The 57671-nt window shown below is 59.6% G+C and carries 47 protein-coding genes (1 of these 47 running past the window's edge); 34 read left to right on the top strand and 13 right to left on the bottom strand.

What is annotated here, in order from left to right; translation table 11 throughout:
* Window positions 1-883, top strand: the 3' portion of a protein-coding gene (locus FGQ67_RS02185) for a serine/threonine protein kinase (RefSeq protein ID WP_171025141.1). Its footprint begins 497 nt before the window's first position; 883 of the gene's 1380 nt are visible here — the last part of the coding sequence; its start codon lies beyond the left edge, outside the window; its stop codon occupies window positions 881-883.
* 37 nt (window positions 884-920) lie between these two features.
* Here the strand turns inward: FGQ67_RS02185 and FGQ67_RS02180 are convergent, their stop codons facing one another.
* On the bottom strand, window positions 921-2054 hold the full coding sequence (locus tag FGQ67_RS02180; RefSeq protein ID WP_138339787.1) for a coiled-coil domain-containing protein: 1134 nt from the start codon (window positions 2052-2054) through the stop codon (window positions 921-923).
* 234 nt (window positions 2055-2288) lie between these two features.
* Window positions 2289-2921: an MOSC domain-containing protein gene (locus FGQ67_RS02175; protein ID WP_212745997.1), complete on the bottom strand. Its 633-nt coding sequence runs from the start codon at window positions 2919-2921 to the stop codon at window positions 2289-2291.
* Window positions 2922-3155: 234 nt separating this feature from the next.
* Here FGQ67_RS02175 and FGQ67_RS02170 point away from each other — a divergent pair, with 234 nt between their 5' ends.
* Both FGQ67_RS02170 and FGQ67_RS02165 read left to right on the top strand, forming a co-directional pair.
* Window positions 3156-4412, top strand: coding sequence for a carboxylate--amine ligase (locus FGQ67_RS02170; RefSeq protein ID WP_138339786.1), 1257 nt, complete (start codon window positions 3156-3158; stop codon window positions 4410-4412).
* 84 nt (window positions 4413-4496) lie between these two features.
* Window positions 4497-5243 (top strand): aspartate/glutamate racemase family protein, encoded by a 747-nt coding sequence (locus FGQ67_RS02165; RefSeq protein WP_035137908.1) that lies wholly within the window; start codon window positions 4497-4499, stop codon window positions 5241-5243.
* A gap of 124 nt (window positions 5244-5367) precedes the next feature.
* On the opposite strand, the gene FGQ67_RS02160 is transcribed toward FGQ67_RS02165, so the two are convergent.
* The 5 genes from FGQ67_RS02160 to FGQ67_RS02140 form a co-directional block, all read right to left on the bottom strand.
* Complete coding sequence (locus FGQ67_RS02160) at window positions 5368-6114, bottom strand: energy-coupling factor transporter transmembrane component T family protein (RefSeq protein ID WP_138339784.1); 747 nt, start codon at window positions 6112-6114, stop codon at window positions 5368-5370.
* Window positions 6107-7858, bottom strand: a complete 1752-nt coding sequence (locus tag FGQ67_RS02155) for an ABC transporter ATP-binding protein (protein ID WP_138339783.1) — start codon at window positions 7856-7858, stop codon at window positions 6107-6109. The genes FGQ67_RS02160 and FGQ67_RS02155 overlap by 8 nt, the downstream gene beginning before the upstream one ends.
* A 214-nt stretch (window positions 7859-8072) precedes the next feature.
* A complete protein-coding gene (locus FGQ67_RS02150; protein WP_006234321.1) occupies window positions 8073-8648 on the bottom strand; it encodes a hypothetical protein in 576 nt (191 codons plus the stop codon).
* A gap of 401 nt (window positions 8649-9049) precedes the next feature.
* Window positions 9050-10981, bottom strand: a complete 1932-nt coding sequence (locus tag FGQ67_RS02145) for a C69 family dipeptidase (protein ID WP_138339782.1) — start codon at window positions 10979-10981, stop codon at window positions 9050-9052.
* A 408-nt stretch (window positions 10982-11389) separates the two neighbouring features.
* Entirely contained in the window at window positions 11390-12307 is a 918-nt protein-coding gene (locus FGQ67_RS02140) for a diacylglycerol/lipid kinase family protein (RefSeq protein WP_138339781.1), read from the bottom strand.
* Between the two features lie 98 nt (window positions 12308-12405).
* Here FGQ67_RS02140 and rnd point away from each other — a divergent pair, with 98 nt between their 5' ends.
* From rnd to FGQ67_RS02095, 9 genes are all read left to right on the top strand, one after another.
* Window positions 12406-13539 (top strand): ribonuclease D, encoded by a 1134-nt coding sequence (gene rnd, locus FGQ67_RS02135; RefSeq protein ID WP_138339780.1) that lies wholly within the window; start codon window positions 12406-12408, stop codon window positions 13537-13539.
* A 64-nt stretch (window positions 13540-13603) separates the two neighbouring features.
* Window positions 13604-14308, top strand: coding sequence for a zinc metallopeptidase (locus FGQ67_RS02130; protein ID WP_138339779.1), 705 nt, complete (start codon window positions 13604-13606; stop codon window positions 14306-14308).
* Between the two features lie 115 nt (window positions 14309-14423).
* Window positions 14424-15875, top strand: coding sequence for an exodeoxyribonuclease VII large subunit (xseA, locus tag FGQ67_RS02125; RefSeq protein ID WP_328291067.1), 1452 nt, complete (start codon window positions 14424-14426; stop codon window positions 15873-15875).
* Window positions 15876-15917: 42 nt separating this feature from the next.
* Window positions 15918-16184, top strand: a complete 267-nt coding sequence (xseB, locus tag FGQ67_RS02120) for an exodeoxyribonuclease VII small subunit (protein WP_006234311.1) — start codon at window positions 15918-15920, stop codon at window positions 16182-16184.
* Window positions 16185-16233: 49 nt separating this feature from the next.
* Window positions 16234-16569, top strand: coding sequence for a histidine triad nucleotide-binding protein (locus FGQ67_RS02115; protein WP_035137921.1), 336 nt, complete (start codon window positions 16234-16236; stop codon window positions 16567-16569).
* A 41-nt stretch (window positions 16570-16610) separates the two neighbouring features.
* Complete coding sequence (locus tag FGQ67_RS02110; protein ID WP_138339778.1) at window positions 16611-17501, top strand: LysR family transcriptional regulator; 891 nt, start codon at window positions 16611-16613, stop codon at window positions 17499-17501.
* 119 nt (window positions 17502-17620) lie between these two features.
* Window positions 17621-18781 carry an MFS transporter gene (locus FGQ67_RS02105; RefSeq protein WP_006234307.1) on the top strand — a complete coding sequence of 387 codons (1161 nt, stop codon included), beginning with the start codon at window positions 17621-17623 and terminating at the stop codon, window positions 18779-18781.
* Window positions 18782-18901: 120 nt separating this feature from the next.
* Window positions 18902-20080, top strand: a complete 1179-nt coding sequence (locus tag FGQ67_RS02100; protein WP_006234305.1) for an acetate/propionate family kinase — start codon at window positions 18902-18904, stop codon at window positions 20078-20080.
* 163 nt (window positions 20081-20243) lie between these two features.
* On the top strand, window positions 20244-21422 hold the full coding sequence (locus FGQ67_RS02095) for an acetate/propionate family kinase (protein ID WP_138339777.1): 1179 nt from the start codon (window positions 20244-20246) through the stop codon (window positions 21420-21422).
* A 98-nt stretch (window positions 21423-21520) separates the two neighbouring features.
* On the opposite strand, the gene pta is transcribed toward FGQ67_RS02095, so the two are convergent.
* Window positions 21521-22501: a phosphate acetyltransferase gene (gene pta, locus FGQ67_RS02090; protein ID WP_138339776.1), complete on the bottom strand. Its 981-nt coding sequence runs from the start codon at window positions 22499-22501 to the stop codon at window positions 21521-21523.
* Between the two features lie 231 nt (window positions 22502-22732).
* On the opposite strand from pta, the gene glf reads away from it, so the two are divergent.
* Both glf and FGQ67_RS02080 read left to right on the top strand, forming a co-directional pair.
* Complete coding sequence (gene glf, locus FGQ67_RS02085; protein WP_006234295.1) at window positions 22733-23935, top strand: UDP-galactopyranose mutase; 1203 nt, start codon at window positions 22733-22735, stop codon at window positions 23933-23935.
* A complete protein-coding gene (locus FGQ67_RS02080; protein WP_138339775.1) occupies window positions 23928-24959 on the top strand; it encodes a glycosyltransferase family 2 protein in 1032 nt (343 codons plus the stop codon). Before glf ends, FGQ67_RS02080 begins: the two co-directional genes overlap by 8 nt.
* A gap of 376 nt (window positions 24960-25335) precedes the next feature.
* Here the strand turns inward: FGQ67_RS02080 and FGQ67_RS02075 are convergent, their stop codons facing one another.
* The 5 genes from FGQ67_RS02075 to ppk1 form a co-directional block, all read right to left on the bottom strand.
* Window positions 25336-26337 (bottom strand): P1 family peptidase, encoded by a 1002-nt coding sequence (locus FGQ67_RS02075; RefSeq protein ID WP_117770116.1) that lies wholly within the window; start codon window positions 26335-26337, stop codon window positions 25336-25338.
* Window positions 26338-26438: 101 nt separating this feature from the next.
* Window positions 26439-27020: a Maf family protein gene (locus tag FGQ67_RS02070; RefSeq protein WP_117770115.1), complete on the bottom strand. Its 582-nt coding sequence runs from the start codon at window positions 27018-27020 to the stop codon at window positions 26439-26441.
* Window positions 27017-27559 (bottom strand): DJ-1 family glyoxalase III, encoded by a 543-nt coding sequence (locus FGQ67_RS02065; protein ID WP_055287259.1) that lies wholly within the window; start codon window positions 27557-27559, stop codon window positions 27017-27019. Before FGQ67_RS02065 ends, FGQ67_RS02070 begins: the two co-directional genes overlap by 4 nt.
* A 106-nt stretch (window positions 27560-27665) precedes the next feature.
* Entirely contained in the window at window positions 27666-28994 is a 1329-nt protein-coding gene (gene rlmD, locus FGQ67_RS02060; protein WP_117770114.1) for a 23S rRNA (uracil(1939)-C(5))-methyltransferase RlmD, read from the bottom strand.
* Between the two features lie 98 nt (window positions 28995-29092).
* Window positions 29093-31666, bottom strand: coding sequence for a polyphosphate kinase 1 (gene ppk1, locus FGQ67_RS02055; protein WP_233504633.1), 2574 nt, complete (start codon window positions 31664-31666; stop codon window positions 29093-29095).
* A 557-nt stretch (window positions 31667-32223) separates the two neighbouring features.
* Between ppk1 and arcA the strand changes: the two genes are divergently transcribed.
* The 20 genes from arcA (at window position 32224) to ftsZ (ending at window position 57538) form a co-directional block, all read left to right on the top strand.
* Window positions 32224-33465, top strand: coding sequence for an arginine deiminase (gene arcA / locus FGQ67_RS02050; protein ID WP_055309804.1), 1242 nt, complete (start codon window positions 32224-32226; stop codon window positions 33463-33465).
* A 105-nt stretch (window positions 33466-33570) separates the two neighbouring features.
* Entirely contained in the window at window positions 33571-34566 is a 996-nt protein-coding gene (gene argF, locus FGQ67_RS02045; protein WP_006234279.1) for an ornithine carbamoyltransferase, read from the top strand.
* A 138-nt stretch (window positions 34567-34704) separates the two neighbouring features.
* Complete coding sequence (locus tag FGQ67_RS02040) at window positions 34705-36192, top strand: YfcC family protein (protein WP_338134458.1); 1488 nt, start codon at window positions 34705-34707, stop codon at window positions 36190-36192.
* Window positions 36193-36725: 533 nt separating this feature from the next.
* Window positions 36726-38207: a DUF1846 domain-containing protein gene (locus FGQ67_RS02035; protein ID WP_138339773.1), complete on the top strand. Its 1482-nt coding sequence runs from the start codon at window positions 36726-36728 to the stop codon at window positions 38205-38207.
* Between the two features lie 256 nt (window positions 38208-38463).
* Window positions 38464-38802 carry a helix-turn-helix domain-containing protein gene (locus FGQ67_RS02030; RefSeq protein ID WP_022094205.1) on the top strand — a complete coding sequence of 113 codons (339 nt, stop codon included), beginning with the start codon at window positions 38464-38466 and terminating at the stop codon, window positions 38800-38802.
* Between the two features lie 178 nt (window positions 38803-38980).
* Window positions 38981-40642 (top strand): CTP synthase, encoded by a 1662-nt coding sequence (locus FGQ67_RS02025; protein ID WP_006234274.1) that lies wholly within the window; start codon window positions 38981-38983, stop codon window positions 40640-40642.
* A 2-nt stretch (window positions 40643-40644) separates the two neighbouring features.
* The gene (xerD, locus tag FGQ67_RS02020) at window positions 40645-41586 is read left to right on the top strand and encodes a site-specific tyrosine recombinase XerD (RefSeq protein ID WP_171025140.1); all 942 of its coding nucleotides are present in this window, start codon (window positions 40645-40647) and stop codon (window positions 41584-41586) included.
* Between the two features lie 468 nt (window positions 41587-42054).
* A complete protein-coding gene (locus FGQ67_RS02015; RefSeq protein WP_249934358.1) occupies window positions 42055-42483 on the top strand; it encodes a division/cell wall cluster transcriptional repressor MraZ in 429 nt (142 codons plus the stop codon).
* Window positions 42484-42503: 20 nt separating this feature from the next.
* Complete coding sequence (gene rsmH / locus FGQ67_RS02010; RefSeq protein WP_117636014.1) at window positions 42504-43469, top strand: 16S rRNA (cytosine(1402)-N(4))-methyltransferase RsmH; 966 nt, start codon at window positions 42504-42506, stop codon at window positions 43467-43469.
* Window positions 43470-43559: 90 nt separating this feature from the next.
* A complete protein-coding gene (locus FGQ67_RS02005; RefSeq protein ID WP_138339772.1) occupies window positions 43560-44030 on the top strand; it encodes a hypothetical protein in 471 nt (156 codons plus the stop codon).
* Between the two features lie 182 nt (window positions 44031-44212).
* Window positions 44213-45913: a peptidoglycan D,D-transpeptidase FtsI family protein gene (locus tag FGQ67_RS02000; protein WP_334202474.1), complete on the top strand. Its 1701-nt coding sequence runs from the start codon at window positions 44213-44215 to the stop codon at window positions 45911-45913.
* 126 nt (window positions 45914-46039) lie between these two features.
* Window positions 46040-47464, top strand: a complete 1425-nt coding sequence (locus FGQ67_RS01995; protein WP_138339770.1) for a UDP-N-acetylmuramoyl-tripeptide--D-alanyl-D-alanine ligase — start codon at window positions 46040-46042, stop codon at window positions 47462-47464.
* Between the two features lie 3 nt (window positions 47465-47467).
* A complete protein-coding gene (mraY, locus tag FGQ67_RS01990) occupies window positions 47468-48487 on the top strand; it encodes a phospho-N-acetylmuramoyl-pentapeptide-transferase (protein WP_006234262.1) in 1020 nt (339 codons plus the stop codon).
* A gap of 9 nt (window positions 48488-48496) precedes the next feature.
* Window positions 48497-49903, top strand: coding sequence for a UDP-N-acetylmuramoyl-L-alanine--D-glutamate ligase (gene murD, locus FGQ67_RS01985; protein WP_138339769.1), 1407 nt, complete (start codon window positions 48497-48499; stop codon window positions 49901-49903).
* Window positions 49904-49939: 36 nt separating this feature from the next.
* Complete coding sequence (gene ftsW / locus FGQ67_RS01980; protein WP_138339768.1) at window positions 49940-51433, top strand: putative lipid II flippase FtsW; 1494 nt, start codon at window positions 49940-49942, stop codon at window positions 51431-51433.
* Window positions 51423-52538: an undecaprenyldiphospho-muramoylpentapeptide beta-N-acetylglucosaminyltransferase gene (murG, locus tag FGQ67_RS01975; RefSeq protein ID WP_138339767.1), complete on the top strand. Its 1116-nt coding sequence runs from the start codon at window positions 51423-51425 to the stop codon at window positions 52536-52538. Before ftsW ends, murG begins: the two co-directional genes overlap by 11 nt.
* 97 nt (window positions 52539-52635) lie before the next feature.
* A complete protein-coding gene (gene murC / locus FGQ67_RS01970; protein ID WP_138339766.1) occupies window positions 52636-54054 on the top strand; it encodes a UDP-N-acetylmuramate--L-alanine ligase in 1419 nt (472 codons plus the stop codon).
* A gap of 5 nt (window positions 54055-54059) precedes the next feature.
* Complete coding sequence (gene murB / locus FGQ67_RS01965) at window positions 54060-54971, top strand: UDP-N-acetylmuramate dehydrogenase (RefSeq protein WP_138339765.1); 912 nt, start codon at window positions 54060-54062, stop codon at window positions 54969-54971.
* Window positions 54972-55164: 193 nt separating this feature from the next.
* On the top strand, window positions 55165-56184 hold the full coding sequence (locus FGQ67_RS01960) for a cell division protein FtsQ/DivIB (protein ID WP_249934357.1): 1020 nt from the start codon (window positions 55165-55167) through the stop codon (window positions 56182-56184).
* A gap of 199 nt (window positions 56185-56383) precedes the next feature.
* On the top strand, window positions 56384-57538 hold the full coding sequence (gene ftsZ / locus FGQ67_RS01955) for a cell division protein FtsZ (protein WP_022094491.1): 1155 nt from the start codon (window positions 56384-56386) through the stop codon (window positions 57536-57538).
* Window positions 57539-57671 lie beyond the last annotated feature (133 nt).

Raw genomic sequence — 57671 nt, 5'->3', positions numbered from 1 at the left:
GAATATCATCGCGACAGGTGCCAACTATACGCCTGATGACGGCCTGACGTTTTCATCGCTGGTGATTATCGACCTGGGGATCGCGCGCGTATGGCGCGATGGCGCCGATGCCGATACCGTCAAGTTTGGGACACGGCCCTATGCGCCGCCCGAGCAGTATGGGTTTGGGCAGACGAGCGTACGAAGCGACGTCTACGCACTTGGCGCCCTGTTGTTCTTCTGCTTGACGGGAGTCGACCCTAAACCAGGGCTCGACATGCGCGAGCAATGCGAGGCGCGCGGCATTCCTACTCCACTTGCCGATGCCGTCTGCATGTCGATGGCGCTCGACCCGGCCAAGCGTTTTGCGAGCGCGGAAGCGTTGGGACGGGCGACGCGCGCGGCATACGATCTAAGTCGCCCCGTGCGGCCTCCTGCGCCTGCGCCTGTCCGTACTCCGGCCTCGGAGACGGTGTTGACGCCCCAAGGGCTCCAGAACCCCACAGGGCTTCCTAGGCCTGCCGCCTCCGCTGCATGCGGTCTGCTCTCTCGCGTTCCGGAGTCTCTGGGGCGTATTTGGAATACGCTCGTCTGCTTCTCGCTGCTTGTGTTCTTTGCCGGAAGTCACTTTGCCGTCTTTCACCCCACGGGAGCAAATCAAGGCTACCCGACGTGGCTTCTCATAATCGAGTATTTTTTCTTTGTCGATGGCCTTATGGTGCTTATGCATTTTGCGCTGCTCGATAAGCGCCGTCTTCGTCGGCGATTCGCACTGCTCGACAGCTATCGCGGCAAGAAACTCGCGAAACTCTGGCTCAAGGTATTGGGTGTGCTGCTCCTATGCATGATCGTCATAGTCGCGGTTGTCAATGCGACCGGCGTCGTCGATACCTCCGCTACCTAAAAGAAAAGGGCCCCATTGGGGCCCTTTGCAGTTGCACTTAGATGCGGTTCATCTGAGCGGCGACTTTGTTGTACCAGTCCTGCCACGTGGGCGGGCAGTACTTTTTGGCCGCTGCCGGGGTAAGGGTGGAGCCGTAGTTGGCGCCCAGATAGGCAACGTGAGCGGAGATGCCCTCGCTCCAGCTGCCAAAGCTGCGCCAACCGCCGCCACGTGCACTCCAGCCCCAGGCGTTGTAAGAATTGGCGCAATAAGCACCCTTGGTGCTCTCGATGCAGGCGATGGCGGGGGACCAACGGGGGTCGACACCGGTATTCCAAGCGGCGACGGCAAAGTTATAGCCCTGGCCTGCCATGGGGGAGCCGGCGAGATAATTGTCGATGCGGCCTGTCCACTCATTAATGAACGAATCGTAATCGGAGTTACCAGTATTGGAGCTGTTCACCGTGGTGTCGATGGTGGTGTTGGTGTTGGTGGCCTGGCTGCTGGAATTGCTGCCGCTTACGCCCTCGCCCGAGAGCTTCTCGGCGGCAGCGGCCTTATCGGCCTCAAGCTTGGCAAGCTCGGCGGCATTTTCCTGCTCGGCTTTTGCCTGCGCCTCGCTGCGGAGCTGCTGGGCCTGCGCCAGCGCGTCCTCGGCGTTTTTCTGCTCTGCCTCAAGTTGAGACTTGGCCTGCTGGAGCTCAGCCTTGTTCTGCTCGAGTTCGGTTTGCATGTTATTGAGCTCTTCGATCTCGTCGACGCTCGAGCTCGTGATCTGGTTGGTGTATTTGCAGGTCGTGATGAACTCACCCAGGCTCTGCGCGTTGACCAGGAAGCTCACGATGGGATTGGTGCCCTTCTGATACTTGTACAGATCGCGCATGGCGGAGCTTGCCTTGGCCTGCTGCTCGGGAAGCTTGGCCTCGATTTCCTCGATGCTTGCCTCATTGGAGTCAATCTGCTTTTGCAGGTCATCGAGTTTGGTGCGGGCGTCGTTGTAGGCGCTCGTGGCGGCTTCGATCTTCTGCTGGGCTGCGGAAAGCTGGTCCTGCGTTGCCTGCGAGGCGGCATACGCCGCAACGGGGGAGAGCATCGGCGTGGCCGTCAGCGCAACGGCGAGCGCGGCGCTCGTGATGATACGAGCCGGCTTCGACGCAATGAGCGCTGCGGTGCGATGATTCGAATGCTGCATCCAGTCCCTCTGCAATCAATCGTAGGTTATGGTTCGAACGGTATTCTACTACTGCTTTCGACCTCAACTTGAACCTTAAAGGTTCCAAAGGGTCAAGTTGAACTTGAGGCTTTGGCTTTGACCTGCAGTTATGATGAATTGTTGAGAAACCATAGAGTTCAACTTTAACGTTACAGAGCCCTGTTTGAGAGGAGTTTTGGGCTGTAAAAGCTATCTCAACGTGGGGTTTCATAACTACAGCGTGCCCTTCTGGCGAGCCTGCTCAATCTCTTCGAGGGCCTCGGCGGGGGTGAACGAACAGGTGCCGTCGCCGAGTTTGACTACCCGGATATCGTCGCCGGTATGGACCTCTCCGCCCTTTAGTACCACGCCAAAAACGCCCTCGTGGGGAAAGATACAGTCGCCGGCGAGATAGTAGATGGCACAGCGGGTGTGGCAGACCTTGCCGATCTGACTGATTTCGACCAGGACATCGTTGCCAATCTTGAGCTGCGTTCCCAGGGGGAGCGAGAGCAGGTTGATGCCCTGGGTTGTGAAGTTCTCGCCAAAGTCGCCCTCGTGCACATCGAGCCCGCGCGCCTGCGCCGTCTGGATAGACTCTGCAGCTAAAAAGGAAACCTGGCGGTGCCAATGCCCGGCGTGCGCATCGGAGGCGAGGCCAAACTGCTCGATGACGGTGTCGTGCCCGTCGGCGACGGGTGACTTACGCGTGCCTTTGTGCTCCGACGTGTTGATTGAGACGATACGGGCAGGCCCGTTGTAAGCATCGTTTGCGGTGCGTAGGGGAGCTGCCGTTTGTGCGCGTTCCGCCAGCTCGTGCTTCGCGGCATTGAGGATGGGATTATCGGTCGGATGGTCTTGGGGCACGTGCGCGCCTTTCGCTCGAGGATGTCAATACACTGAATCCTACAACAATGGTAGGTTCATTGCCCATTGTCATACAACGGTGAGCGCCGTCTTCGTGCTGGCCTTCGTGCTGGACGATTACGTCGATTGCCATAGATACGGTGGAGCTTTGGGCGCCGGCGGCTTGGCACGCTAGAATAAATCAGTTGCGCAAAGACCGCCCGTTGTGTGGGCAGTTCATGATAGGAAGTTTCCATGGCATTGCAGTTTACAGAGCGCGAGTTCATCCCCGTGCTGCTCGGTGGCGACATCAACGCCTACTCGGTGGCGCGCGCCTTCTACGAGGAGTACCAGGTCAAGAGTCTGGTCTTTGGCAAGTACCAGACGGGCCCTGCGTACCGCAGCCAGATTATCGACTACACGCCCAACGTGGATATCGATACCATGCCCGTGATGCTCAAAACCGTCAACGGCATTGCCCAAGCGCATGCCGACAAGACGATTGTCCTTGTGGGCTGTGGCGATAACTATGTTGCCCTCGTGGCTCAGGCCAAGGATGCCCATGAGTTGGCGGATAACATCGTCGCGCCTTACGCTCCCTATAGCATGCTTGAACAGTGTCAGAAGAAGGAGATCTTCTACGAGCTGTGCGAGAAGCATGGCGTGCCCTATCCGCACACGTTTACCTTTACCAAGGCGATGCTCAATGCCCAGGGTGAGGCGCCTGCCGAAGTGCTCGACCAGATCGATTTTCCTTACCCGATGATTCTGAAGCCTTCTGACGGCATCATGTGGTGGCAGCACGAGTTCGAGGGCCAGAAGAAGGCCTATGATATTGCCGACCGCGCCGAGCTGGAACAGGTTATTCGCGATTCGTATGCCAGCGGCTACACCGACGATCTGATCTTGCAGGATCGCGTGCCCGGCAACGACGAGTACATGCGCGTGCTCACCAGCTATTCCGACCGCAACGGCAAGGTGCGCATGATGTGCCTGGGCCATGTGCTGCTCGAGGAGCATCAGCCCCACGGTGTCGGCAACCATGCCTGTATCATTACCGAGCCCAACGACGAGCTCATGGGCGGCGTGCGCAAGCTGCTCGAGGACCTTCACTTTGTGGGCTATTCCAACTTTGACGTTAAGTACGACGAGCGCGACGGCTCGTTTAAGTTCTTCGATTTCAACACGCGCCAGGGCCGCAGCAACTACTACGTTACCAACAGCGGCTTTAACGTTGCCAAGTATGTGGTGGACGAGTATGTGTTCAACCGTCCGTTTGAGCCGGAGTTTGTGACGGCTCAGGACGAGGCCCTGTGGATGGTCGTCCCCATGGGCGTCGTCGACAAGTACGTCAAGGATCCCGAGCTGCGCGCTAAGGTGCATCGCCTGGACAAGGAAGGCAAGGGCGCCGACCCTTCGTTTATGAAGGGCGACTTTGTCTTTAACCGCTGGCTGCGCATGTGGCACACCAAGCTGCGCCACTTTAAGCTGTTCAAGACGTATTACAAGTAGATGAGCGCGGCGCCCGTCCGGTTTGCATCGGGCGGGCGCGGGTATGATACGCGCAATTGCGCAAGCGTCACCAAGGAGGCGGCGATGGAAAAGCTGGGAGTTATCGGCGGCATGGGCGCCGAGGCCACGTCGTATTACTACGACCAAGTGGTGCGTCATACGGCTGCTGCCTGCGATCAGGAACATATCGACATGGTGGTGCTCTCCAAGTCGACCATGCCCGACCGCACGCTGGCCATTAAGACCGGCGAGCATGCCAAGCTGCTGGCGACCATGAAAGAGTGTGCCCGGGCACTCGAGTCGCTGGGCTGTGCGCACATTGCCATTCCCTGCAACACGTCGCACTACTTCTACGACCAGATCCAGTCGTTTACGAAGGTGCCGATTATCCACATGCCGCGTGAGTCGGTTCGTTATGCCCTTGCGGGTGCGGTGATGGGGGAGTGCGAGTTCGACCCCAACCTGAGTGTGCCGGCCGAGCCGGTGCATAAGATCGGCATCATGGGCACCGATGGCACCGTGGGCGCGGGCGTCTACGGCCGCGAATGTAAGGCTGCGGGTGTTGAGGTCGTCTATCCCAGCGAGAAACGTCAGAACGATGTGATGTCGCTTATCTACGATGATGTGAAGGCCGGACGTGAGCCCGATATGGATAAGTTCGACCGCGTGATGTGGGAGTTCGCCCGTAGCGGCTGCGACCGCGTCATTCTGGCCTGCACCGAGCTCTCGGTGCTGCAGAAGTACCGAGAGATGCCCGAGATCACCCTCGACGCCATGGATGTCCTGGTGCGCGAATCCATCATCCGTAGCGGTGCCCCCTACCGCCTCTAGCTTCCGACCTGTCAAAAAGGGACAGGTTAATTTTGGTAGGTTTTATCTGGTGAAACAGTAAGGCCTCGGCTCGTTTGGTGCGAGCCGAGGCCTTTTGCGTTGGGCGGTTGCTGTCAGTGGTGAACTAGAACAGGAAGCCGATGGCGATGAGCGCGATGCTGACGATGAGCACGGCGATGTCTAGGCCCTTGATGGGGTAGCGCTTGTACGAGCTGGCGCGCGTACGCAGATAGAAGCCGCGCTGTTCTGCCGCCAAGGCTGTGGCATCGGTCTTGCCCACGCTCGAGATGAGCAGCGGCACGCACAGTGGCAGCATGAGCTTAAGCTTCTTGATGGGGTTCTTGGTGTCGTACTCGACGCCGCGTGCGGTCTGCGCCTCCATGATGGCGTTCATCTCTTGACCAAACACCGGCACGAAGCGCAGCGCCGTGGTAAAAGTGAAAGCATAGCGATACGGCACGTGCAGCACCTCGACGCAGGCGTTGGCAAGGTCGTTGAGCTTGGTCACCATGAGCATGAGGATGAGTGGTAACGCCACACCCAGCAGGCGCAGGCAGGCCTTCGATCCTGTGATGAGGCCCGTGTCGGTGATAAAACCCCATACCACGTTGCCATCACGCATAAAGGCCAGCTGGAGCACCAGCATGATAAGCGCGAGCGGAATCAGCAACTTGAGCAGCGAGAACAGACGGTCGACGACGCCGGCATAGGCAGCCAGCGCAAGGGTGAGTGCCAAAAAGCCCAGTAGCGCCACGTAGGTGTCGGACAAGAAGATGCCGACGATGATGGCGGCAGCGAGGCCCAGTTTGACGACGGGATTCAGGCGATGCAGCAGCGTATCGCCCGGCATGTAGTCGATGATGTTAACCACGGTGGACCATCTCCTTGGTAATTCGAACGACATCGGTGACCTCGCTCACCTGCGCAAAAGCGGGCGAGACGGAAGATGCCAGACGGCGCGAGAGTTCAATAACCTGAGGAGGCTCCACGTAGGCACGCCGCATGAGATCGATGTTCGAGAATAGCTCGTGCGTGCGGCCGCGGTCGAGGATGCGACCGTCGGCCATTACCACAATGCGCTCGGCAAAGTCGGAGACGACTTCCATATCGTGGCAGACCATGATAACGGCGCAACCGCGCTCGGCCATGGTACGCACCGTTTCCATGACGGTCATGCACTCGCGGTAATCAAGGCCGCTCGTGGGCTCGTCGAGCACGACGATCTTGGGCTCAACCACTACGACGGAGGCAAGCGCCACCATTTGTCGCTGGCCGCGCGAGAGCGAGAAGGGCGCCTCGTCGGCCGGCAAGCCAAAGCGGTCGATGACGAGCTGGGCGCGACGCAGGGCTTCGGCGCGGTCGATGCCGGCAAGTTCTAGACCAAAGGCGACCTCGTCGAGCACGGTGTCTTTGCAGATTTGGCGGTCGGGGTTCTGGAAAAGCGTTGCCACTTCGCGTGCGATGCGGCTCGTGGGAACCGATGCCGTGTCCAAGCCCGTAACGCGTACGCTGCCCGATGCGGGCTTGAGCAAACCCGTGAGCAGTTTGGTGAGCGTGGTTTTGCCGGCTCCGTTTTGGCCGACAATGCCCACGAGCTCGCCGGGGTAGAGCGTCAAGTTGAGGTCGTGAACGGCGGCGCCTCCATGGGGGTAGGAAAATTCGACATGGTCAAAGGTGAGCACCGGCTCGGCGTCTTTCGCATGCGGGCGCAGCGATGGCGCGTGCGGGGAGCCTGCGGGCGCCCGGGTGTCGCTTGTCGCACGGTCGGGGTCGACGATTTCCGTGATTAGGCGTTCTGCCTCGTCGACATCCAGACAGGGCGTGCCGCTTACCAAGCCATCGGTCTCGAGGCTGTTGAAGATGCGCGTGACGCGCGGACAATCGACGCCGATGGTGCGAAGCTCGTCGGTGCGTGCGAAGACCTCGTGTGGCTCGCCCTGCAGCGCGATTTCGCCATGGTTGAGCACGAGCACGCGGTTGCAGTACTCCGAGAGCAGGGCGACCTTTTGCTCAACAACGACGATGGTGATTTCAAGTGCGCGGTTTGCCTCACGCAGCGTCTCGAAGACCAATGTGGAGCTGGCGGGGTCGAGTGCCGCGGTGGGCTCGTCGAGAACCAAGACGCGCGGACGCATGGCGAGGATGGCGGCGATGGCTACCTTTTGCTTCTGTCCGCCCGAGAGGGTGGCGATCTCGCGGTCGCGCAGGTCGCTGATGCCGACGGTCTCGAGCGTTTCGCTCACGCGCTGCTCGATCTGGTCGTGGGGAACGCCAAAGTTCTCGAGGCCAAAGAGCATCTCGTCCTCGACGACCGAGGCGACCATCTGCGTGTCGATATCCTGCAGCACGCTGCCGACGATCTGTGACACGTCGGTCAGCGAGACCTCGCAGGTGTCATGGCCGTCAACCATGACGGACCCAAAGAACGCGCCGGTGTAGTGGTGGGGCACGGCACCTGACAGGCAGGCGGCAAGCGTGGACTTGCCGGCGCCCGAGGGCCCGATGATGCCGATGAAATCTCCCTTGTTCACGCTGAGCGAGATGTGGCTGAGCGCCTGCTCGGTCTGCGTGCCATAGGAGAACGAGACATCGTCGACGTTGATGATCGTTTCCATGGATACCTTTCATAGTCATTGGGGACGTTCTTTAATGACTAGTCGTTTAAGAACGTCCCCAAAAGCTAGTCGTTTGGGACAGTTTTTGGTGGTGAAGCACGGAGACGGCTTTACGAGGGGCCCCAGGTTGGCGCGAGAAAGAGGAGCGAAGCGTACTTGGGTACGCGAGCGACGAATGAACGCCAAGATGGGGTGGCTCGTAAAGCCGAGCGGGTTAGTTGAGTCTAAGAGCCTTCTGGATGGGCAGGTAGAGGGCGCCGACCAGAATGGCGTTAAAGACGGCGGTCATGGCAACGACGGGCAGCATGGCGGCGGCGAGCTCGCCTACCACGCCGAGCATGGCCATCTTGATGACCATGAAGATGACGCCGGAGACAAAGGTGGTCAGGAAGGTTGCAACAATGGCGATGGCGGGCTTGACCTGACCGTTCTTGCCGGCGGCGTTGACGATGCCGGCCATGAGCATGGCGGCGATGCCCTCGGCGGCAAAATCGACGAACGGCGAAGTGGTGGTGATCTGGATCACGGCAGCCGAGATGAGGCCAATGACGAGTGCCTGACCGATGTTGGGGCGAACGACCAGAATGGTGAGGCAGAAGGCCGAGATGATGAACTCGGGGCTGATCATACCGCCCGAAATGCTCGAGACTGCCTTGCCGACGGTGAAGTTGAGGATGAAGCCGGCGGCGAGCAGGATGGCGAGCAGGACGAGGGCACGGACATCGAGTTTGCCGCGGTCGGCGGTCTGGACGGTGCGGGGCTGGGCGGTGGCGGTGGTGTTCTGAGACATGGTGAAAATCCTTTCAAAAAGGGGAGTGTAAGAGAAAAACGGAGGCGCGTGATGCGAATGCGATCGGGCTCGAGATAGAAAAAGGCCCCCGGTCGAAACCGGAGGCCTTCCAATCACCTAGAGCGCAAAAGCAGGCGTGAGGGACTCACTGTCGACCGATCGTATTCGCATCACGCCACCACCAGTTGTTGAGAGACTTCATCGTGTTCTTCATGTCGGTGGCTCCTTTCATGATGCCGTGGCGCGGTCGCACCTTGTTGCTGTTGCGCTGCACTATAGCACAGCAAAGTGTGTGCGGGGAAATCTTTTTTAAAAAGATTTCAGGCGGGTTTCCCGCCGGTCAAAAGAGCGGGCTGAGCGGGCGAGGCTGCCATTGCTGCCTTGTCCGCTCAGCTAAGACGTTACTCCTTATTGCGACGGTAGAGGAAGTAACCGCCCGCGGAGATGACGGCAACGCCAGCGATGGCGAATGCGGCCACCATGCGGCCATCAAAACGATCACCGGTGGTGGGCAGGCCGCCCTTGGTGTTCGTCTTGTTGGTGGTTACCGTGGTCGTGGTGTCCGACTTGCCAGGCTTCTCGGGCTTGGTGGTGGGCTGCTCGGGCTTAGCGGGCTGCTCGGGGGTACCGGGCTGCTCAGGAGTACCAGGCTGATCCGGGGTTACCGGGTCGGTGGCAAGAGCGTCCTTGGCGTAGGTGATGGACACCTTGAGGCCGTTGGTCTCGGTGTTCAGGTCGCTCGGGGTGAAGGGCTGGTCGAAGTTTTCGGCCTTCTGATAGGCGCGCATCTCCTGGAGCAGGGCCTTGCACTTCTTGTAGGTGTTCTCGGTAGCAGCCTTGCCGGCCTTGTTGGCCAGGGCAGTGCGGCCCTCGGTGGTCGTCTCGGCTAGCATGGCGGCGTCAACTTCCTTGTTCTGCTCGATGAGCTCGTTCTGGAGCGCATCGAGGTAGGCACGGACGCTGATACCAAGGGTGTCAGGGTTCTCAAAGCAGAGCGAGCTGATGTCCATGAGGACGTAGTTGATTGAGTTCTCGGGCTCCTCGTTGTACACGACGTCAGTCTGTTTGCAGTGATCGAAGGAGACGGTCTGATCGCTGAAGTACGGGCTGACCTCAGTTATCAGAGCGGAGTACAACGGGATGGCGACGGAGTACGCGGCGCGGGAGAGCATTTCCCACTGGATGGTAGCGACTTCGGGGTCATACCCGCGACGAATCTGGAAGAGGTTGATCTCGGTGTTGCGCTCGCTGCCGATGCAATAAACACCATCAGTGTTCGCGTTGAGGCCAGGGACGTTCTCGCCGCGGTTGCCGAAGGCGCGAATCAACTCGAAAGTGCTCCAACCAGACTTGCCAGGCTTGAAGAACAGGGGCTGGATTTCGCTGACCATGGCTCCCTTTTGGTCAGGTTTTCCTTTCTCCTTTACTGTGATAATGTCGTAATCTGTGCCTTCGGTCAGCTGACTACCAAAATAATCGCGGCCTTGTACATAGCGGGACCACTGGTTTACGCCGGAATCGGCGAGGCTTTCGCCATACGTTTGGGCGACATCGAATTTGCCGTCAGCGGAGTATTTGGCGAAACCCTTTTCTTCGGGCATGGATTGGATCTTTTCAGAGTGGAGGCAATTCTCGGTGTCATTGAGGTCGACATCGTAGTTGAGGCTCCCGATATTAGGGTTGAGCGACGCGACGTCGTCAGCGAGCTTCATGGCGATCCACTGATGGGCGGAAAGTGTGGCGAACAGCCAGGTCTCGTTGTTGTCGGCGATGATGATCTGGTCGTTGGTGCAGACGCCTTGATCATCGATCAGGCTGCCGAGGAGCTCGACGCCCTCGCGGGCCGTGGCGCTCTCGCCCAGGATGATGCTGCCGTAACTGTACTCGCCCAGACCCACTTCCTCATCGATGAGGTCTGCTGCAGCGGCCTCCTCGTTATAGGAGGTGCTTAGCGTGGCGGAGCAGGAGACGCCCTTCTCGTTGATGCCGGCCTCGGAGTAGGCGTCGGTGCGACCCATCCAGTTGGAGGGGTGGTCGCGTACATAGCTGTAGCGATAGGTAGGCTTGTTCGAAGTGTATTCAAAAGCAGATTCAATCGAGCTGTACTTAAAGCCAGGTTCGTGGGCAGGTTCGATGCCGTAGTGCTTAAGATAGCGCTTGCCAAAGTCCTCGGCGCGGCCGTAGTACGTGTTGCCGTCCGCCGTGAGCTTGCCGCCCATGTAGATCTGCGTGCAGGCGAGCGCAGACGTCGGCATGGACATGATGGTTGCAGCTCCAAAGGCGAGGCCTATGCCAAGCTTTTTGAGCGCGTTGACGGGGTGAGTTTTCCTCATTTTCCCTCCCAGCGTGCGAAAGCTCTCCGTTGCCAGAGAGCTTCAGCCAATAAAGACACCCCATTAGCGTAACGAACTGGAAACAATATTCATCTATGAAAGAAACTTACTCGATAAGCGTAATGAAATATGCGATGAGTGGTTAATTATACTCGGTTTGTAGCTTTACTTTAATAAAGACGTCCTGCAATTACATTACCTGAATAAAGCGCCTTGCACGGGGCGCAAAGAAAATCCCCCGCTGTTTGGCAAATGCATAAACAGCAGGGGAGACGATAATTGGATGAATATCATACCAATGTGGAATTACTTCTTCCGGCGGTGGATCACGTTGATCGCATAGCCGACGAGCATGGCCAAAACGATGATGATAAAGCCGAGCAGGGGATTGTCGTTCATAGGGTCCTCCTATTTTCCGAGCGGGGAGAATTCGTCGACGATGAGGTCGAGGCATTGCGGAAGCGCGCGGGCTCCAAAGACGCCCGAATTGCTGGAGATAATCTCGCCATCGAACTGCATGCCCAGCGACGGGGTGCAGGTGATCTTGGCTTCCTTGGTCTGGATGATCTTGAACTGCGGGCGGCCGAGTACCTTGCCGGCGGGGTCGAGTGCGGCGGTGATCACAGTCGGTAGAAGCTGCACAGTTTTTACGGGTTCGATGACCGCAATGTCGACCATGCCATCGTTCATACGGCAGTCGGGGAACAGGTTGATGTCGTTTTGGATGACCGAGGTGTTGCCGGCCATGCAGCAGATGCCGTCGAGCTCCTCGACAATGCCGTCATGCTCAATCGTAAAGTGCGCCACCGTGGGATTGGGCGTGGCGAGCGCGGAGAGGAAGTAAGCGATCTCGCCGATGTCGTTTTTGGTGGGGGCGGCCTTCATCATGATCTCGGCGTCGAAGCCCGAGCCGGCGATGATGATGAAGCCGTGGCGCTTCTCGTTGCCGTTCTCGTCGAGCCAAAAGAGCTCGCCCATGTCGACTTTGACCGTGCGACCGGCACGGCAGGCCTTGGCGAGCGCCGCCGCCTCGGGGGCATTGCCGATGTTGTTGAAGAACAGGCAGGCCGTACCGGAGGGGAAGACGAGCGTGGGGACACCGCATCCGCGCATCTGGTCGAGCACGTTGGAGACAGTGCCGTCGCCGCCCGAAACGACCACGCGGTCAAACTCGCGCACGTCTGCCACGGCGTCCTCGGGTTCCATGCCATCGCCGATAAAGCGCATCACGACCTCGTCGCCGCCCTGTGCAAGGGCGTGCGTGAATGCGAAGATTTCATCTGAGCTGGGGCCCGATGCCGGGTTGTGGATGATAAGGCAGCGCATACTTACGTTCCCGTTCTGTGACTAACCGAGTATAGTTGTAAGGCAATGCCGATATCCTACCCGTGTTTTTCGGGCCTAACCTTATTCGATGGGTTGATATGTACATTTCCACACATCCGGCTCTACTCGACTTTTGCCAGCGCGCCCGTGAGTTCGACGCGATTGCCGTCGATACCGAGTTTTTGCGCGAGCGCACGTTCCATCCGCGTCTATGTTTGGTTCAGATTGCCACCCCTGCTGAGAGCGTCGCGGTCGATCCCCTGGTAATCGACGACCTATCGCCGCTGGCCGAGCTTATGGCCGACGAGAGCGTGACCAAGGTCTTCCACGCGTGCTCGCAGGATATGGAGGTCATGCTCCATACCGTGGGCGTGCTGCCACGACCGATTTTCGATACGCAGGTCGCCGCCGCCTTTTTGGGCGAGCGCCAGCAGATTTCGTATGGCGCGCTTGTTCAGACGTTCTGCGGCGTATCGCTGCCCAAGACCGAGTCACTGACCGACTGGTCGCGCCGCCCGCTGACCGATAAGCAGATTGAGTATGCGATCGATGACGTCAAGTACCTGATCGTCGCCTATACCGAGATGATGAGCCGCCTGCGCGAGCTGGGCCGTGTGGACTGGGTGCTCGACGAGCTGCGCCCGCTGGCTGACGAGTCGCACTATCGCGCCGATCGCCACGAGGCGTTCCGCAAGGTCAAGCGCATCAATTCGTGCAGCCGTCATCAGCTGGGTATCGCGCGCGAGCTCGCCGCCTGGCGCGAGGACCGCGCCGAGCGGCGCAACATCCCACGCAAGTGGGTCATGTCCGACGACACGCTGCTAGCGCTCGTTAAGCGCAATCCCGTGCGCGTTGAGGAGTTCCGTAGCATTCGCGGTACCGATCAATTGGGGGAGCGCGACGTGGACGGTGCGCTCATGGCCATCAAGCGCGGTGCGAGCTGTCCGCACGATCGCCTGCCGCTCTTGGTGCGCGGACATCGTCAGATTTCGCCGGAGCTGGAGAGCGTGACTGACCTTATGTATGCGCTTATCCGCCTGGTTGCCGAGCGCTCAGGCGTTGCGACCTCGGTCATTGCCTCGCGCGATGACCTGGCCGACTACATTGAGCATCCCGAGCAGAGCCGCCTGCGCGAAGGTTGGCGCTTTGAGCTTGTGGGCTCGCGCCTGGACGATCTGCTTTCCGGCAATATGGGGTTGACGGTGAAGGACGGCAAAATCGAGCTCCTGTAGGGAAGCCTAGCCGGTTGAGTGGGTAAAATGCCTCCAACGTGTAACTCGACTCGGAGGAATTCGCATGCCTTATTACTATGGATACGGCTTTGGCATCGACCCGCTGTACCTGCTGGTTGTTCTTGTCTGCACGGTGCTTGGCCTTGCCGCACAGAACTATATCAACTCGACGTACAAAACCTGGTCCAAGGTTCGCTCGGACGGCGATACGGGTGCCACAGTCGCTCGCCGCATGCTCGATGCCAACGGTTGTAGCGCCGTGGGTATCAAGGGTGTCGCTGGCGAGCTCACCGACCATTACAACCCGCAGGACAACAACCTGTATCTGTCGGATGCCAACCGTTCGGGCGGTTCGGTCGCAAGCGTTGCCGTCGCCTGCCACGAGGCGGGCCATGCCGCCCAGCGTCAAAGCGGCTATGCCATGATGAAAGTGCGTACCGCCCTCGTGCCGGTCGTCAACTTTACCCAGAACACCTGGACCATCGTGTTACTCTTGGGCCTGTTTATGAACATTGCCGGGCTCACGACCCTCGCGTTGATCTTCTTCTCGTTTAGTGTGCTGTTCCAACTCGTTACGTTGCCTGTCGAGATTGACGCCAGCCGACGTGCTGTGGCGTACATCGAGCAGTCGGACATGAGCTCCAAGCAGGTCAACGGCGCCAAGAAGGTACTGACGGCAGCCGCGCTTACCTATGTGGCTGCAGCGCTCACTTCGATCATTCAGTTGCTCTACCTTATGGCTCGCTACAACAGAAACTCCAACCGATAACAAATGGGACAGGCAGGCGCCGCGGGGATTCGTGTCCTCGCGGCGCTGTACTATGTGTTGGACTTAATTTCGCACGGGGCCGGAGCCTCTGTGCTCGATAACGAAAGGAGGCTGCGTGGCAGGCTGGAACCTAACCGGTAATGCCGTTTCCGCCGAGTTCGACGGTTCGGACGAGCAAGAGCGCAAGGAGCTCAGCGTGAGCCAGGCGGTGGAGATCGCCGCCGGTGCGCTCGATGCCATTCCGCAGCTGAGCGTCTTGGGCGAGGTCACGGGTTTTCGTGGTCCTAACGCCCGAAGCGGCCACTGCTATTTCCAGATCAAGGACGATTCGGCCGCCGTTGACTGCATCATTTGGAAGGGTGCCTATCTCAAGCGCACGTTCGATCTGCGCGACGGTATGCAGGTGAGCTTTAAGGGCAGCTTCAATCTCTATAAGGCTACGGGCCGCATGAGCTTTGTCGCTCGCTCGTTTTCGCTGGCGGGGGAGGGTCTGCTGCGTCAACAAGTGGCGCAACTGGCCGAAAAGCTACGCCGTGAGGGTCTGATGGACGAAGCGCGCAAGCGCCGCATCCCGGTGTTCTGCTCCCGCGTGGCGGTCGTCACCTCGCTTTCGGGTGCCGTAATCGACGACGTCAAGCGCACATTGCGTCGTCGCAACCCGCTCGTCGAGCTCGTCTGCGTGGGTGCCAAGGTACAAGGCGAGGGTGCGCCGACAGAGCTCATTGAGGGCCTGCGCCGCGCCGCTTCCATTACGCCGGCGCCCGACTGTATTTTGTTGGTGCGCGGCGGCGGCTCCTTTGAGGACCTCATGACCTTTAATGACGAGGAGCTTGCCCGCGCGGTGGCGGCTTGTCCCGTGCCCGTGGTGACCGGCATTGGCCATGAGCCCGATACCTCGATTTGCGACATGGTGAGCGACCGTCGCGCCTCCACGCCTACGGCGGCGGCCGAATCGGTGGCGCCGGCTATGACGGAGTTGGCCGATGTGCTCGAGGCGCGCTATCAACGTCTGGGTGCTGCGATGGCATCGATGATTGGGTCGGCCCAGGTCGACCTGGAGATGCTCGATCAGCGCGGTCGCCGTGCCTGGGATACCTATACGGCTCGCTTGGGCGATGCGCTCGATGCGGCTGCGTGCCGCCCGTGCCTCAACGACCCAACGTTTATGGTTGAGCGTCGCGAGTCTGAGCTTGCCCTGACGGCCGATCGTTTGTCCGGCGCCATAACGCGTTCGGTTGGGGCATTCCGCTCCAACTTTGAGCGTCTGCCCGAGCGCTTGATCGCAAGCACCTCAGGACTCGATGGCAAGCGCCATGCGCTCACGCTCGCAAGCTCCCGCCTGGAGCATCAGGGGCGCACGATGCTCAACAAGCCAGCATCCGACCTGGGCCGTGCGGCAGCCTCGCTCGATGCCCTGTCGCCGCTCAAGGTGCTTGCCCGTGGTTATTCCATCGCGTACAGCGATGATGGGGTGGCCACGAGCGCCAAGACCTTTAAGCCCGGTGACGCCATTCGCGTGCGCATGGCAGACGGCAACGTGGCGGCAACGGTCGATACGGTCGAGTAGGCCGCGTTTCATAGCGATAAACCTTTAGGAAAGGAAACAGATATGGCAGAGAAGACCCCGGTCGAGCAGCTTACGTACAAGCAGGCTTCACAGGAGTTGGAGCTCATCATCCGCAGCTTGGAGTCGGGTGATATGGAGCTCGAGGAGTCGCTTGAGAGCTATACCCGCGGCGTCGAGCTCCTCAAGAGCCTGCGTACCCGCTTGTCCGATGCCGAGCAGAAGGTCTCGGTGCTCCTGAAGGACGTCGACGGCAACGACGTGCTCGCCGACGGCGAAGCCGCCAACACCGACGACAACCTTTCGTTCTAACCATCCCGACCAAATATAATTACCTTGGTCTGTGAGAAAGGAACCAACCATGTGTGATTGCATCTTCTGCAAAATTGCCAACCACGAGATCCCCTCGACCGTCGTCTACGAGGATGACCAGGTCATCGCGTTCGACGACCTCAATCCCCAGGCGCCGGTCCACACGCTCGTGATCCCCAAGAAGCACTACAGTGACATCGCCGATAACGTGCCCGCCGAGACCATGGGCGCCATGGCCCACGCCATCCAGGAGGTCGCCAAGGCCAAGGGTCTGGAGGACGGTTTCCGCGTCATCTCCAACAAGGGCGTCAACGCCGGTCAGACCGTCATGCACTTCCACATGCACGTCCTCGGCGGCAAGAACCTGGGCGAGAACCTCATCTGAGGACGCACGGCCCGTCGCCTTGGCTGCCTTTGGAGTAACCTATGCAGTTTTCTCAACTCGAATACCTTCAAGCGGTAGCGAACTACGGCGGCGTGCGCAAAGCGGCTCGCGCCGTTCACGTGAGCCCACAGGCTGTCTCGTCGGCAATTAAGAAACTGAAGTCTGAGTATCAGATCGTTTTGCTCAATCGATCGGCGGGGGAGGCTGTTTTGTCTCCGGCGGGCAGAGAATTTGCGCGTCGTGCACGCGTGATCCTGGCACAAGTCGACGATCTCAAAAAGTACACCCAATCGGGGAACGGTGGCGTTTCGCCCGACGGCCACTTTCGTCTTTACGTCCCCTGTCTTCACGGGCGGGGGCGTCTTTTTTCCGAAAACTGGTACGACTCGTTTGAAAGCTCGCACCCTCAGATTCACCTTGATGTGTGGCATCAGCCAACGGCTACATGCTTTGAATCACTTGTGCTTGGCATTTCGGATGCGGCCATCTCATTTGAGGAACCAAGGGACAGTGTCCTTTCTTCGAAATACTTGGGTGAAAAGGAGCTCAAGGTTCTTTCGTGCCCAGCGGGTCATCAATCTGTGGGTGCTATGACCGTTCGTGAGTTACTGGGCGGCAGGTTAGCTGTTCCCATTAATTTGTCGCCCTGTCTCAATGCGATCAATCAATGCCCCGAAGCTCAGCTGGTTAATTTCCGCTTCCGCGACGTCGAATACGGAAACAGAGCGCAGGCTGAGTTTCTTCAAGCCGGGGGATTGATATTGGGTTTTTCTGGCTCTTCTCTCGCATCAGATGGGTCGGAAGTGAGCGAGTACTCTATTGAAGGTTCGCATGACGTAGCCTTGCCCATCTACTTTTGCTATCGACAAAATGCCTGGACCGATCGACACCAGACGGTATTTCTTCACCTATTGCGTCATCTTGCTTCGTGAGGCCATTTGGCCTCGTGTCGTCAAGTGAATGTTGACGCCTTGTAACACATGACTGACGGCTTTGCCCTCATGCTTTTCCAAGATTCCGATTTAGATTGTTGACTCTTGGAGGGCGGAGCATGAAAAACCGTACGGTTTTGCTTTATATGACGTTTGTTTTTCTGTCGAACTTCAGCACCATTTTGTATTTTCTGACGGTTTACCTTGAATTCGTCGGATTCTCGATGGTGGCGATTTCTAGCATGATGATTGCATATCAAGTGAGCAAGTTCATCCTTGAAGTTCCCACTGGCTATATTGCCGATAGGTTTGGACGAAAGACAAGTGGTCTCGTTGGCGTCGTGGGGATGCTTGGATACTACGCCGCCCTGCTTCTCGTCCGTTCTCCTCTGCTTTTAATCGGCGCGTTTGCTCTCAAAGGTTTTGCCGCTGCATGTATGAGCGGGTCCATGGAAGCGATTTACATTGACAGCGTCTCTCTGGACCAGCTCGTAAGGCTTAATGTCGTTGAGCGATTTGTTTTCTATGCCTCTTATGCCCTCTCCGCTTGTGTGGGCGGTTTCATTTCGTCCGCTGGCGCGTATCTCATTGGTCTTTTGGCAGATATCATCGCAATGGTGTTGACGTTGGTTGTCGTTGTCTGCATTCCTGAGATGCGAAGAGGGGACACTACAGCGACACCTAAGCGTGGAATTAGCCCGAAGATGATCGGTGCCGCTATTGCGCGTAACGGCATTCTTCGTTCAGCGTTCATCATGGACTGCTCTCAGGCATTTGCTTTTGTCGCCCTGGAAGACTTTTTCTCACTGTTGCTTGCGGGTCGCGGAATGAATGCCGTCGCTTCGGGTGTGATCATTGCGGTCCAGCTTCTTGCCTCGGCCTCCATGGGGCTTATTGTGCCCAGTGTGATTGCTCATGTCGACAAGGGCCGTTTTGCGCGTATTTGCGGCATCGTGCGCCTTTCCCTGGCTGCTCTGTTTTTGATTCCCTTTACTCCGGTCTATTTGCTGCCCGTGTTCTATGTACTGCAGACGGTCGCGTACTCGTTATTTGCTCCAATTAAATACTCAATTTTTCAAAATGCTGTCGATTCTTCGATGCGCTGTTCCCTGATTTCGGTCCAAAGCCAGATGGTGGCGGTGGGTGCCATCCTTTTCTATCTGTTCAATGCTGCGTTGAGCAGCATCGCGGGCATTCGAGTCGTATTGCTTGTTGCGCTCGGGATTTCTTCCCTGGTGTATATCCCCGCGCTATTTCGTCTTACAAGTCAAAGGCCATGAGTATTTAGGCACCGATAACTTATATATCAACGCAATAAACCCGAGCGCGAGGGCGTTTGGGTTTATTATTGAAGCGTATGTAACCTGGCGGCGCCACACCGCCTGTTAGTAGGGAGACACATGAACGTTCTGGTCGTCAACGCGGGATCTTCGACCCTTAAGTATCAGGTCATCGACACCAAGTCCCATAAGGTGTCCGCAAAGGGCTCCTGCGAGCGCGTCTGCTTTACCGGTGGTACCTTCACCCATGCTGCCAATGGCTCCAAGAAGGTGACCGAGAACATCGAGTTCCCCGACCACAAGGTCGCCATCGAGGTCGTCCTGAAGGACCTTGAGGCCAACGGCGTCAAGATCGAGGGCATCGGCCACCGTATCGTTCAGGGCGGTTGGTACTTTGGTGATTCCTCCCTCGTCGACGAGGACGTCCTCGCCAAGATTCGCGAGGTCGCCCCGCTGGCGCCGCTGCACAACAACCCCGAGGCCAACGTTATCGAGTACTGCCTGGAGCAGTATCCCGATCTGCCCAACGTCACGGTCTACGACACCGCTTTCCACTTCAACATGCCCGAGGTCGCCAAGACCTACGCCCTTCCCAAGGATGTTTGCGACAAGCTGCACATCCGTAAGTACGGCGCCCACGGCACCAGCTATCGCTACATCTCCAAGAAGGTCGCCGAGATGACCAACGGCGAGGCCCGCAAGGTCGTCGTGTGCCATATCGGCTCCGGCGCTTCCCTGTGCGCCATCGAGGACGGCAAGTGCATGGACACCACCATGGGCTTGACGCCGCTCGACGGCGTCATGATGGGCACCCGCTGCGGCTCCATCGACCCGGCTACCGTGTGCTACCTGCAGCGCGAGGGTGGCTACACCTTCGACGAGGTCGACGAGATGATGAACAAGAAGTCTGGCCTTTTGGCTGTGACCGGTGGCAAGACCAACGACTGCCGCAACGTTGAGGAGCTCGCCGCTGCTGGTGACCCCGAGGCTCAGCTCGCCTTCGATATGTTCGTCTACAAGATTGCCGCTAAGGCCGCCGAGATGGCCACCTCCATGTGCGGCATGGACACCCTGGTCTTTACCGCCGGCATCGGCGAGCACGCTCCGGCCGTTCGCGCTGGCGTGGCCGATCGTCTGGCCTTTATGGGCGTCAAGATGGATCACGCCCGTAATGCCCTGCGTGGCGACGGCGCTTGGTGCCTGTCCGCCAAGGATTCCAAGGTCAAGATTTTCGTCATCCCTACGGACGAGGAGTTCATGATCGCTTCCGACGTCGAGCGCATCGTCAACGGCAAGTAATTGCAAGAGGGGAGGGGCTGGACGACCGAGCGCCGTTCGGCCCCTCTTTTGCGCTCGTTGGGCGATATGCTGATATCTATTTATCAAGATATGATAACTTCTTATTAAAATGCGGCCGCCTTAAGGGGCCTGCGTCGACCGTATTGCACTGCGAAGGAGTCTCATGAACGTACTTGTTGTCAACGCCGGCAGCTCAAGCCTTAAATATCAGCTTTTGGATACCGATACCCGCAAGGTTTTCGCCAAGGGCAACTGCGAGCGTATCGGATCGGACATGGGCATCTTTGGCCACTCCGAGAACGGTGGCGCTAAGCAGACCGAGGAGGTCCCTTTCCCCGATCATCGCTCTGCTATCGCTCGCGTGCTCGAGGAGCTCGAGAAGACCGACTTTACGATTGATGGCATTGGGCATCGTATCGTTCAGGGCGGCTGGCACTTCGATGATTCCGCGGTTGTCGACGACGAGGTTATGGCCAAGATTCTTGAGGTGGCACCGCTTGCTCCGCTGCACAACTACGGCGAGGCCGCAGCGATTGAGTATTGCCGTGAGAAGTATCCGGAGCTGCCCAACGTGGCGGTCTTCGACACCTCGTTCCACATGACCATGCCCGAGGTTGCCTACACCTACGCGCTGCCCAAGGACGTTTGCGACAAGTACCACGTGCGCAAGTACGGCGCCCACGGCACGAGCCACCGCTATGAGTGGATGATGGCCAAGGAGATCCTGGGTTCGCGCTGCCACCGCCTGCTTTCGTGCCATCTGGGCAACGGTGCTTCGCTCGCTGCTATCGAGGACGGCGTGTGCCGCGACACCACGATGGGTCTCACGCCGCTCGATGGCCTGATGATGGGCACCCGTTGTGGTTCCATCGACCCGGCCACCGTGTGCTACCTGCAGCGCGAGGGCGGCTACAGCTACCAGGAAGTCGATGACATGATGAACAAGCAGTCTGGTCTGCTTGCCATCTCGGGCATCTCCAACGACGCCCGCGACATCCGCACGCGCGCCTCCGAGGGCGACGAGCGCTGCCTGCTCGCCTTCGATATGTTCGCCTATAAGGCCATGCAGCAGGCCGGTTCCATGATCGCTTCCATGGCGGGCGTGGACACCATTACCTTTACCGCCGGCATCGGCGAGAACGACTGGTCGATCCGCAAGGCCTTCTGCGACTGCTTTGAGTGGTTGGGCGTGCGCATCGACAACAACAAGAACCGCGAGGCCGTGGGCAACGGCCCACAGGTCATCAGCGCCGCCGGCTCTTCCGTCACGGTTATGGTCATCCCCACCGACGAGGAATACATGATCGCCCACGACGTCGAGCGCCTGACCAAGAACAACTAACGCGCGCATTTGCAAGTAAACGAAAGGCCTCCAGAGCAACAGCTCCGGAGGCCTTTTTGCTAGCAGGTGGAAATTCCTGTCCCGAGGGGATATGTCCGCTACTCAGCCATCTGAGCCTGGACGGCGGTGATGGCCACGACACCCACGATGTCGTCAGCAGAGCAGCCGCGCGACAGATCGTTGACCGGCTTGGCGATGCCCTGCAGGATGGGGCCGTAGGCGTCGGCGCCGGCGAAGCGCTGGACCAGCTTGTAGCCGATGTTGCCGGCCTCGAGGTCGGGGAACACGAGCACGTTGGCCTTGCCGGCAACGGAGGAGCCGGGAGCCTTGAGCTGGGCGACGGTGGGGGCAATAGCGGCATCGAGCTGCAGGTCGCCGTCGATGGCGAGCTCGGGAGCCTTCTCCTTGCAGAACTTCACAGCCTCCTGGACCTTCTTGGCGACCTCGCCGCCAGCGGAGCCCATGGTGGAGTAGGAGAGCATGGCCACGTGCGGCTCAACGTTGCCCATGAAGGTGGACCAGGAGTGAGCGGAGGCGATGGCGATCTCGGAGAGCTCGTCGGAGGACGGGTTGATGTTGAGGCCGCAGTCGGCGAAGATCAGCGTGCCGTCAGTGCCGAACTGCGGGGTGTCGGTGCACATCACGAAGAAGGCCGAGACCAGCTTGGTGCCCGGGGCGGTCTTGAGGATCTGAAGCGCGGGGCGCAGGGTGTCGGCGGTGGAGTGGCAGGCGCCGGAGACCAGGCCGTCGGCATCGCCCATCTTGACCATCATGGTGCCAAAGTAGGTGGCGTCCATCACCTGGGCGCGAGCCTGCTCGATGGTAACGCCCTTCTTGGCGCGGAGCTCGGCAAACTTCTGCGCGTACTCCTCGTGCTTCTCGGCATTGCGCGGGTCGATGACGGTAGCGCCGGGAACGTTGATCTCGTCGGGGTTGCCCAGGATGACGATCTTTGCCAGGCCCTCCTCGATGATTTTGGTGGCCGCGACGATAGTGCGCGGATCCTCGCCCTCGGGCAGGACGATCGTCTTAAGGTCGGCCTTGGCGGCAGACTTCATACGGTTTAGGAAATCGCTCATGTTACTCCTTACAAGCGTTTCGCTAAGCTCCAGGCACCCGGCTGTTCACGAATAAACCCGCTGCTAGCGGGTTTACCTTTCAATTATGTACGCCGCGGTGCTTGAGCTTTCCTTGTGTGGCAAGCTCATTATAGGACGCATTAGCGCTATAATCGCTCTGATAAATATGTCTCGAAGAATGTTCGAGAAAAGCCCAGCTAACGAGCCCGTGGCTTTTGACAAGGAGTATCGATGCAGATTACCTCAGGCCTGCCTGAAGGCTTTAACGCCGGCGCGTACGACATGATTGTCGTCGGTGCTGGATATGCCGGTGCCGTTTGCGCCCGCCGTCTTGCCGAGACCATCGGCTATCGTGTTGCCGTTTTGGAGCGCCGTAGCCACATTGCGGGCAATGCCTATGACTGCACTGACGAGGCCGGAATCCTGATCCACGAGTACGGTCCGCATATCTATCACACTTTTAACGAGCGCGTGCACAATTTCCTGTCGCGCTTTACCAAGTGGACGGATTATCAGCACAAGGTGCTCGCCAACATCAACGGTACCCTTATGCCCGTGCCCTTCAACCATGCGAGTCTCAAGCTCGCCTTTGGTGACGAGCGCGGCGAGGAGCTGTATCAGAAGCTCGTGGAGACCTTTGGCAAGGATGTCAAGGTGCCCATTATGGAGCTGCGTAAGAAGAACGACCCGGATCTTGCCGAGGTCGCCGATTACGTCTACGAGAACGTCTTTTTGCATTACACCATGAAGCAGTGGGGCCAGACGCCCGATCAGATCGATCCCTCGATCACCGGCCGCGTTCCCGTCTTTGTGGGCGATGATGACCGCTACTTCCCGCAAGCTCCCTTCCAGGGCATGCCGCAGGAGGGCTACACGGCGCTCTTTGAGCACATGCTCGACCACGACCTGATCGACGTGTTCTGCGACGTGGACGCCCGTGACCTCTTTGAAATCGACGAGACTACCGTCAAGATCGACGGCAAGGTCTATGGTGGCGAGATCGTCTACACCGGTCCGCTCGATGAGCTGTTCAATCTCGATCTGGGCGCGCTACCGTACCGCACGCTCGACATGAAGTTCGAGACGCTCGATATGGACCAGTTCCAGCCCGTGGGCACCGTCAACTACACCACGAGCGAGGACTACACGCGCATTACCGAGTTCAAGAACATGACCGGTCAGATCCTGCCCGGCAAGACCACCATCATGAAGGAGTACTCCAAGGCCTATACGCCCGGCTCGGGCGAGACGCCGTACTACGCCATTCTTGAGCCCGAGAACCGTGAGCTCTATGAGCGCTATCTTGAGCGCGTCCAGAACCTGACGAACTTCCACCCGGTGGGTCGTCTGGCCGAGTATCGTTACTACGATATGGACGCCGTGACCAATTCCGCCCTCGATCTTTCGGATGAGATTATCGCCTGCCATGCATAAAGTCATAACATTCGGTATTCCCTCGTATAACGCCGCCAAGGACATGGACCATTGCATCACCTCCATCTTGGAGAGGAGCAATTACGCCACCGATATCGAGATTATCGTGGTGGACGACGGCTCCAAGGACGAGACGGCCGATAAGGCCGATGAGTGGGAGGCACGTTATCCCGGTATCATTCGCGCGGTACACCAGGAGAACGGTGGCCACGGTATTGCCGTCCTTTCGGGTCTGCGCGAGGCACAGGGCACCTACTACAAGGTTGTCGACTCGGATGACTGGCTCGACGCTGCGGCTCTTTCGACCATGCTGTCGATTCTGCGTGGCTTTGAAGAGCGCGATCAGCGCGTTGACCTGTTTATCTCGAACTACGTGTACGAGAAGGTTTACGAGGGCACGCATACCGCTATTGGCTACAAATTTGCCCTGCCGCGCAAAAAGATCTTTTCCTGGGATCAGATCGGTCATTTCCGCCTGGACCAGAACCTACTCATGCACAGCCTGTGCTATCGCACGGATGTGCTGCGCGAGTCCAACCTTCCCATGCCGCCGCACACGTTCTATGTGGACAACATCTACGCCTACGTGCCGCTGCCGCGTTGCAAGACCATGTACTACGCCGACATCGACCTCTATCGCTACTTTATCGGTCGCGAGGGCCAGAGTGTCAACGAGGCCACGATGGTCAAGCGTCTGGACCAGCAGTTCCGTGTGACGCGCATCATGATGGAGTCGTACCACCTGTACAGCGATGTTGAGTCGTCGCGTCTGCGCTCGTACATGATGGGCTATTTCACCATGATGATGGCGATCTGCTCGGTGCTCACCAAGCTTTCCGAGGAAGATTGCGCCGACGAGCGCCTAAAGACGCTGTGGAATGATTTGAAGGCCTACGACGAGCGCATGTATCGTCGTGCCCGCTACGGCGTGGTCGGGTTCTTCACCAATCTGCGCGGACGGGCCGGAGACAAAACCACACTCGGCCTATACCGTCTTGCCTCAAAGATCTTCAAATTCAACTAGCTGCCGAGTAATCGCTGCTGATAGGTTGACTGGGCCCCTTGGCCTTTAGTTTGCTACTGCGAACAGTCCTGCTCGCACGGAAAGCACATTAAGTGCTTTCCGGCTCGTGCGGAACTTGTATCAAACTAAAGGCCAAGGGGCCTCTGCTATAAGAATCGATTGTCAGGTTATTTGAATTTGAAGATCTTCGACGCGCGGTACACAGGGGCCTGGGCTGAAAAAATATTAGTTGGTAGTCGGTCGGAGGCGGGCGGGCATTACGTTTGTCGCGAGTTCCGCATGCAAAGAAGGCCACTTAATGTGGCCTTCGTCTTGCATAGGACTGTAGAGCAGCAAACGTAATGCCCGCCCGCCTCCGACCGACGGTCGAGTGAGATTACTTCGCAGCACCTGGGATTCCGTGGGAGGTTTTGGCGGTTTTGGCTCCGTTTGCGATGGCAGTTTCCAGGGCCCTTACTGCGAGCATGCCCAGCAGGTCTAGGGGAACGGCGGCGCTTGCCTGGGCGCCCAGTTTGCCGCTGGCGAGGGTGTAGATGGTGTCGCCGTCGTTGGTGGTGTGTGTGGGGCGGATGGCGTGTGCGTAGGCGTCTGCGGCCATCTGGGAGACCTTGGTGGCTTGTGCCTTAGTGAGTTCCACGTTGGTGACGATGCAGCTGATGGTGGTGTTGGTGCGGTCGAGCGGCATCTGCATGGATCCGGCGGCGGCAAAGGCTGCGAGTTCCATGTCGACGATCTGGTCGCTATCGGCTGCGGCGCGCATGCCGGAGACCCACTCGCCGGTGAAGGGGTCGACAACGTTGCCGCAGGCGTTGACCGAGACCACGGCGCCCACCTTGATGGGGCCGAGTGCCACGGCGGCAGCTCCAAGGCCGGCCTTCATGCAGGTGGCAGGCCCCATGAGCTTACCCACGGTAGCGCCCGTGCCGGCGCCTACGTTGCCCTGTTCGAGCTTGGTGGGGGTGTGGTCGAGTGCTTCGCGCACGGCGGCGATGCCGGCCTCAATGTCGGGGCGCACGGTGGGGTTACCAAAGGCAAGGTCGAAGATACAGCTGGAGCACACGATAGGCACCTGCGTGGGGCCGACGGGAAGGCCGATGCCGCGGCTCTCAAGCTCGCGAGCGACGCCGCTTGCAGCTTCGAGGCCAAAGGCCGATCCGCCCGAAAGGCAGACGGCGTGGACCTTGTCGACGGTGTTCTCGGGTCGTAGCAGGTCGGTCTCGCGCGAAGCGGGAGCGCCACCGCGTACGTCAACGCCGCCGGTGGCGCCCTCGGGTGCCACGATTACGGTGCAACCGGTGCCGGCCTCCTCGTCCGTATAGTTGCCATAGCAAAAGCCATCGACATCGCAGACGTCAATGGCCTCGAGCAGTGTATCCATGTTTAACTCCTATCGGTTTTCCGCCGCGCCTTGTGCCCGGTCGGGATCCGTACGGTACGCCAAAATTGTAGGCGCTGGGGAATACCCAGCGCCAGATGCAATTACGAGAGTTTTTGAATCGCGCGCGCGACGCGGGCGATGGGTAGGCCCACTACGTTATAGAAGTCGCCCGAAATATCGTGCACGAGCATGCGGCCGCCTGTGCCCTGGATGCCGTAGGCGCCTGCCTTATCCATGGGCTCACCCGAGGCAACGTAGTGCTCGATCTGCTCGTCGGTGAGCTCGTAGAACGTCACGTCGGTCACATCGACAAACGACAGGCTCTCGGCGGCATGCGGGGCGGCCGTATCGCCTGCCTTAACGATGCAGACGCCGGTTGCGACCTGGTGCGTGCGGCCCGAAAGCTCACGGAGCATGGTGCGCGCCTCGTCCTCGGTAGCCGGCTTGCCCAAAATCTTGCCGTCGAAGGTGACGATGGTGTCGGCCGCGACGGTCAACTCATTGGGCTCGGCATACTCGGCAGCAACGGCAGCCGCCTTGGCGCGTGCCAAGCGCTCGACAAGCGTGAGCGGGGGCTCGCCATCAAAGGGCGTTTCGTCGATATCCGCGGGAATCACGCGAATGTTGTAGCCTGCCTCGCGCATCAGCTCTATGCGGCGCGGCGATTGGGAAGCCAAAATCATAGTTGGATGCCCTCGGCGACCTTCTCGACGGCCTTGTCGCCGGCGAGCGTGCGCAGCAGCTCCAATGCAAAGGGGAGTGACTGTGCCATGCCGCTGGCAGTGATGATGTTGCCGTCTTGCGTGACCTTCTCGCCAGTATAGGCGCCTTCGGGGAAGCTTTTCTCAAAGCCAGGGAAGCACGTGGCGTGGCGCCCCTCGAGTAGGTCGAGCTCGCCCAGGATAAACGGGGCGGCGCAGATGGCGGCGACGTGCTTGGTCGCGGCGAACTCGCAGACCACGTCGCAGACACGCTGATCGGCGCGCAGGTTGGTGGCACCGGGCAGGCCGCCGGGCAGCACGACGCAGTCGTACTCGTCAAAGTTGATCTCATCAAAGAGCGCATCGCAGGTCACGGGGATCTGCAGCGAGCTTACGACCTCACGCGTGGGCATAATCGAGACGAGCGTGGCACGCACGCCGCCGCGACGCATGACATCGACCATGGTCAAGCATTCAATAGTTTCAAAGCCATCGGCGGCGAGAACGGCAACGCTGGGCATGAGGGTTCCTTTCATAGGCGGCATACAATTAGCCGTCTTATACCCCGAAGACCTCCGCTTGCCACGCTCGATTTCCCAATGATTTTTCTGAGCAATGATTAAGTGGCTAGTTGCGCCTAAGGTGGACGACGGTCTCGCAGTGGAAGGTTTGTGGGAACAGGTCGACTGGCGTGATCTTTACGGGGGAGAAGGTGCCTTCTTCGACAAAGCGTTTGAGATCGCGCGCCAGGGTGGCCGGGTCGCAGCTCACGTAGGCGACATCGTGGGCACTCGTGCTGGCGATAAGGTCGATCGCTTCGGGGGCGAGGCCTGCGCGCGGCGGGTCGACCACCAAGACGTCGGCATCCTGGTCGGGGAACTCGCGCACCGCGTCTCCGCCAATGACGTCGACGTTATCAAGCTTGTTGATCTCCAGGTTACGGCGCAGGTCGCGCACGGCGGGGCCGTAGGCCTCGACGGCGGCGACAAAGTCGCAGCGGCGGGCGAGCGGCAGGGTAAAGGTGCCGGCACCGCAGTACAGGTCCACGGCAAGCTCGTCTTCCTGCGGATCGAGCGTTTCCATGACAAGCTCGATCAAAATCTCGGCACCCTTGGTGTTGACCTGGAAAAAAGACGGGGCAGACAAGCGCATCTGACCCTCGGCGATATTCTCGGTCCATGAGCCCTCTCCGGCGAGCATTTCGACCTTGGAAACACGGCGGGCCTTCTTTTCGCCCTTGCTCATCACGCGTACGACACTTGTGGGGTGCGCGGCGTCTGCCAACACGCGCGAGACTTGCGAGCGCGGGAAAGAGCCCGTAGGCGTCCAGAGCGCCACCTCGAGTGCCTTGGTGCGACGCGAGGCGCGAATGCCCACGCGCTCAAGGCCCAGGTCGTGGCTGCCGCTCAGATAATTGAGCGCGCCGACGACCGATTTGAGTGCCTTGGGGAAGCGTTTGTCGAACAACGGGCACGAATCGACGGTCACGATCTTGCGAGGATCGACACCGTGCATGCCAAGACGCACGCGGCCGTTTACAACGGTCGGCTCGAGTTCGATTTTATTGCGGTAGCCCCAATCATCCTTGGTGTGGCGGATGGGTTGCACCAGTTCATCGACTTGATCGGGGCTGAACTTGCCGATACGCTCGAGCGTGGAGCGCAGATTTTGCTCCTTGGCGGCGAGCTGTGCCGTGCGTGAGAGATTGCCCCACGAGCAGCCGCCGCAGATGCCCACGAAGGGGCAGGGAGACTGAATGCGATCGGGGCTTGGCTCCAGAATCTCGGTGGTGCGGGCACGCATGAACGACTTGCCGTCCTGTACGACCTCGGCCTCGACGGTGTCGCCTGCCACGGCGCCCTGCACAAAGACGGCCTTGCCGTTGTCGGCGTGCGCCAGCCCGTCGGCGCCGTAGGTCATCGATTCTATAGTGAGCTTCATATTCCTGCCTGTCATTCGCGTTGTTGTTCGCACCATGGTAGCAGGGAAAAGCGCCCCGCATCCGAGGCTTTCCTCAAATGCGGGGCGCTTCTACAAACTGCTTCTACAAACGACTATTTCGTCTTGCCGGTAATGAGCGTCTTAAGACCCAGGCCGATCAGACCCAGGCCCATGCGCACGCGGCCGGGGCGATGGCGCTCGATGGCCTTGGTCTTGCCGGCGGGCTTATCGCGACGGGCGCTCGTCTCGGGTGCGGGCTTGATGACCTGCGGATCGGGCTGAGGTGCAGGTGCAGGCTCGGGCTCAATGACGGTCGCCTGGACCTCTTGGACCTTGGGTGTGGCCGGCTGCGGCTCAGGAGCAGGGGCGGGCTTTGCCTCGGCGGCGGGCTCCGGAGTCGCAGTAGCGGGCTCGGGCGCTTTCTCCACGGCGGGCTCTGCGGCAGCCTCGGGCTCATTCACCGGGGGAGCTGCAACCGCTTCCGGTTTGGCAGCTGCCCCGTGTTCAACATCGGCCTGAATGGCCTCCTCGGCCACACGTTCCTTCTCCTGTGCGCGCTGCTGCGCGGCGGCCTCGGCGTTGCGATAGGCACGCTCCAGCAGGGCTTCCTGCGAGTTGAAGGGTTTCTCACCCTCTGCACGCTCCACGGGGACCCAGGTGCCGTCGCTCGTGAGGCTGCGGGCCTTCACGTTGTCGCGCAGCTGCATGCCCATGTACTCGTGCACTAGGGCGCGGCAGGTGGGGTCGAGCACGGGGAAGGCAATCTCCACGCGGTGCTCGGTGTTGCGCGTCATCATGTCTGCCGAGCTCAGGTAAATCATGTCCGAGTCCACGCCGAAAGCATAGACGCGCGCGTGCTCCAAAAAGCGTCCGACGATGGAGCGGACATGCACGTTCTCGGTCTTGCCCGGAACACCGGGCTTGAGGCACGAGATGCCGCGGATGATCATGTCTACGCGCACGCCGGCACACGATGCCTCGGCGATCTTGTCGATAACCTCGCGGTCGGTCAGCGAGTTGAGCTTAAAGAACACGCGGGCGGGCTCGCCGGCAAGGGCGCGCTGGATCTCGCGGTCAAGCCCGCGCATGATGAGCGGTTTCAGTCCGACGGGCGCCACACCCAGGAAGCGGTAGTCGCCGCGCAGGTTGCCCAGCGACAGATTGCGGAAGAACAGGTTGGCGTCCTCGCCGATGCCGGGATGGGCTGTCATGAGCATAAAGTCGCTGTAGAGTTTGGCCGTCTTCTCGTTAAAGTTGCCGGTGCCCAAAAGCGTGAGGCGCGTTAGCGCCATGCCCTCGCGATAGGTGAGCTGGCAGATCTTTGAGTGGCATTTAAAGCCCTCGGAACCATAGATGACGGTGCAGCCGGCCTCTTCCAGGCGCTCGGCCCACTCGATGTTGTTCTGCTCGTCAAAGCGGGCACGAAGTTCCATGAGCACCGTGACCTCTTTGCCGTTCTCGGCAGCATCGATCAGCGACTCGCACAGGCGGCTCTGCTTGGCCACGCGGTAGAGCGTGATGCGCAGCGAGATGCACTCGGGGTCGTAGGCGGCCTCGTGCACCAGATCCAGGAAGGGGTTCATGGCCTCGTAGGGATAAAAGAGCAGCTTGTCGTGCTGCAGCACCTGCTCGCGGATGGAGCGGGTCATGTCGATGGTGGGATTGGGCTGCGGCCTAAACGGCGTAAAGAGCAGCTCGTTGCGCAGGTGCTCGGGAATCTTGCCCTCAATGCCAAAGACGTAGCCCAGGTCGAGCGGGATATCGCAGGTAAAGACAGAGCGGCGCGAAAGCTCGAGCGCCTTGCGGATGGTCTTGAGCGTTGCCTTCTCGAGCGACCCCGAGACCGCGAGCACTACCGGCTGCAGACGCAGGCGCTTCTTGAGGATGCGCTTCATGTGCTGGCGGTAGTCCTCTTCCTCTTCGACGCCCTCGCCGTCCGGATCGATGTCGGCGTTGCGGGTGACGCGGATCAGCGCACGATCCAGCGGCTTATAGGAGCCAAAGCAGCTGTCCAGGCAGGCGAGGATGACGTCCTCGAGCAAGATGTAGGAGTAGGTGCCGGTGGGCGAGGGGATCTCGACCACGCGGTTCATCGAGGCGGGAATCTCGATAAGGCCCAGCAGGCTCTCCTCGTCGGTGGCGCCGTCCAGACCACAGGCCAGATAGAGCGCGCCATTGCGTAGGTTGGGGAAGGGGTGGCGAGGATCGATGACCAGCGGCGAGATGACCGGCGACACGTAGGCCTGGAAGTAGCGGGTTACAAAGGTGCGCTCCTCGGGCGTAAGCGAATCGATGCGGGCGCGGTGAACGCCCAAGGTGTCGAGCTTGCCCTCGATGCTCTTAAAGATGGACTCCCAACGGGTAAGGAGCCCGGGCATTTCGGCCATGACAGCATCGACCTGTTCGGAGGCGGTCATATTGCTCTTGTTGTCGACAGGTTGTTTTTTGAGCTCTGCCAGATCGGACAGGCCGCCCACGCGCACCATGAGAAACTCGTCGAGGTTAGACTCGAAAATCGACACGAACTTTAGACGCTCGAACAGCGGAACGGTCTCATCGAAGGCTTCGTCAAGCACACGGTTGTCAAAGCGTAGCCAGCTGAGCTCTCGGTTCTGCGTGTACGAGAAGTCGCGAGGCGGTTTGCGCAGCTTTGCGGCGGCTTGCTTTTTTTCGATTTTGCTCGGCATATGCATCTGTCCGTTCAGTCCCCGCAGGGGACGGTAGCCTAACCCTATTCACTATTGTCTCAATTTAGTCGACTTGTGGCACGGACGTATTGTGCGAACGGTATCTTTACCTACTTCTTACGCTGACAAGGCATGCAACTAACTGTCCAACTCGTTTGGAAACAATCTATATCCATACTCAACTGGTGAGGATGTATGAATAAGAATGATTGCGAGCTGAATATAATCGAATCCAAATTGAATCATGGACAAACGACATATATATGCAGAAAACCGTTTTAGCTATGCAATTCCTAAACATGAAAATATTTGTGCAATCTAGCTTAATTCCTTAGAAAAAAGAACATTTACCTTTGAAAACCTGCTTTAGAGAACCGAAGTGCATCATGGGAGAATCATATGCGATATACCGTTCATCGCACTTTGCTGACCGTTCGGGGGCGAGGTGGAATTGCAGGTGGTTTTTGGATATAACTAGAGCTGTCAGCAAGCAGCGTCCCATACAGAGGGGCGCTGATACATTCGGCCAGTAAGGCCCGAAAGAAAGGTAGGAGGCCATGACGAAAGGTCTGCACGTGCCTTCCGAGATCGGCAAGCTCAGGAAGGTCTGCCTGCACCGTCCCGGCGACGAGCTCCTCAACCTGCCGCCCGACGAGCTCGAGCGACTCCTGTTCGACGACGTCCCGTTCCTGGAGGTCGCGCAGCAGGAGCACGACACCTTCGCCCAGATCCTGAGGGACCAGGGCGTGGAGGTCCTCTATCTCGAGAACCTCGTCGCCGAGGTGTTCGACCAGGTCCCCGGCGCCCGCGCCGAGTTCACCGACCAGTACATCGCCGAGGCCGGCATCCGCGGCCAGCACATGCCGCAGATCGTCCGCGAGAAGCTGGACTCCATCGAGGACAACCTCGAGTTCGTCAAGAAGACCATGGCCGGCATGACCAAGTCCGAGATCGACATGCCCCTCACGGCGTCCACGACCCTCGACTCCCTGGTCAACTCCGAGTCCGAGTCCGACCTGATCATCGACCCGATGCCCAACCTCTACTTCACCCGCGACCCGTTCGCGGTCATCGGCGAGGGCGTCAACCTCAACCGCATGTACTCGGTCACCCGCAACCGCGAGACCCTGTACGGCAAGTACATCTTCAAGTACCACCCCGACTACAAGGACGTCTCGCTGTACTTCCGCCGCGACTGCCAGTTCCACACCGAGGGCGGCGACGTGCTGAACATCAACGAGAAGACCCTCGCCGTCGGCATCTCCCAGCGCACCCAGGCCGCCGCGATCGACGTCATGGCCCAGAACATCTTCTGGAACTCCGACTCCAAGGTCGAGCGCATCCTGGCCTTCGACATCCCGGTCTCGCGCGCCTTCATGCACCTCGACACGGTCTTCACCCAGATCGACGTCGATAAGTTCACGATCCACCCCGCCATCATGGGCACCCTGCGCGTCTACGAGCTGACCGCCGGCAAGAACCCGGGCGACGTGAACATCCGCCTGATCGAGGACACCCTCGAGCACGTCCTGGAGGACGCCACCGGCGTCGACCAGGTCAAGCTGATCCCCTGCGGCGGCGGCGACCCGATCGCGGCCTCCCGCGAGCAGTGGAACGACGGCTCCAACACCCTGTGCGTCGAGCCCGGCAAGATCTGCGTCTACGCCCGCAACACCGTCACCAACGACGTGCTGTACAAGGAGGGCCTGGACCTTCTCGTCGTGCCCTCCGCCGAGCTCTCCCGCGGCCGCGGCGGCCCGCGCTGCATGAGCATGCCCTTCTGGCGCGAGGACCTCTAAGTCTTTCCGTTTCCGGTGCGGTCCCCCTACAACCGCACCGGCTTCGCCCGTTAAACGGGCAACACTAATACTTACGTAATTCATTTCTTCGAAAGGAATCGAACCATGGGTGTTAACCTCTCCGGCCGTAGCTTCCTCAAGCTTCTCGACCTCACCACCGAGGAGATCGAGTACCTGCTCAAGCTCTCCAAGAACTTCAAGGATATGAAGCGCGCTGGCGTTCCGCACCGCTATCTCGAGGGCAAGAATATCGTTCTGCTCTTCCAGAAGACCTCCACTCGTACCCGCTGCGCCTTCGAGGTCGGCGGCATGGATCTGGGCATGGGCGTCACCTACCTCGATCCGGGTTCGTCGCAGATGGGCAAGAAGGAGTCCATCGAGGACACCGCCCGCGTTCTCGGCCGCATGTATGACGGCATCGAGTTCCGTGGCTTTGCCCAGGACGACGTCGAGGAGCTCGCTGCTAAGTCCGGCGTGCCCGTGTGGAACGGCCTGACCACCGAGTGGCACCCCACCCAGATGCTCGCCGACATCCTGACCGTCCAGGAGAACTTCAACTACGACATCAAGGGCAAGACCCTCGTCTTCATGGGCGACTGCAAGAACAATGTCGCTCGCTCCCTCATGGTCGTCTGCTCCAAGCTCGGCATGAACTTTGTGGCCTGCGGCCCCGAGGAGTGCATGCCCGCTGACGACGTCATCGAGGCCTGCAAGCCCATCGCCGAGGCTAACGGCTGCACCATCAAGCTGACCACCGACGTCAAGGACGGCGTCACCGGTGCCGACGTTATCTACACCGACGTGTGGGTCTCCATGGGCGAGCCCGACGAGGTCTGGGCCGAGCGCATCGCTCAGCTCACCCCGTATCGTGTCACCTCCGAGGTCATGGCTATGGCCAACCCGGGTGCTATCTTCCTGCACTGCCTGCCCAGCTTCCACGACACCAACACCACCATTGGCGCCGAGAAGTGCGAGCAGTTCGGCATCACCGAGCAGGAGGTCACCGACGAGGTCTTCGAGAGCCCCGCTTCCAAGGTCTTCGACGAGGCCGAGAACCGCATGCACACCATTAAGGCTGTCATGTACGCCACGCTCAAGTAAGAGCATCTAGCATCTCGCTCGGGGTGTATTGCTGCACACCCCGAGCGGTTTTATCTCGTAATAATCTCGCATCAAGCGGCAGGCACGGCACGGAAGAGCCGCTTCTGGCGAGATCAGTAAATGATTTATGAAGGGGGGATGAGAACTATGACTGAGACCGCTAAGAAAAAGCGCGGTATGCCTTCATCGTTCACCATTCTTCTTGCTCTGCTGGCAATTGTCGCAGTGATTACCGTTATCGTCTCCGGCACGTCCGGCGGCGCGGTTACTGCCGCCCGTCTGAGCGATTTCTGCACCGCCCCGATTAAGGGCTTCGCTGACGCTCTGCCCGTCTGCCTCTTCGTTATGATCCTGGGCGGCTTCCTCGGCATGATGACCGAGACCGGCGCTCTGGACAACGGCATCGCCGTTCTGGTGCAGAAGCTTAAGGGCAACGAGATTATGCTCATTCCCGTGCTGATGTTCATCTTCTCCCTCGGTGGTACCACTTATGGTATGTGCGAGGAGACCGTTCCCTTCTACGCCCTGCTCGCCGCTACCATGATGGCCGCTGGCTTCGACCCGATGGTCGGCGCCGCTACCGTCCTGCTCGGCGCTGGCTGCGGCTGCCTGGGCTCCACGGTTAACCCGTTCGCCGTCGGCGCTGCCGTCGACGCTCTGACCGGCGTTGGCATTGAGGTCAACCAGTCCATCATCATCGGCCTCGGTGCCGTCCTGTGGATTGTCACTACCGCTATGTCCATCGTCTTCGTGATGAGCTATGCCAAGAAGGTCAAGGCTGACAAGGGTTCTACCATCCTGTCGATGCAGGAGCTCAAGGACGCCGAAGAAGCTCACGGCAAGGCTGCTTCCGAGGTCCACAAGGAGGTCAAGCTCACCGGTCGTCAGAAGGGTGTTCTGATCGCCTTCGCCTTCACCTTCGTCGTCATGATCGTCGGCTTCATCCCGCTGGCCGACCTCAACGAGGGCGTCGCCAACTTCTTCGACGCTGGCGCTGTCTACGACGCCGACGGTAACGCCGTCGTCCAGGGCTGGTCTGCCCTGATCACCGGCCTGCCCATTGGCCAGTGGTACTTCGACGAGGCTTCCACCTGGTTCTTCCTCATGGCCGTCCTGATCGGTATCATCGGTGGCCTGTCCGAGAAGCAGATTGTTAACACCTTCATCACCGGCGCTGCCGACATGATGTCCGTTGTTCTCGTCATCGCCCTCGCCCGTGGTATCTCCGTCCTCATGGCTAACACCGGCCTCGACGTCTACGTCCTCGACGCTGCCGCCAATGCCCTGGCTGGCCTGTCCGGCGTGATCTTCGCTCCCATGAGCTTCCTGGTCTACTTCGGCCTGTCCTTCCTGATCCCCTCGACCTCCGGTATGGCTACCGTCTCCATGCCCATCATGGGACCGCTGGCTGTTAAGCTCGGCTTCTCGCCCGAGGTCATGGTCATGATCTTCTCCGCCGCCATCGGTGTCGTGAACCTGTTCACCCCGACCTCCGGCGCCATCATGGGCGGTCTCGCCCTGGCCAAGATCGAGTGGACGACCTGGCTCAAGTTTGCCCTTAAGCTCATCGTCGCGCTCTCTGTCGTCTGCGCCATCATCCTGACCGTCGCCTGCGTGTTGATCTAAGTACCCAACGGGTACCCCACGGAAACCTTGACGATCCTGTAGAGGATCACCTGGTCATCGTCTGTCCGGTGGGGTAAACCCACCGGTAGACTCCTACCTTTAGCCCCCTTCCGTTCCGTGCGCGGGAGGGGGCGCTCTCATGTTGCGCGGTTCTACGAACCGCGCAACCAGTCGACGCTGCGCGCCGCCCAGGACGACAATTTGTCATTCAAAAGGCAAGGCATGACCAAAAGGTCTATGCCTTGCCTTTTTCATGCCAACTTGTACGTCCTGGACGTCGCTCACTGACTTATGCTCAACCTGCGGCGCTGCCATTATTGATGCAAAGGGGTCAGGTTAGTTTGCGCCAAAAAGGGGAAGTTGCGGTGGAATAGTTCCTGTTTGGCCGTCTTGAGGGGTTAAACGGGAACTATTTCACCGCAACTTATCGATGGCGTGTTTGGTTGGTGCCAGTTGATTGCTTGGGCGTTGGGGAGGGTCTGCTCCGTTATAATCGCCTAGAACATTAAATGGAAACGGGACGGGAGCCATATATGCGCCAGGGTTTCGACAACGCGAAGTATATCGAGCTGCAGGCTGCTCACATTAAGGAGCGCATCTCGCAGTTTGGTGGCAAGCTGTATTTGGAGTTTGGCGGTAAGCTGTTCGATGACTATCATGCGAGCCGCGTGCTGCCGGGTTTTGAACCGGACAGCAAGTTCCGCATGCTCAAGAGCATCGCCGACGATGTCGAGGTTATCATCGCGATCAACGCGAACCACATCGAGAAAAACAAGGCTCGTGGTGACCTCGGCATTACCTATGACGAGGATGTGCTGCGCCTGGTTGACCTGTTCCGCGGCAACGGCTTTGCTGTCGCGGCTGTGGTCATCACCCAGTACGCCGGCCAGCCTGCTGCCGATGTGTTCCGCAACCGCCTGAACGCGCTCGGTATTCCCGCCAAGCTGCACTATCCCATCGAGGGGTATCCGCACGATGTCGATCTGATCGTGTCCGACGATGGCTACGGCAAGAACGAGTTTGTTGAGACCACCCGACCGCTCGTCGTGGTCACTGCCCCCGGTCCTGGCTCGGGCAAGCTTGCCACCTGCCTGTCTCAGCTCCATCACGAGCACAAGCATGGCACGGCCGCCGGCTATGCCAAATTCGAGACCTTCCCGGTTTGGAATCTGCCCCTTACGCATCCGGTCAACATTGCCTACGAGGCCGCCACGGCAGACCTCGATGACGCCAATATCATCGACTCCTTCCACCTGGAGGCCTACAACAAAACCACGGTCAACTACAACCGCGACGTCGAGGCCTTCCCGGTAGTCCGTGCCCTGATGGAAAAGATTTTGGGCAAGAGCCCCTACCAGAGCCCTACGGACATGGGCGTCAATATGGTCGGCTTTGCCATCACCGATGACGATGCCTGCCGCGATGCTTCCAAGATGGAGATCGTCCGCCGCTACTTTACCGCGGTCGAAAATGTGCGCCGTACCGGCGTGGGCGATGAGCAAGTCGACCGTCTCAAGATTATTATGAAGAAAGCCGGCATCGATAAGAACTACTCACCGGCGCGCTCGGCGGCCCTCACCAGGGAGCAGCTGACGGGTGGTCCCGTGGGTGCCATGGTCATGCCCGATGGCTCCGTGGTGACCGGCAAGACTTCCACGCGCCTGGGCGCCGCAAGTTCGCTCATTATGAACGCCCTCAAGCATGTCTCGGGCGTCGGCCTTGAGCTCGAGGTCATTAGCGATGAGGCGATCGAGCCCATCAGCAAGCTCAAGACGCATTTCCTGGGCAGCAAAAACCCGCGCCTCCACACCGACGAGACGCTTATGGCGCTGTCGATCACCTCGGCCACGAGTGAGACGGCCGCTCGCGTCCTTTCGGGCCTGGAGCAGCTGCGCGGTTGCGATGCCTTCTTCAGCGTGATCATCTCGCCGACGGACGAGACGGTACTGCGCAAACTGGGTATCAACGTGTGCTGCGAGCCCAAGTTTGAGCGCCGCGGTTTCTTCCATCGCTAAGTTTGAAGCACCGCGGTAATTGCATTGCATTTTGGCCGTATCGGGTTAGCGCCCGGTACGGCTTTTTGATCAATAAAGCGCCTATTTCGGCGAAAAATAGCCGTTTACCTGCCTAGAAACAATTTGAGCGGTATACAATAACTGTAACTGTTTCATCCTTAGCGGGATGCCGCATGATGGATATTACCTGCCATCGTGAGGTGTGTCGGTCGCGCACGGCGCGTTAGATGCTCGTGCTCGGTTTGAGGAGGCTGCTATGGCGGGCAAGGGTCGTGCGAGTGTCAACGATATGAAGCGTGTCGAGGTGCTGGTGTTGATGGAGATCGACCAGCAAACCGAAGACAATGGCGGGCCGTATGGTTTCTCGCGCAAAACGCTTGCCGAGCGCGTGGGGGTTTCGCCGTATCGTGCCCGCGCCGCAATCGATCGCTTGGATTCCGAAGGCATGATTGATGTCGTCTCGCGTTATAGCGACGACGGCGGTCAGCTTGCAAATGGCATTTGCCTCACCGAACGTGGCGAGTGGTATCTTGAGGGCGTCCGTACCGGCATGCTCGTTCAAGAAATGCTTGAGGACGAGGCTGCTGATCGATAGCAGCATGTAACCCTTGCCATAGCGACGCCGCCTGGGAAACCGGGCGGCGTTTTGTTTCAAGATTGAGAAATGCAATCGCACGCGAGAAAAATTGCGAACGGTCCGCGGCGCGAGTATTACAATGAAGACCCGTAAGATGTGGATAAACAACTTCTACGGGAAGCGCAGGTAACTCAATATGACCAAGCATGTGTTCGTAACCGGTGGCGTGGTTTCGTCCCTGGGCAAGGGTATCACCGCGGCCTCGCTGGGCCGTCTGCTCAAGTCGCGTGGCTACAAAGTAACGATGCAGAAGGCCGATCCGTATCTGAACGTCGACCCCGGTACCATGAGCCCCTTCCAGCATGGTGAGGTCTTCGTTACCGAGGATGGTTACGAGTCCGACCTGGACCTGGGTCATTACGAGCGCTTTATTGATGAGAACCTGACCCGCGATTCCAACTTTACGACCGGCGCCATCTATAAGAGCTTGATCGCCCGCGAGCGTCGCGGCGACTTTTTGGGCGGTACCGTGCAGGTGATTCCTCACGTCACCAATGCCATTAAGGACAAGTTCCGCCGCATCGAGGAGCAGACCGGCTCCGATGTAGTCATCACCGAGCTGGGCGGCACGATCGGCGACATCGAGTCCCAACCGTTTGTCGAGGCCATCCGTCAGTACCGCAAGGAGGCCGGCCCCGAGAACGTCTGCTATATCCACGTGTCGCTCGTTCCCTATATCGCCGCCGCCCACGAGGTCAAGACCAAGCCCACGCAGCATTCCGTCAAGGAGCTCCGCAGCTTTGGCATCCAGCCCGATATCATCGTGCTGCGCTCCGACCACCATATCGATGACGCTATCCGCGGAAAGATCGCAAGCTTCTGCGACGTCGACACCGATTGCGTCTTTACCAACGAGGACTGCGCGAGCATTTACGATGTTCCGCAGCTGCTTGCCGAGCAGGATTTTGACCTGCGCATTTGCGAGCGTCTGGGTCTGGACCCGCGTGAGCGCGACATGAGCGAGTGGAACGAGTTCCTGCGCAAACAGAACCACGCCAACCATCACGCCGACAAGGTGAAGATCGCCGTCGTGGGCAAGTACACGCAGCTGCCCGATGCGTACCTGTCGGTTATCGAGGCCCTGCACCATGCGGGCGTCTTCTACGATCGCCATGTGGACGTCCAGCTGGTCGACGGCGAGAGCCTCGACGAGCAGAATGTCTCCGAGGTTCTGGGCGACGCCTCGGGCATCCTGGTCCCCGGCGGCTTTGGCAAGCGCGCCCTGGAGGGCAAGATCCTCGCGGCCGAGTTTGCCCGTGAGCACAAGATTCCGTATCTGGGCATTTGCCTGGGTATGCAGGTGGCCGTGTGCGAATTTGCGCGCAACGTCGTCGGCCTTGCCGGCGCCAGCTCCTCCGAGTTCGATCCGGATGGCCCGTATAGCGTCATCGATCTGATGAGCTCGCAGGAGGACGTGACCGAGAAGGGCGGCACCATGCGCCTGGGCGCCTATCCGTGCAAGCTCGCCGCCGATACCCTCGCTCGCGAGGCATATGGCGAGGAACTCGTCTACGAGCGTCACCGTCATCGCTTTGAGTTCAACAACGCCTTCCGCGACCAGCTCGAGGACGCCGGTTTGGTTATCTCGGGCCTGTCGCCCGACGAGCGCCTGGTCGAGATGGTCGAGCTGCCGCGCGACGTGCATCCGTGGTATGTGGCAACCCAGGCTCATCCCGAGTTCAAGAGCCGCCCGACCAACCCGCAGCCGCTGTTCCGCGAGTTCGTGCGCGCTTCGATCGGCCAGCACGAGGGTGTCGACCGTCTGCAGGTGACGCCCATGAACCTCGCTACGGACTAAGGGTGCCGGCGAATAAGGAACATACCGAAGCTACTCCCTCGTCGCTCGCCGTGGCGGCGGGGGAGTATCTCGATTACCTCGCGGTCGAGCGGGGTTTGGCGCGCAACACGATTGCGGCCTATCGTCGTGACCTGACGACGTACTGCGCCTATCTGGAGCGGGCGGGTATTGTGTCTTTTGAAGAGGTGACTCGTCAGGTCGTGGAGGGCTTTGTTGCCGATCGCCGCGATGGGGGCTATTCCGATGCCTCAGTGGAGCGTGCGCTTGCGGCCGTGAAGGGCCTGCATGCCTTTTTGGTGCGCGATGGGGCTGTGGCCCAAAATCCAACGGCGGCGTTGCGCCTGCCTAAAAAGGCTGAGCGTTTGCCGGAGTATCTATCGGTGGAGGATGTCTCGGCGCTGCTCGATCAAGACTTTCCCGAGGGCGAGATGGGCTTGCGCGACCATGCCATCTTGGAAGTGCTCTACGGATGCGGTTTACGTGTGAGCGAGTTGGTGGGGCTCGATGTGGGCGATATCCATATCGACGATGGCTTTGTGCTCGTTCGCGGTAAGGGCTCAAAGGAACGCCTGTCACCGCTGGTGGGAAGCGCGGCGCGAGCTCTGACGCTCTATGTAACTGAGGGGCGTTCCCGCTTGGCGGCCCATGCCCGCGGAACCGAGACCTCGGCGGTCTTTTTAAATAAGAACGGCCGCCGTCTGTCACGCCAGGGCATCCATGCCATCTGTGAGCGCTATGGGCGCCAGGTGGGGCTGGTGGGACTCCATCCCCATACGCTGCGTCACTCCTTTGCCACCCATATGCTTGCGGGCGGCGCAGACCTCCGTGTGCTACAGGAGATCTTGGGACATGCCGATATATCGACCACGCAGGTCTACACGCATGTCGATCGTACGCAACTGACCGAGGTCTATCTGGCGGCGCACCCGCTGGCGCATCGTTAACTCATCGCTGACCTGCAAATTTATAGGTATTTGGGGACGGGCCCCAGATTGCCACGGCGTGCTTTTGCGCGCGCATGGGCAATCTGGGGCCCGTCCCATTTTTCGCCACTTGGCGTCGCGGTGGTGGGCCGCACGTGCCTTGGGTGGGGGAGTTTGGGGACGATGTGAACGGTGTGTAAAGGGACGTAAAAATCGCCTCAAGGTCAACTTGAAGGTTGAGGTTCGCGGGCGTGGTTCTACAGGTGGCATCCCGCCTTTGCTGCAAACACAACATATTGTGTTTTCGAACATATGCTCGGGGGTGTTTTACAACATATTGGGGGTGTAGTGGTGGGGTGGGGTGGGGGAAGGGGTGGGGAAAGGTGTTGAAAAATGGGGCGGTTCCCCATATTATTGATGACGTCGACAGGCGGGGTGGTTCCCCGCGTACGTGCCATCTGAGTAACCGAGGGGAGGGCGCACATGGGAATGACGGGTGCATACGAGCGCAATCTCGATGCAAAAGGTCGTCTATCCCTGCCTGCACCCCTTCGTGAGGAGCTTGGAGAGCACGTTCGCGTGTTTAAAGCCCTGGATGTCGATGCTCTGTACGTGTTCTCTGCCGAGGCCTTCGATAAGTGGGTCGAAGGACTCTTCGCGGGTCGTGAGGGCCACGAGGGTTTTAACCCGCGTGACATCAACGACCAGAAGCTCATGAGGGCGATCAACAAGCGCACCACGTCGATGGATGTGGACAGCGCGGGTCGTATCGGTCTTTCTGAGTCTCTCCGCAAGCAGGCGAACCTCGACCGCGAGGTCACGGTTGTGGGCAACTACGACCACCTTGAGGTTTGGGACCGCGCTACGGCCGATGAGGACGATGATGACGAGGCCCTGCTGGACCTCTTCTTCTCGTAAGGGCAAGGCACGAGTAACGGATGGAGCGTGGGATCTTGACACAAGAATATCGGCATGAACCTGTCATGCTCGGCGAAGTGCTTGAGTCGCTGCAGCTAAAGAGCGGTTCCGTCGTCTGCGACTGCACCCTTGGCGGTGCCGGCCATTCGGTAAAGATGGCCGCGCAGGTGGGGGAGACCGGCCTTTTGCTCGGCGTCGATCAGGACGACATGGCCCTCGAGGCCGCTGGCGCCCGTCTGGACCGCGAGGTTCCCGGCGTACCGCACCAGCTGCTGAAGGGCAACTTCGGCGACTTGGACGAGCTGCTTTGCTCGGCCGAGGTGCCCGGGGTCGATGGCTTCCTGTTCGACTTGGGCGTTTCGTCGCCGCAACTCGATATCCCTGGCAGGGGCTTTTCGTACAACGAGGACGCCCCATTGGACATGCGGATGGATCCGGGTAACAACACCTTAAACGCAGCTGAGGTCATCAACACCTATAACGAACACGACCTCGCCCGGATTCTACGCGTCTATGGCGAAGAGAAGTTCGCCTCGCAGATCGCGCGTGAGATCGTGCGCCGCCGCGAGCATGAGCCGATCGAAACCACCGGTCAGTTTGTCGAGATCATCAAGGCTGGTATCCCCGCTGCCGCTCGTCGGCATGGCGGACACCCAGCCAAGAAAAGTTTCCAGGCCATTCGCATCGAGGTCAATCACGAACTCGATGTGCTCGAGCGAGGGCTTGACGCCGCCACAAGGTGGCTCAACCCGGGTGGACGCATCTGCGTCATCTCGTATCACTCGCTCGAGGACCGTATCGTAAAGAACCACTTTAAGGAGATGAGCCAGGGGTGCACGTGTCCGCCGGAGATTCCGGTGTGCGTGTGCGGCAACGTGCCGATACTCAAGGTCATCACCCGCAAACCCTTGGTTGCCCAACCCGATGAGGTTGCGCGCAACCCTCGGGCGAGATCAGCCAAGATCCGCGTGGCGCAGCGTCTGTAGACGCGACCGCGCGATATTGGACCTCCCGCTCGTACCACAAACGAAGCTTAAACACACTACCAACGTACTCGGGATGGGAGGCGGCATATCATGGGCTACAACACCTCAAACGCAGCACTCGCCTATGATATGAACGCCATGCCCGCCTATCGTGAGGCACCGCAGGCTCCCGTTGCTCCCCGCGAGCAGCGCATGCCGCGCTTTGATGTCTACACCGGCGCGGGCCGTCAGGCAAACCAGGCGGTAAGCCCGGTTTTCATGAGCGTTCTTAAAACGTTTTGCATCATTGCGGCCATCTTCATGACGATCGGTGTCGCCCGTGTGGCGCTCGCCGGCGTTACGGCCCAGGTGCTCAACAGCAACGCCGCGCTTACCAACACGCTCGAGAAGGCGACCGATGAGAGCTCCGACCTGGAGGTCATGCATTCGGTCTATGGTGCCGACACGCGCATTCGCGACCTTGCGGGCGCTTATGGCATGGTGGAGCCCAGCGAGAGCGTTACACTTGACTTTTCGCAGGATGCAGCCGCGGGCGCCAACGCGACCGCGACCGCTCAGTAGCAAGACGGTAGCTGAGTATGACAAATGACTATCGCCGCGGTTCCGATGGGGGCCGCGGTTCTGGACGTCCCTCGTCGCGGGGACGTTCTGGTTATCAAGGAACGGGTCGGCAATCTTACAACGCCGAGCAGTCCCGTGGCAACGACCCGGCGTCGCGACTTCGCGGCTCGGGCGGCCCTCAAGTGCATAACACCAGGTCGCGCAAGAGTTCGTCGACCGAATGGCTCACAGGCGCGCCTCTGCCTCGCCGCAAAGCCGTCATGGGCTTCATCGGGCTTGGCTTGGGCTTGGGCGTCTTTCGCCTTGCCGACTATCAAATTGTCGAAGCCGATAAACTGCGCGAGCGTGCCGATGCGCGCCGCCTGCTTGCGCAGACCCTCTATGCCAAACGCGGCACCATCTACGACCGCAACGGCAACGTGTTGGCGTCGTCGGTCGAATGTCGCAACATCGCCGTGAACCCGCAGCTTGTCGAGGATGTTGACAAGACGGTGTCGGCGCTGGTCAAGGCAACTGGAATCGATAAAAAGACCTGCCGCAAGCTCGTTGAGTCCGATGGAACCTGGGTGTATATCAAGCGCCAGGTGGACGAAGACGATGTTGCGGCGCTGGAGAAGAAGAACCTGCCCGGCGTGCTTTTTGAGCAGGCCATGAAGCGCGTATATCCATACGGCAATCTGGCATCGCAGGTGCTGGGTGTAGTGAATGTAGACAACGACGGCTTGACGGGTCTCGAAAAGCAATACAACAAGCTTCTGACCGGCACGAACGGTTCTCTCGTACGCGAGCGCGCGAGGGACGGCAGCTATATCGCGGGCGGTGCCTATAAAAAGGTGGCTGCGGTCGACGGCGTTGATATCGTGACGACGCTCGACGTCAATATCCAGCGTGCGGCCGAGGATGCCCTGGCAGAGGCAGTTGAGAAGACTAAGGCCAAGAACGGCTCGGCGCTGGTCACCGATCCTACGACAGGCGAGATCTTGGCAGCCTGCTCGTACCCGACCTACGACCAGACCGATCTGGAGAATGCCAAGACCGAGGATATGAACTTGCGCCTGGTCACCGACGCCTACGAGCCCGGCTCGGTTTTTAAGACGCTCGTGGCGGGCGCCGGCTTCGACTTGGGCGTCGTGCGATCGAGTACGTCGTTTGAGGTGCCGGCGAGCATCAAGGTGGGCGACGATACCGTCACCGATGCCGACAAGCGCGACTATGCCATGACCATGGATGTGCGCGAGATGATGCGCCGTTCGTCCAACGTGGGCTTTGTCCTGGTGGGGCGCAAGATCGGTGCCGACGACTTTGCCACCTATGTGGACAAGTGGGGCATCGGTCACAGCTCGGGTGTCGATTTTCCGGGAGAGAGCCTGGGTATCGTCAAGGAGCGTGACCAGTATGACGGCGCCACGCTGGGCTCGATGAGCTTTGGACAGGCACTGTCCGTCTCGCCGATTGAGATCGCACGTGCCGTGGGCGGCATCGCCAACGGCGGCGTGATGATGACACCGCACTTCTATAAGTCCAGCAAAGGCGACGAGAAGGACTGGGGCGAAGGCGAGCGCGCGATTTCTGAGGACGCCGCATCCCAGGTGACATCGTGCATGCAGACGGTCGTGTCCGAGGGAACGGGCGTTGGCGGCGCGGTTGACGGCTATGACGTGGCGGGTAAGACCGGTACAGCCGAACGTGCCGACGAGAACGGCGGCTACCTCAAGGAGAACTACATGTCGTCCTTTATGGGCTTTGCACCGGCACAATCGCCCAAGGTGCTGTGCTATATCACGCTCGACGGAACGCCGAGCGGCTCAGATGCCGCTGCGGTGCCGTTCCAGTCCATTATGGCCAACGCGCTCGACGTGCTGGGTATCCCGCACACGAAGTAGGGGGTTACAATCTTTGGGGCGTGGTTTGTTGTCCCATATGAGGGTGTTCACATGCCCTGCACCACGCATGTGCGGCGCTGGGATACAATACGCCGATAGCATTATTAGGTTTACAGGGGAGCTGCAATGATAGAGATCGCCGTCAACAACCTCGCGGCCGCAACAGGGGCCCGAACCGTGACGGGAGAAGCCGATCGGGTATGCCGCGGGTGCGTTATCGACTCGCGCCAGGTCGAGGAAGGGACGATTTTCGTCGCCTTTCCCGGTGAAAACGTTGACGGCAATGATTTTGCTTCCCGTGCCGTCCAGTCGGGTGCCGGCGCCGTCGTGATGACGCGTGAGCCCGAGGCCGAGCTGGTCTCGCTGGCACAGGACAAGGAATGCGCCATCCTGCTGACCGATGATCCCGAGGAGTTTCTGCTGCGTTTGGCGCACACGTATCGCCTGGAGCTTGGCTGCCTGGTCGTTGGCATTACCGGTTCCATCGGCAAGACGACGACCAAGGACGTGCTCGCCGCCGTGCTCGCCAAGCGCTATCGTGTCTGGGCCACCAAGGGCAATTTCAATAACCTGATCGGCATGCCGCTCACGGTGCTTTCCGCTCCGGCCGATACCGAGGTCCTGGTGCTCGAGATGGGCATGAACCATTTCCACGAGATTGAGCGCCTGTCCCAGTCCGCCAATCCCAACCTTGCCATCGTGAGCAAGATCGGCACCTCTCATATCGGCATTATGGGCAGCCGCGAGAACATCGCCCGCGCTAAGGCCGAGATTGTCCAGGGTATGTGCGCCGCCGGCGACTTCTTGCCGCTGCTGGTTTTGGGCGGCGAGGACGACTTTACGCCGTTCATTCGCGATACGTTCGCCCAGCCTGCTGGTATCGACGTGATGCTGGCCGGCGTCTCGGACGATGATGAGGTCCGCGCCCGCGACATTCGTGTTGATGACGAGGGCCGTCCGGTCTTTACGCTCGATTTTGGCCAGGGTGAGACGATCGATACCATGCTTGCCATCCCCGGCGTGCAGTCCGTCCCAAATGCCGTTAAGGCCGCCGCAGTTGCCTATCGCCTGGGCGTGACGCCCGAGCAGGTCGATGCTGCCTTTAGGGGCCTCACGATCACCGGTCACCGCCAGGAGATCAAGCGCGCCAAGAGCGGTGCCCGCGTCATCGATGACTCCTATAACGCCAGCGCCGAATCCATGGCTGCTGGTCTCGATCTGCTGTGCTCGCTTTCGTGCACGGGGTCTCGCATGGCGATCCTGGGCGAGATGGGCGAGATGGGCGATGAGGCTCCTCGCATGCATGAGCTCGTGGGCGCCTATGCCGCCGCCAAGAAGCTCGACATGCTGGCGTGCGTGGGTGGTGAGCTGGCCCAGCTTATGGCCGATGCCGCGCGCATGATGGGTATGGACGAGGACCGCATCCAGGTGTTCTCCGATTATCAGCAGGTGCTCGACCGCATGGGCGGCGCGCTTGAAAAACATGATGTTGTACTGGTCAAGGGTTCCCGCTTTGTTGAGCTCGACCGCTTTGTGGAAGGTGTGTGCTAGCCCATGTTCGGCAATCCCTCGTATCCAACGTATCAGGCTTTTTTGGGGCTTGGCATCGCCGCTGCCATTGCGCTGCTGCTCATGCCGTGGTGGATCAAGCTGCTCAAGGTCGAGGGTATCGGCCAGCAGGTTCGTGCCGACGGCCCCAAGCGTCATTTGGTTAAGCAGGGAACGCCCACCATGGGTGGCGTTGTCATCCTCGTCGCGATCTCGCTGACCTGCCTGCTGATGGGCAAGCTCACCACCGAGCTCGTGCTCGTGCTGCTCGCCACGCTGGCGACCGGCGTGCTGGGCCTGATCGACGACCTGACCTCCGTTACGCATGGGCGCTCGCTCGGTCTGACGCCTCATGCCAAGATGATCGGCCTAACCATTATCTGTGTCACCTTTACGGTACTTGCCGTCAACTGGTGCGGCGTCGCCCCCGAGATTCGTTTTCCCGGCGGCCTGACGATTGACCTCGGTGTTCTTTCGACCACCATCTGCGGCCTTTCGTTCCCGTGGCTCTACATTGTCTTTTGCTGGCTGATGATCGCCGGTCTTTCTAATGCCGTGAACCTGACCGATGGCCTTGACGGTCTTGCTGGTGGCACCTCCATGATTGCCATGCTCGCCATGGCTGCCATGGCGTTTTTGCACGGAGACGTGAACCTGTCCATCTTCTGCACCGCGTGTGCCGGTGCCTGCTTGGGCTTTCTGTGGTTCAACTGCTATCCGGCGAGCATCTTTATGGGCGATACCGGCTCGCTTGCCCTGGGCGCCGCGTTTGCCTGCACGTCCATCATGACCAACACCGAGGTCGTCTCCCTCATCATCGGCGGCCTGTTTATCGTTGAGACCCTGTCGGTCATGATTCAGGTTGTCTACTTCCACTTTACGCACAAGCGCGTCTTCCTTATGGCGCCCATCCATCATCATTTCGAAAAGAAGGGCTGGGCCGAGACCAAGGTCGTCATCCGTTTTTGGATTATCGCTGCGGCCTTTGGTGCCGTTGGCCTTGCTTTGTTCTTCCAGTTGGGATAGTGGTCTTTCATGCCTCTTGCTGATGTCTTTAGCCTGCTCGTTTTGGGTCAGGGCAAATCCGGTCTCGATGTCGCCCGCTGGGCGCTGGCACATCCCGAGCGCGTAAGCGCCGTTACCGTGCATGGCGGCGGCACCTCTGAGCCCAATGACGCCACGCGTGCGCTCGAGGCTGCTGGTGCGTCGTTTGTCTATGGGACCGAACAGGTCGAGGGCGCCTATGACGTATGCGTGACGTGCCCGGGCATCTCGGAGTTCTCGGGCTTCTTTAAGGCCGGGCGCGAGCATGCCGCCCAGATTATGGGTGAGCCCGAGTTTGCCTATCGCCTGTCGCCCGATAACTGGATTGCCATTACGGGCACCAACGGCAAGACGACCACCACGTCGCTGACTGATTATCTGCTCAAGGCTGCCGGCGAGGCCAGCGTTGCTGTCGGCAACATAGGCGAGCCACCGGTCAACGAGATTGACGGCCGAGCCCACAACGAGTGGTTTGTGGCTGAGCTCTCGAGCTATCAGATTGCTACGACCACCGAGCTCCACCCTCGCGTGGCGGTGCTGCTCAACATCACTCCCGACCACTTGGGCTGGCATAAGAGCCATAAGAACTACGCGCTTGCCAAGATCAAACTGTTTGACAATATGGTCGATGACGATCTGGCGGTTGTCGACGTCGAAGACGCCGGCATTCACGAGTTCGATGAGTACATCTACACGCCGGGTCGTCGCATCTGCAAGGTTGCCTTTGACGAGCCTGAGGGCGAGGATGCCGCCTTTGTGCGCGATGGCAAGATGATCGTGCGTCTGAAGGGCGTCGAGACCCCGCTCATCGCTACATCCGAGCTCAAGATCTCGGGCCATCACAATGTTATCAATGCCCTGTGCGCTGCTACGGCTGCCTTGGCAGTCGGTGCCGATGTCGACGGTGTCTGCCGCGGTCTGGCCTCGTTCCAGCCGCTCGAGCACCGCGTGGAGCCGTGTGGCGAGATTGACGGCGTGCGCTACGTCAACGATTCCAAGGCGACCAACACCGATGCGGTCGAGAAGGCACTGACGGCATTTCCCGATGACGACGTGATCTTGCTGCTCGGCGGCCACGATAAGGGCACGCCGCTCACGGACTTCGCGCGCGTTGTTATGGATAACGTACGCTCGGTCGTCTGCTTTGGCGATGCGCGCGAGCGCTTCACCGCCGCTATGGACGAGGCCGATGTCGATGGCGATGTGGATATCGCCCAGGCGGATGGCCTACGCGACGCCGTGGACGTTGCCCGTTCGTTGTCGAGCCGTGGTGACGTGATCTTACTTTCTCCTGCCTGCTCTTCGTTCGATGAGTTCTCGGGCTATGAGGAGCGCGGCCGCGTGTTTAAGGACTATGTGGCTCAGCTTGCCGCTGCGGCGAAATCACAAATGGAATAGGGGTTGCCGGTGAGAGAGGAGAGCCCCCGACAAGGTATGAGGAGGCCCGACTCGGACCGTGCTTCCTCACGTCGCACCACACCGCGTTCCAGCCGCGGCGGGCAGTCGTTTAGCGAACGCTATATTGCCGGCGTTCCCGCCCGTATCATGCGCCCCCGTTTGATATTCATGGCCTGCTTGTTTACCTTGGTATGCTTTGGCCTGCTGATGGTGTACTCGGCGTCTTCGGTCGAGGCGCTGCACGAGAATGGCTCGGCGACGTTTTTTCTGGGTCGACAGGCCGCGTTTGCCGTGGTCGGTGTTCTGGCACTGATTGCCATCGTGCGCGTTTTGCCGGACAGCTGGTTTGGGGAGGACGTGCTCAGGATCTTCCTCATAGGCATGATAGGGCTACTGTTTCTGGTGTTCTTGGTGGGTAGCGGCAGCCGTGGCGCCACGCGCTGGCTCAACATTGCCGGCATTCAGTTCCAGCCTTCCGAGTTTTTAAAGCCATTTGCCATTGCGTATTCGGCCATCATGCTTGATCGTTTCTTTTCGCCCGGTGGCAACATCAACGAATTCCTTCGCAAGATGGGCATCTACTTGGGCATTTCGCTCTTTCTGATCTTTATCCAGCCCGATTTCGGTACTGTCCTGATCATCCTGTTGACCCTCATGTGCATGGCGTTGTTTGCGGGTCTCGACCCCAGATTTATCATCGGCGTGCTAATCTTCGGCATTCTCGTGATCGTGATTGCGCTTGTCGCAGAGCCGTACCGTATGGTGCGTATTCAGGTTGCCTTGAACCCTTGGGCCGACGAGTATGGTGACGGCTATCAGGCCACGCTTGCCATCATGGCCTTTGCCTCGGGCGGTCTGTTCGGCCGTGGCATCGGCAACTCAACCATGAAGTACTCGTATCTGCCCGAGGCGCACAATGACTACATCCTGGCTATCATTGGCGAGGAAGTCGGCTTTGTTGGAACCGTGCTGTTCTTCTTGGTGTTTGCGATGCTGATCTACTCGGCGTTTCGCATTGCCGAGCAGGCGACCGATCGTCGGGGCGCGCTCATGGCGTCTGGCTCCGCGGTCATTCTCGCGGTGCAGTTTTTGATTAACGCGCTGGGCATCCTCAACGTGTTTCCCATGACGGGCAAACCGTTGCCGTTTATTAGCTACGGCGGTTCGTCGATTATTGTGTCGCTCATGCTTGCCGGGTTGATCCTGCGCGTTTCGTACGAGAGCGCCCGCCGCGATGAGTATGACCGCCGACGTGAGAGCTTTGCCGTTATGGATGAGAGTACCGCCGGCGTGCCCCACGTGCGCGGCGAGCGTTCTTCGCGTAACGGTTTTACCGTCCTGGATGGCTCTGCGACCGAGCCGGCAGCCCGCCCGCGTCAGCGAACGGCGCCGCAAGGTCGTCCTCAGCGCCCCAGCCCTCGCAACGCGGGCGGCGGATATAATCGAATCGATTTGAACTCGGACCCGTCGGCGCGCTTGCGCACCGACGACCAGGGACCGCGTGTACGAAGGGACTACCATGACCGATAAGATGACCGTTGCTATTGCAGCCGGCGGTACGGCAGGACACATCAACCCCGCGCTCGCCTTGGCCGAAGAGCTGCGTGACCGTGGCCACCACGTTGTGTTCGTGGGCCAGTCGCGCAAGCTCGAGGGTCGTCTGGTCCCCGAGGCTGGGTTTGATTTTGTGCCCATTACGGTCACGGGCTTCGACCGCTCCCGTCCTTGGACGGCGCTGACCTCGCTGTGGCGTGTCAATAAGGCCAAGCGTGCGCTCGCCAATCATTTCTCAAAGGTCGGCAAGCCCGATGCCGCCATTGGTTTTGGTGCCTATGTCGAGGTTCCGCTGCTGGGGTGGTGCAAGGGCGCGGGCGTTCCGTATCTGCTGCATGAGCAGAACTCTGTTCCGGGCCTGGCCAACAAGATGATGAATTCCCACGCCGCTCGCGTGTGCATCTCGGTGCCGGCAGCGCGTTCGGTCTTTGAGCGCGAAGGTGACCCTGACCACGTGCTCATGACCGGCAACCCCGTACGTCGCTCGGTGATCGAGGGCGATCGCGCTCGCGGCCGCAAGGCACTTGGCGTTCCCGAGGACGCTACGCTGCTGCTCGTCTTTGGCGGTTCACTTGGCGCCCAGCACCTCAACGAGCGCGTGGCTTCGCTCAAAAACGAGCTGCTTTCGCGCAAGAACCTCTATGTGTTGCATTCGACGGGTGCCGACGGCTTTGAGGAGACCGAGCGCGCTTTGGCGCTGACGCCCGAGGAGGCGAAGCGTTACCGCGTCCAGCCTTACATCGACAACATGGGCGATATGCTGGCTGCTGCCGATTTGGTGCTCTCGCGTTCGGGCGCATCGAGCGTGGCCGAGATCGCTGCGCTCGCCGTGCCTTCGGTGCTCGTGCCGTACCCGCATGCGACTGCCGACCACCAAACCACCAATGCCCGTTATCTGGTCGACGCCGGGGCCGGCGTGCTCTGCGCCGATGCCGATATCGACGGTTCTGCCTTTGCCGATGAGCTGCTGCACCTGGTCGATGACGCGGCGGCACGCGACGCCATGCGTCAGGCGGCGCGTGGTCTGGCTCAGGATAGGGCCGCCGCTCTTCTGGCGGATGCGGTAGAGGGTTTGCGTTAGTTAGACGGGATATCGTCGGTCGCCCTCGCGCTGATGCGGTAGGTGCGGTACAGTTAACGGGTTACAGGCAGTGTTTACGCAAGGAGTACACGAGCACATGGCTGATTCCCAGACTGCAACCTCCGCGCCCGAGTTTAAGAGCGCCCACTTTATCGGTATCGGCGGCGCCGGCATGAGCGGCATCGCCCTCGTTCTGCACGAGCGCGGTTATGCCGTTACCGGCTCCGACCTTAAGACGTCACGCTATATCCGCCAGCTTACCCGCGCTGGTGTGAAGGTGCATGTGGGCCATGAGGCCGCCACGATCGACGAGGTCAAGCCCGACGTGGTTGTTGTCTCCACCGCTATTCCGGAGTCCAACCCTGAGCTCGTGCGCGCTCGCGAGCTGGGCATTCCCGTGTGGCCTCGTGCCAAGATGCTCTCTGCTTTGGGCCACGGCTACACCACCGTCGCTGTTGCCGGCACGCATGGCAAGACCACCACGTCTTCGATGTGCGCCACCATGCTCGACCGCATGGGTCTGGATCCGAGCTTCTTGATCGGCGGCATTGTCGAGGGCTATGACACGAACGGCAAGAACGGCTCGGGCGACTATTTTGTCGCCGAGGCCGACGAGTCCGACAGCTCCTTCCTGTTCCTGAACCCCAACGTGGTCATTGTGACCAACGTCGAGGCCGACCACCTCGATCACTACTCGGGTATCGAGGAGATCGAGGCGACTTTCGCCAAATTCATGAGCCTGGTGGGCGAGGACGGCACCGTCATCGTCTGCGGTGAGGACTCGCATCTGGTCGAGCTCGCCAAGTCGACGGGCCGTCACGTGCTTTCCTACGGCTTTGCCGAGAGCAACGACATCGTCTGCATGCACCCGGATGTCAAGGGCATCCAGAGCGACTTTATCGTTCGCTTTGAGGACGGCACTGAGCACGCTGTGGAGATCAAGAGCAATCCCGGTCGCCACAACATGCTCAACGCCACGGCGGTGCTCACCGTCGCCCATGTTCTGGGCCTTGACATCGACGCCGCCGCCAAGGCGCTCTCGAGCTTTGAGGGCGTCCGCCGTCGCTTTACCCACGTGGGCGATATCGATGGCATCACCGTGGTCGATGATTACGGCCATCACCCCACCGAGATCAAGGCGACGCTTGCTGCCGCTTCGTCGCTGGGCTACAAGCATGTCGACGTCGTGTTCCAGCCGCACCGTTATTCGCGTCTGCAGGCCCTGTGCGACGACTTTGCCGATGCATTTGCCAATGCCGATAAACTGCTGCTGATTGATGTGTTCTCGGCTGGCGAGATGCCCATTCCGGGTGTTACCTCTAAGATGCTCGCCGATACCGTGCGCGCCAAGCATCCTGGCAAGGAGGTCGTGTACTGCTCCAGCCGTCTTGAGCTCAATCAGGAGCTCGAGCAGATGGTGGGCGAGGGCGACCTGCTGCTCACCATGGGTGCCGGTGACGTTACGACCGTCGGTCCCGAGTTTATCGAGTATCTGACTGCCAAGAAAGACGCTTAAGTCTAATGGGTCTGTTTAACGCCGTCATGGCGCTCTCGGGCATGATCGACACGGATGTGATCGAGGACGAGCGCCTTGCGCGTCATACGAGTTATCGTATCGGCGGCAAGGCCGACCTCTTTGTGACGTGCCATAGCTATCATGCCCTTCGCCGCGCCGTGGCGGTGCTCGATCGCGAGCAGGTGCCGTGGGTCATCATCGGCAAGGGCTCCAATCTGCTGGTTGCCGATGGCGGTTATCGCGGCGCCGTCATTTCGCTCGGACGTGAGTTTCAGCGCACGGTTGTTGCCGATGACGGTTGTACGCTGACGGTCGGTGCGGGCGTGATGTTTGCGCGCCTGGTCAACGATGCCCTGTCGCGTAGCCTCTCGGGCCTTGAGTTTGCCGTTGGCATCCCTGGCTCGGTCGGCGGTGCGATATCTATGAATGCCGGCACACGGACCGAGTGGATTGGCTCGCTGGTTGAGGATGTCGTAACGTTTGACCCGGTATCCGGTATCAAACATTATGCGGGGTCCGAGATCACTTGGGGCTACCGCGAATGTAGCCTTCCCCGCAATGAGATCATCCTCGAGTGCGTGCTCAAGCTTAAACCGGCGCCCAAGGCCGACATTCGCGAGCGCATGGAGCGGTACCTGACGAGGCGCAAGCGTACGCAGCCCATGGGTCGCGCATCCTGCGGGTCGGTCTTTCGCAACCCGCCCGATGCGAGTGTGGGCAAGCTTATCGAGGATTGTGGATTAAAGGGTTTTTCGATTGGCGGCGCGGAAGTTTCGCCCGTTCACGCTAATTTTATCGTTAATAACGGAACTGCCTCGGCCGATGACGTTGCCGCGGTTATCAGACATGTGCACGGAAAGGTGAGGGAGGCGTATGGCATCGAGCTCAGACCGGAAGTTAAATTCCTCGGCTTCTAGAGCATCGAAACCCACCTTCCGCCGCGCCGGAGGGCGTTCCGGCGCGCCTGCCAAACCTCAACGCAATACCGTCGCGCATTCTAAGTCTGTCGGGCATGCTCGACAGGCCAGTCGTCCGGTCGTCGGCTCGCAGCTCGGTAATCGTCCGGCCGCAAAAAAGTCCTCGCGTCCCTCGGTGACGTCAAAGCCTGTTATGGGCGCCAAACCTGCCCGTCCCATGGCAACTCCTAAGCCCTCGACGGGAACTAAAGCGCCGCGTCCAGGTCGCACGCTGGGCGCATCGAAACCGCGCTCGCTGACATCGGTGCCGGCTACCGCCAAGAAGCCTTCGGGTAAAAAAAGCGTCAACCCGTTGTCTTCACTTGGGGCGATGGTAAATAAAACATCAGACGCCGCTTCTGTCGTTACAGGCAAAGGCAAAATCGTTGGCGGCGTTCTGGCCGTCTTGGCCGTGCTCGTCGTCGTTGCCATCGTGGTGATTAACTCTGGATTGTTTACCGCCACTGATATTCAGATTCAAGGCAGCGAGCATGTGACGAAGCACGATGCTATCCAGCTGATCGATTTGCCCGAGGGAACGTCGCTTTTTAACGTCGATCCCGACCAGATTACCGAGGACCTCAAGCAGAACCCGTGGGTCTCGGGCGTAGATGTCCAGCGTCAGTTCCCGCATACGCTCATCATTACGCCGATGGAGCGCAAGGTCATCGCAATTGCCTATATCAGCTCCGATGACCTTGCCTGGGCCATCGGGGATGATGACACCTGGATCGCCCCGCTGTCGACGTCGGTCGAAGTGGATGACCAGGGCAACGTCATCACGACGGGGCAGGGCTCAAATACCCTGACCGGCATTGATGCCGCGCTGGCGCTCGCTAAGCACTATGGCGCGGTGTTGTTGACTGATGTCTCGGCGGATGTCGCTCCGGTTTCCGGCCAGGCGGTGAGCTCCAAGGCCGTTAAGGCTGGCTTGGATTATGTGCGTGGTTTTTCGAGCGAGTTCTTGGGACAAGTCAAGGATATTTCCACGCCTTCGGTCGAAGCCATCTCGGCAAACCTCAATAACGGCATTGAGGTGTCGCTGGGCGATTCGGACGATATCGTCAAGAAGGAACGCGTAGTCACCAAGTTGCTTTCGCAGGTAGAGGGCGTAACGTATATCAATGTGCGCTCTCCGGGTAACTATACATTTAGGAACGCTCCGACCTCGTAGCGCTGGTTGATGCTTTGTTGAGGGGCCATACCACGCCGTTTATCTGGTTTGTTTGGTTTTCACGGTCAATTATTTGACTGATACGTTCATAATGTGCAAACATAATACGGTTTACCTTTGCATTTACTTTCAACCTGAAGGTTAATGTGCGCAGGGGTCGACCCATGCTATGGCTATAACCTTTGTTCGGAGGACCGACATGCACGAGACAGAGATCAACAACTACCTTGCCGTCATTAAGGTGGTCGGCGTCGGCGGCGGCGGTACCAACGCGGTCAATCGAATGATCGAAGAGGGCATCCGCGGCGTCGAGTTTGTTGCCATCAACACCGATGCTCAGGCACTCGCGATCTCTGATGCCGATATCAAGGTGCACATCGGCACCGACCTTACCCGCGGCCTGGGCGCCGGCGCCAACCCCGAGGTTGGCCGCAAGGCTGCCGATGAGTCCCGCGACGACATTGCCGAGGCGCTCGCTGGCGCCGACATGGTGTTCATCACCTGCGGCGAGGGCGGTGGCACCGGTACCGGCGCTGCTCCCATCGTTGCCGATATCGCGATGAACGAGGTCGGTGCGCTGACCGTCGCCGTCGTGACCAAGCCCTTCACCTTCGAGGGCCGCAAGCGCAAGAAGAGCGCCGAGGAGGGCATTAAGACCCTCTCCGATTGCGTCGACACCATGATCGTCATCCCTAACGATAAGCTGCTCGACATCGCCGAGAAGAAGACCACCATGCTCGAGGCCTTCGCGATTGCCGATGGCGTCCTTTCCCAGGGCACCCAGGGCATCACCGACCTCATCACCGTCCCCGGTATCATCAACCTGGACTTCGCCGATGTTAAGACCATCATGAAGCAGGCCGGTACCGCCATGATGGGTATCGGTACCTCTTCTGGGGACACCCGTGCCGTCGACGCTGCCCAGCAGGCCATCTCCAGCCCGCTGCTCGAGAGCTCCATCGATGGCGCCACGCGCGTGCTGCTCTCCATCGCCGGTTCCAAGGACCTGGGCATCCAGGAGATCAGCGACGCCGCCGACGTTGTCGCCAACGCCGTCGACCCCGAGGCCAACATCATCTTCGGTACCGTTGTCGACGAGTCCCTGGGCGATCAGGTGCGTATCACCGTCATCGCTACGGGCTTCTCCGACTCCAACGTCAACCGTCAGGACGAGCTCTTTGCTGCTCAGCAGTCTCAGAGCAAGGCCGCTGCCTCCGCTGAGCCGCAGCGCACCGCTCCTGCCACGAGCCCGGCTCAGGCCGCTCCGACCCGCAACGTCGGTGGCACCGAGCTTCCTAACTTCGGCAACGATCAGTTCGAGCTTCCCGACTTCCTGAAGCGCGGTAGCTTCTAAGTCGTTCTTTGCATTGTTGTGCGCAGGAGCGTGTCCGTATGGACGCGCCCTTTTTATTCAAGACTTTAGTCTGCTGGCCGCGCAGCGGCCAGCTTTAAACCACCCGCTACGCGGGTGGAGACAAACGGCTTTA

Origin of the sequence: Collinsella aerofaciens (genome assembly GCF_005845035.1) — a bacterium.
Taxonomy (GTDB): domain Bacteria; phylum Actinomycetota; class Coriobacteriia; order Coriobacteriales; family Coriobacteriaceae; genus Collinsella; species Collinsella aerofaciens_I.
This window is presented reverse-complemented; position numbering and strand designations above follow the sequence as displayed.

Excerpts from the sequence above, each read along its gene's own strand:
- FGQ67_RS02180 (WP_138339787.1), bottom strand. The coding sequence starts at position 2,054 with ATGCAGCATTCGAATCATCGCACCGCAGCGCTCATTGCGTCGAAGCCG.
- FGQ67_RS02170 (WP_138339786.1), top strand. The coding sequence starts at position 3,156 with ATGGCATTGCAGTTTACAGAGCGCGAGTTCATCCCCGTGCTGCTCGGT.
- FGQ67_RS02165 (WP_035137908.1), top strand. The coding sequence starts at position 4,497 with ATGGAAAAGCTGGGAGTTATCGGCGGCATGGGCGCCGAGGCCACGTCG.
- FGQ67_RS02155 (WP_138339783.1), bottom strand. The coding sequence starts at position 7,858 with ATGGAAACGATCATCAACGTCGACGATGTCTCGTTCTCCTATGGCACG.
- FGQ67_RS02150 (WP_006234321.1), bottom strand. The coding sequence starts at position 8,648 with ATGTCTCAGAACACCACCGCCACCGCCCAGCCCCGCACCGTCCAGACC.
- FGQ67_RS02145 (WP_138339782.1), bottom strand. The coding sequence starts at position 10,981 with ATGAGGAAAACTCACCCCGTCAACGCGCTCAAAAAGCTTGGCATAGGC.
- FGQ67_RS02140 (WP_138339781.1), bottom strand. The coding sequence starts at position 12,307 with ATGCGCTGCCTTATCATCCACAACCCGGCATCGGGCCCCAGCTCAGAT.
- rnd (WP_138339780.1), top strand. The coding sequence starts at position 12,406 with ATGTACATTTCCACACATCCGGCTCTACTCGACTTTTGCCAGCGCGCC.
- FGQ67_RS02130 (WP_138339779.1), top strand. The coding sequence starts at position 13,604 with ATGCCTTATTACTATGGATACGGCTTTGGCATCGACCCGCTGTACCTG.
- xseB (WP_006234311.1), top strand. The coding sequence starts at position 15,918 with ATGGCAGAGAAGACCCCGGTCGAGCAGCTTACGTACAAGCAGGCTTCA.
- FGQ67_RS02115 (WP_035137921.1), top strand. The coding sequence starts at position 16,234 with ATGTGTGATTGCATCTTCTGCAAAATTGCCAACCACGAGATCCCCTCG.
- FGQ67_RS02110 (WP_138339778.1), top strand. The coding sequence starts at position 16,611 with ATGCAGTTTTCTCAACTCGAATACCTTCAAGCGGTAGCGAACTACGGC.
- FGQ67_RS02105 (WP_006234307.1), top strand. The coding sequence starts at position 17,621 with ATGAAAAACCGTACGGTTTTGCTTTATATGACGTTTGTTTTTCTGTCG.
- FGQ67_RS02100 (WP_006234305.1), top strand. The coding sequence starts at position 18,902 with ATGAACGTTCTGGTCGTCAACGCGGGATCTTCGACCCTTAAGTATCAG.
- FGQ67_RS02095 (WP_138339777.1), top strand. The coding sequence starts at position 20,244 with ATGAACGTACTTGTTGTCAACGCCGGCAGCTCAAGCCTTAAATATCAG.
- pta (WP_138339776.1), bottom strand. The coding sequence starts at position 22,501 with ATGAGCGATTTCCTAAACCGTATGAAGTCTGCCGCCAAGGCCGACCTT.
- glf (WP_006234295.1), top strand. The coding sequence starts at position 22,733 with ATGCAGATTACCTCAGGCCTGCCTGAAGGCTTTAACGCCGGCGCGTAC.
- FGQ67_RS02080 (WP_138339775.1), top strand. The coding sequence starts at position 23,928 with ATGCATAAAGTCATAACATTCGGTATTCCCTCGTATAACGCCGCCAAG.
- FGQ67_RS02075 (WP_117770116.1), bottom strand. The coding sequence starts at position 26,337 with ATGGATACACTGCTCGAGGCCATTGACGTCTGCGATGTCGATGGCTTT.
- FGQ67_RS02070 (WP_117770115.1), bottom strand. The coding sequence starts at position 27,020 with ATGATTTTGGCTTCCCAATCGCCGCGCCGCATAGAGCTGATGCGCGAG.
- FGQ67_RS02065 (WP_055287259.1), bottom strand. The coding sequence starts at position 27,559 with ATGCCCAGCGTTGCCGTTCTCGCCGCCGATGGCTTTGAAACTATTGAA.
- rlmD (WP_117770114.1), bottom strand. The coding sequence starts at position 28,994 with ATGACAGGCAGGAATATGAAGCTCACTATAGAATCGATGACCTACGGC.
- ppk1 (WP_233504633.1), bottom strand. The coding sequence starts at position 31,666 with ATGCCGAGCAAAATCGAAAAAAAGCAAGCCGCCGCAAAGCTGCGCAAA.
- arcA (WP_055309804.1), top strand. The coding sequence starts at position 32,224 with ATGACGAAAGGTCTGCACGTGCCTTCCGAGATCGGCAAGCTCAGGAAG.
- argF (WP_006234279.1), top strand. The coding sequence starts at position 33,571 with ATGGGTGTTAACCTCTCCGGCCGTAGCTTCCTCAAGCTTCTCGACCTC.
- FGQ67_RS02040 (WP_338134458.1), top strand. The coding sequence starts at position 34,705 with ATGAGAACTATGACTGAGACCGCTAAGAAAAAGCGCGGTATGCCTTCA.
- FGQ67_RS02035 (WP_138339773.1), top strand. The coding sequence starts at position 36,726 with ATGCGCCAGGGTTTCGACAACGCGAAGTATATCGAGCTGCAGGCTGCT.
- FGQ67_RS02030 (WP_022094205.1), top strand. The coding sequence starts at position 38,464 with ATGGCGGGCAAGGGTCGTGCGAGTGTCAACGATATGAAGCGTGTCGAG.
- FGQ67_RS02025 (WP_006234274.1), top strand. The coding sequence starts at position 38,981 with ATGACCAAGCATGTGTTCGTAACCGGTGGCGTGGTTTCGTCCCTGGGC.
- FGQ67_RS02015 (WP_249934358.1), top strand. The coding sequence starts at position 42,055 with ATGACGGGTGCATACGAGCGCAATCTCGATGCAAAAGGTCGTCTATCC.
- rsmH (WP_117636014.1), top strand. The coding sequence starts at position 42,504 with ATGGAGCGTGGGATCTTGACACAAGAATATCGGCATGAACCTGTCATG.
- FGQ67_RS02005 (WP_138339772.1), top strand. The coding sequence starts at position 43,560 with ATGGGCTACAACACCTCAAACGCAGCACTCGCCTATGATATGAACGCC.
- FGQ67_RS01995 (WP_138339770.1), top strand. The coding sequence starts at position 46,040 with ATGATAGAGATCGCCGTCAACAACCTCGCGGCCGCAACAGGGGCCCGA.
- mraY (WP_006234262.1), top strand. The coding sequence starts at position 47,468 with ATGTTCGGCAATCCCTCGTATCCAACGTATCAGGCTTTTTTGGGGCTT.
- murD (WP_138339769.1), top strand. The coding sequence starts at position 48,497 with ATGCCTCTTGCTGATGTCTTTAGCCTGCTCGTTTTGGGTCAGGGCAAA.
- ftsW (WP_138339768.1), top strand. The coding sequence starts at position 49,940 with ATGAGGAGGCCCGACTCGGACCGTGCTTCCTCACGTCGCACCACACCG.
- murG (WP_138339767.1), top strand. The coding sequence starts at position 51,423 with ATGACCGATAAGATGACCGTTGCTATTGCAGCCGGCGGTACGGCAGGA.
- murC (WP_138339766.1), top strand. The coding sequence starts at position 52,636 with ATGGCTGATTCCCAGACTGCAACCTCCGCGCCCGAGTTTAAGAGCGCC.
- murB (WP_138339765.1), top strand. The coding sequence starts at position 54,060 with ATGGGTCTGTTTAACGCCGTCATGGCGCTCTCGGGCATGATCGACACG.
- FGQ67_RS01960 (WP_249934357.1), top strand. The coding sequence starts at position 55,165 with ATGGGCGCCAAACCTGCCCGTCCCATGGCAACTCCTAAGCCCTCGACG.
- ftsZ (WP_022094491.1), top strand. The coding sequence starts at position 56,384 with ATGCACGAGACAGAGATCAACAACTACCTTGCCGTCATTAAGGTGGTC.